General features: G+C 63.9%; 45 protein-coding genes and 1 pseudogene (1 of these 46 cut by a window edge). 36 read left to right on the top strand and 10 right to left on the bottom strand.

From position 1 onward, the window contains the following. Nucleotides 1-845, bottom strand: an 845-nt coding sequence (locus tag UP10_RS38025) for an NmrA family NAD(P)-binding protein (RefSeq protein WP_044592314.1), incomplete at its 3' end; no start/stop codon positions are given. A 45-nt stretch (nucleotides 846-890) separates the two neighbouring features. After that, nucleotides 891-1,313 carry a DoxX family protein gene (locus tag UP10_RS38020; RefSeq protein ID WP_044591720.1) on the bottom strand — a complete coding sequence of 141 codons (423 nt, stop codon included), beginning with the start codon at nucleotides 1,311-1,313 and terminating at the stop codon, nucleotides 891-893. Between the two features lie 119 nt (nucleotides 1,314-1,432). Between UP10_RS38020 and UP10_RS38015 the strand changes: the two genes are divergently transcribed. After that, entirely contained in the window at nucleotides 1,433-2,338 is a 906-nt protein-coding gene (locus tag UP10_RS38015; protein ID WP_044591719.1) for a LysR family transcriptional regulator, read from the top strand. Nucleotides 2,339-2,672: 334 nt separating this feature from the next. Here UP10_RS38015 and UP10_RS38010 read toward each other — a convergent pair whose 3' ends face one another. The 4 genes from UP10_RS38010 to UP10_RS37995 are packed head-to-tail and all read right to left on the bottom strand — an operon-like array spanning nucleotide 2,673 to nucleotide 7,369. Then, entirely contained in the window at nucleotides 2,673-3,386 is a 714-nt protein-coding gene (locus tag UP10_RS38010; protein WP_044592223.1) for an ABC transporter ATP-binding protein, read from the bottom strand. Continuing rightward, nucleotides 3,383-5,152, bottom strand: a complete 1,770-nt coding sequence (locus UP10_RS38005) for a branched-chain amino acid ABC transporter ATP-binding protein/permease (RefSeq protein WP_044592222.1) — start codon at nucleotides 5,150-5,152, stop codon at nucleotides 3,383-3,385. The genes UP10_RS38010 and UP10_RS38005 overlap by 4 nt, the downstream gene beginning before the upstream one ends. Further along, nucleotides 5,149-6,192, bottom strand: coding sequence for a branched-chain amino acid ABC transporter permease (locus UP10_RS38000; RefSeq protein WP_044592221.1), 1,044 nt, complete (start codon nucleotides 6,190-6,192; stop codon nucleotides 5,149-5,151). Before UP10_RS38000 ends, UP10_RS38005 begins: the two co-directional genes overlap by 4 nt. Before the next feature lie 28 nt (nucleotides 6,193-6,220). After that, entirely contained in the window at nucleotides 6,221-7,369 is a 1,149-nt protein-coding gene (locus tag UP10_RS37995; RefSeq protein ID WP_044592220.1) for an ABC transporter substrate-binding protein, read from the bottom strand. 72 nt (nucleotides 7,370-7,441) lie between these two features. Here UP10_RS37995 and UP10_RS37990 point away from each other — a divergent pair, with 72 nt between their 5' ends. From UP10_RS37990 to UP10_RS37960, 7 genes are all read left to right on the top strand, one after another. After that, nucleotides 7,442-8,266, top strand: a complete 825-nt coding sequence (locus tag UP10_RS37990; RefSeq protein ID WP_044592219.1) for an alpha/beta fold hydrolase — start codon at nucleotides 7,442-7,444, stop codon at nucleotides 8,264-8,266. 478 nt (nucleotides 8,267-8,744) lie between these two features. Then, nucleotides 8,745-9,536, top strand: a complete 792-nt coding sequence (locus UP10_RS37985) for an aspartate/glutamate racemase family protein (protein ID WP_044592218.1) — start codon at nucleotides 8,745-8,747, stop codon at nucleotides 9,534-9,536. A 17-nt stretch (nucleotides 9,537-9,553) separates the two neighbouring features. After that, the gene (locus tag UP10_RS37980) at nucleotides 9,554-9,982 is read left to right on the top strand and encodes an organic hydroperoxide resistance protein (protein ID WP_044592217.1); all 429 of its coding nucleotides are present in this window, start codon (nucleotides 9,554-9,556) and stop codon (nucleotides 9,980-9,982) included. Between the two features lie 30 nt (nucleotides 9,983-10,012). Continuing rightward, nucleotides 10,013-11,191 (top strand): thiolase family protein, encoded by a 1,179-nt coding sequence (locus UP10_RS37975; protein ID WP_044592216.1) that lies wholly within the window; start codon nucleotides 10,013-10,015, stop codon nucleotides 11,189-11,191. Beyond that, nucleotides 11,188-12,429 (top strand): SDR family NAD(P)-dependent oxidoreductase, encoded by a 1,242-nt coding sequence (locus UP10_RS37970; protein WP_044592215.1) that lies wholly within the window; start codon nucleotides 11,188-11,190, stop codon nucleotides 12,427-12,429. The genes UP10_RS37975 and UP10_RS37970 overlap by 4 nt, the downstream gene beginning before the upstream one ends. Before the next feature lie 29 nt (nucleotides 12,430-12,458). Further along, nucleotides 12,459-13,247 carry a cyclase family protein gene (locus UP10_RS37965; RefSeq protein ID WP_044592214.1) on the top strand — a complete coding sequence of 263 codons (789 nt, stop codon included), beginning with the start codon at nucleotides 12,459-12,461 and terminating at the stop codon, nucleotides 13,245-13,247. A gap of 27 nt (nucleotides 13,248-13,274) precedes the next feature. Continuing rightward, nucleotides 13,275-14,429, top strand: a complete 1,155-nt coding sequence (locus tag UP10_RS37960) for an ABC transporter substrate-binding protein (protein WP_044592313.1) — start codon at nucleotides 13,275-13,277, stop codon at nucleotides 14,427-14,429. Between the two features lie 18 nt (nucleotides 14,430-14,447). Here UP10_RS37960 and UP10_RS37955 read toward each other — a convergent pair whose 3' ends face one another. Continuing rightward, the gene (locus UP10_RS37955; RefSeq protein WP_044592213.1) at nucleotides 14,448-16,082 is read right to left on the bottom strand and encodes an AMP-binding protein; all 1,635 of its coding nucleotides are present in this window, start codon (nucleotides 16,080-16,082) and stop codon (nucleotides 14,448-14,450) included. A 170-nt stretch (nucleotides 16,083-16,252) separates the two neighbouring features. Between UP10_RS37955 and UP10_RS37950 the strand changes: the two genes are divergently transcribed. After that, complete coding sequence (locus tag UP10_RS37950; protein ID WP_050044025.1) at nucleotides 16,253-17,896, top strand: ATP-dependent acyl-CoA ligase; 1,644 nt, start codon at nucleotides 16,253-16,255, stop codon at nucleotides 17,894-17,896. A 26-nt stretch (nucleotides 17,897-17,922) separates the two neighbouring features. On the opposite strand, the gene UP10_RS37945 is transcribed toward UP10_RS37950, so the two are convergent. Next, nucleotides 17,923-18,840, bottom strand: coding sequence for a LysR family transcriptional regulator (locus UP10_RS37945; RefSeq protein WP_044592212.1), 918 nt, complete (start codon nucleotides 18,838-18,840; stop codon nucleotides 17,923-17,925). Nucleotides 18,841-18,992: 152 nt separating this feature from the next. On the opposite strand from UP10_RS37945, the gene UP10_RS37940 reads away from it, so the two are divergent. Genes UP10_RS37940 through UP10_RS37895 form a run of 10 tightly spaced genes read left to right on the top strand, consistent with a single transcriptional unit; the run spans nucleotide 18,993 to nucleotide 28,762 of the window. Further along, a complete protein-coding gene (locus UP10_RS37940; RefSeq protein ID WP_082077504.1) occupies nucleotides 18,993-19,949 on the top strand; it encodes an N-carbamoyl-D-amino-acid hydrolase in 957 nt (318 codons plus the stop codon). A gap of 39 nt (nucleotides 19,950-19,988) precedes the next feature. After that, complete coding sequence (locus UP10_RS37935) at nucleotides 19,989-20,813, top strand: ABC transporter substrate-binding protein (protein ID WP_044592210.1); 825 nt, start codon at nucleotides 19,989-19,991, stop codon at nucleotides 20,811-20,813. Continuing rightward, a complete protein-coding gene (locus tag UP10_RS37930; protein WP_044592209.1) occupies nucleotides 20,810-21,667 on the top strand; it encodes an amino acid ABC transporter permease in 858 nt (285 codons plus the stop codon). Before UP10_RS37935 ends, UP10_RS37930 begins: the two co-directional genes overlap by 4 nt. Further along, nucleotides 21,664-22,428, top strand: a complete 765-nt coding sequence (locus UP10_RS37925; RefSeq protein WP_044592208.1) for an amino acid ABC transporter ATP-binding protein — start codon at nucleotides 21,664-21,666, stop codon at nucleotides 22,426-22,428. Before UP10_RS37930 ends, UP10_RS37925 begins: the two co-directional genes overlap by 4 nt. A 13-nt stretch (nucleotides 22,429-22,441) precedes the next feature. Continuing rightward, nucleotides 22,442-23,257 carry an ABC transporter substrate-binding protein gene (locus UP10_RS37920; protein WP_044592207.1) on the top strand — a complete coding sequence of 272 codons (816 nt, stop codon included), beginning with the start codon at nucleotides 22,442-22,444 and terminating at the stop codon, nucleotides 23,255-23,257. Further along, nucleotides 23,244-24,155, top strand: coding sequence for a polysaccharide deacetylase family protein (locus UP10_RS37915; protein WP_044592206.1), 912 nt, complete (start codon nucleotides 23,244-23,246; stop codon nucleotides 24,153-24,155). Before UP10_RS37920 ends, UP10_RS37915 begins: the two co-directional genes overlap by 14 nt. Nucleotides 24,156-24,178: 23 nt before the next feature. Next, complete coding sequence (locus UP10_RS37910; RefSeq protein WP_044592311.1) at nucleotides 24,179-25,762, top strand: ABC transporter substrate-binding protein; 1,584 nt, start codon at nucleotides 24,179-24,181, stop codon at nucleotides 25,760-25,762. Beyond that, a complete protein-coding gene (locus UP10_RS37905) occupies nucleotides 25,759-27,132 on the top strand; it encodes an amidohydrolase family protein (RefSeq protein ID WP_044592205.1) in 1,374 nt (457 codons plus the stop codon). The genes UP10_RS37910 and UP10_RS37905 overlap by 4 nt, the downstream gene beginning before the upstream one ends. A 53-nt stretch (nucleotides 27,133-27,185) precedes the next feature. After that, nucleotides 27,186-28,118 carry an N-carbamoyl-D-amino-acid hydrolase gene (locus UP10_RS37900; RefSeq protein ID WP_044592204.1) on the top strand — a complete coding sequence of 311 codons (933 nt, stop codon included), beginning with the start codon at nucleotides 27,186-27,188 and terminating at the stop codon, nucleotides 28,116-28,118. After that, on the top strand, nucleotides 28,118-28,762 hold the full coding sequence (locus UP10_RS37895) for a flavin reductase family protein (RefSeq protein WP_044592203.1): 645 nt from the start codon (nucleotides 28,118-28,120) through the stop codon (nucleotides 28,760-28,762). Before UP10_RS37900 ends, UP10_RS37895 begins: the two co-directional genes overlap by 1 nt. Here UP10_RS37895 and UP10_RS37890 read toward each other — a convergent pair. Next, on the bottom strand, nucleotides 28,756-29,418 hold the full coding sequence (locus UP10_RS37890) for an aspartate/glutamate racemase family protein (RefSeq protein ID WP_044592310.1): 663 nt from the start codon (nucleotides 29,416-29,418) through the stop codon (nucleotides 28,756-28,758). The two genes, UP10_RS37895 and UP10_RS37890, sit on opposite strands and share 7 nt — an antisense overlap. A 193-nt stretch (nucleotides 29,419-29,611) precedes the next feature. On the opposite strand from UP10_RS37890, the gene hydA reads away from it, so the two are divergent. The 8 genes from hydA to nikE all read left to right on the top strand — a co-directional run bounded on the left by hydA (nucleotide 29,612) and on the right by nikE (nucleotide 39,587). After that, complete coding sequence (hydA, locus tag UP10_RS37885) at nucleotides 29,612-31,081, top strand: dihydropyrimidinase (protein WP_044592202.1); 1,470 nt, start codon at nucleotides 29,612-29,614, stop codon at nucleotides 31,079-31,081. A gap of 31 nt (nucleotides 31,082-31,112) precedes the next feature. Next, nucleotides 31,113-32,096 (top strand): NAD-dependent epimerase/dehydratase family protein, encoded by a 984-nt coding sequence (locus tag UP10_RS37880; RefSeq protein ID WP_044592201.1) that lies wholly within the window; start codon nucleotides 31,113-31,115, stop codon nucleotides 32,094-32,096. Then, nucleotides 32,093-32,854: an SDR family oxidoreductase gene (locus UP10_RS37875; protein WP_044592200.1), complete on the top strand. Its 762-nt coding sequence runs from the start codon at nucleotides 32,093-32,095 to the stop codon at nucleotides 32,852-32,854. Before UP10_RS37880 ends, UP10_RS37875 begins: the two co-directional genes overlap by 4 nt. Further along, entirely contained in the window at nucleotides 32,851-34,287 is a 1,437-nt protein-coding gene (locus UP10_RS37870; RefSeq protein WP_044592199.1) for an NAD(P)-binding domain-containing protein, read from the top strand. Before UP10_RS37875 ends, UP10_RS37870 begins: the two co-directional genes overlap by 4 nt. Nucleotides 34,288-34,418: 131 nt before the next feature. Further along, entirely contained in the window at nucleotides 34,419-36,035 is a 1,617-nt protein-coding gene (locus UP10_RS37865) for an ABC transporter substrate-binding protein (protein WP_044592198.1), read from the top strand. 11 nt (nucleotides 36,036-36,046) lie between these two features. Next, on the top strand, nucleotides 36,047-37,078 hold the full coding sequence (locus UP10_RS37860; RefSeq protein WP_156180649.1) for an ABC transporter permease: 1,032 nt from the start codon (nucleotides 36,047-36,049) through the stop codon (nucleotides 37,076-37,078). Continuing rightward, nucleotides 37,075-37,923, top strand: coding sequence for an ABC transporter permease (locus UP10_RS37855; RefSeq protein WP_044592196.1), 849 nt, complete (start codon nucleotides 37,075-37,077; stop codon nucleotides 37,921-37,923). The genes UP10_RS37860 and UP10_RS37855 overlap by 4 nt, the downstream gene beginning before the upstream one ends. After that, nucleotides 37,920-39,587: a nickel ABC transporter ATP-binding protein NikE gene (gene nikE / locus UP10_RS37850; RefSeq protein ID WP_044592195.1), complete on the top strand. Its 1,668-nt coding sequence runs from the start codon at nucleotides 37,920-37,922 to the stop codon at nucleotides 39,585-39,587. Before UP10_RS37855 ends, nikE begins: the two co-directional genes overlap by 4 nt. A gap of 44 nt (nucleotides 39,588-39,631) precedes the next feature. Here the strand turns inward: nikE and UP10_RS37845 are convergent, their stop codons facing one another. Continuing rightward, entirely contained in the window at nucleotides 39,632-40,531 is a 900-nt protein-coding gene (locus UP10_RS37845) for a GntR family transcriptional regulator (RefSeq protein ID WP_044592194.1), read from the bottom strand. Between the two features lie 262 nt (nucleotides 40,532-40,793). Here UP10_RS37845 and UP10_RS37840 point away from each other — a divergent pair, with 262 nt between their 5' ends. The 9 genes and pseudogenes from UP10_RS37840 to UP10_RS37800 form a co-directional block, all read left to right on the top strand. Further along, nucleotides 40,794-41,717, top strand: coding sequence for a dihydrodipicolinate synthase family protein (locus UP10_RS37840; RefSeq protein ID WP_044592193.1), 924 nt, complete (start codon nucleotides 40,794-40,796; stop codon nucleotides 41,715-41,717). A gap of 69 nt (nucleotides 41,718-41,786) precedes the next feature. Continuing rightward, nucleotides 41,787-43,046, top strand: coding sequence for an ABC transporter substrate-binding protein (locus tag UP10_RS37835; protein ID WP_044592192.1), 1,260 nt, complete (start codon nucleotides 41,787-41,789; stop codon nucleotides 43,044-43,046). A gap of 29 nt (nucleotides 43,047-43,075) precedes the next feature. Beyond that, nucleotides 43,076-43,846, top strand: a complete 771-nt coding sequence (locus UP10_RS37830; RefSeq protein WP_044592191.1) for a 5-oxoprolinase subunit PxpA — start codon at nucleotides 43,076-43,078, stop codon at nucleotides 43,844-43,846. Then, nucleotides 43,843-44,598 carry a 5-oxoprolinase subunit B family protein gene (locus tag UP10_RS37825; protein WP_044592190.1) on the top strand — a complete coding sequence of 252 codons (756 nt, stop codon included), beginning with the start codon at nucleotides 43,843-43,845 and terminating at the stop codon, nucleotides 44,596-44,598. Before UP10_RS37830 ends, UP10_RS37825 begins: the two co-directional genes overlap by 4 nt. Next, nucleotides 44,595-45,635 carry a 5-oxoprolinase subunit C family protein gene (locus tag UP10_RS37820; protein WP_044592189.1) on the top strand — a complete coding sequence of 347 codons (1,041 nt, stop codon included), beginning with the start codon at nucleotides 44,595-44,597 and terminating at the stop codon, nucleotides 45,633-45,635. The genes UP10_RS37825 and UP10_RS37820 overlap by 4 nt, the downstream gene beginning before the upstream one ends. A 282-nt stretch (nucleotides 45,636-45,917) precedes the next feature. Further along, a pseudogene (locus UP10_RS37815) lies at nucleotides 45,918-47,521 on the top strand (ABC transporter substrate-binding protein). Nucleotides 47,522-47,538: 17 nt separating this feature from the next. Next, a complete protein-coding gene (locus UP10_RS37810; protein WP_044592188.1) occupies nucleotides 47,539-48,480 on the top strand; it encodes an ABC transporter permease in 942 nt (313 codons plus the stop codon). Further along, nucleotides 48,477-49,400 (top strand): ABC transporter permease, encoded by a 924-nt coding sequence (locus UP10_RS37805; RefSeq protein WP_044540013.1) that lies wholly within the window; start codon nucleotides 48,477-48,479, stop codon nucleotides 49,398-49,400. The genes UP10_RS37810 and UP10_RS37805 overlap by 4 nt, the downstream gene beginning before the upstream one ends. Nucleotides 49,401-49,433: 33 nt before the next feature. After that, a protein-coding gene (locus UP10_RS37800; protein ID WP_044592187.1) for an ABC transporter ATP-binding protein crosses the window boundary here: on the top strand, nucleotides 49,434-49,801 show its beginning. It continues 622 nt past the right edge of the window; 368 of the gene's 990 nt are visible here — the first part of the coding sequence; the start codon lies at nucleotides 49,434-49,436; the stop codon falls past the right edge of the window.

The following is a 49,801-nucleotide window of genomic DNA, read 5'->3' as shown; positions in this document are numbered from 1 at the left end:
TCGAATACATCGCGTGCGGACGTCGTACCGGCTACGTGCTCCGTACCCGCGACTCCAAGGTCCATCCATCCTGCATTCACGGCCTCAAACATTTCTTCGGCAGGTCCGGTGTGGCCCTTCGGGATGCCGAATTGCTCGAACGCTTTCGCCCACCCTGCACGCGGGACTGCAAAGGCTTTGACGTCGAGATTCAGGACTTCACCCAATTGCTCCGCGACTTCATCCGCGGTGACCATCGAACCAAGCTCGACGGCGCGCTGCCCTGACCACGCTGGACCGGTCAAAAGGGTTGCGACCTCCGCGCCGATGTCGTTCGTCGCGACCATGGTCGATTTCCGGTTTGTCGGATTGTAGTAGACCGGGAGCGTTCCGCCCTGGGCGACCTGCAAGCCGTAGAGGAAGTTTTCGAAGAAACCACCTGCGCGCACAAATGCGATTGGCGATATCAGGTCGCGCAAACCTTGCTCCAGAAGCGACAACGCCGTGATCATCCCGAGCCCGCTGGTCCTGTTCGCACCCATCGACGAAAGCGCTACCACCCGCGGCGGCGCTGCCTTGGTGAGCGCCTCGACATAGTTCGCAATCACGCCCTTGGCTTCTTTGTAATCGGGCGAGGGGGCCCAGACAGCCGGCAACATGACAAACACGCCTTCGACGCCTTTGAGCGCCCGCTCGATGGCTGCCGAATCATTCCAATCACCGTTTACCAGTTCCACGCCCTTGTTCGCCCAGCTTGAAGCCTTCTCGCGATTGCGGACGAGCGCGCGGACTTCCTTGCCGTGCGCCAACAGATGTTCTGCCGTTGCGCCGCCCACTTTTCCCGTGATTCCCATGACTAAAAACATGTGTTTTCTCCTGATCTTGAGGGACAGAACACTGCCCTGGTTGGTTCAATGGATGAGCGGCAGAACGGCCCGGATTCGGGGATCGCGCGCGTAGAGGCCGCCCCATGTCATCGCGCCCAGAAGCAGGGACATGATTTCCGGCGGCGCCCCCAACTCACCAATGCGGACATGGGCGCAGATGGCACCTCCCAAAAAGCCCGTCACAAGGATCGCGCCGAGCACGGCGGTGGCCGGGATGGCGTAAAGGATGGCGCAGGCAAGGATGATCGGACCCACGACACGGGTCAGGTCCATCGCGAACCCGGTTTCCTGCAACATGCTCGCGATCTGTGCCGGCGCGAAAAGCTGAATGGTGCCGTCTGCCGCCAGAGCGATAACGACAAATGCGCTCATGATCCGGCCGGCCCACAGGGCGCGATGCACGGTCACAGTTTCAGGCACCTGAGGCAGGTTGATAGTTTCGGACACTTGTCATTCTCCGAGGAGGAATCCCATTATTTGGAGCCTATTGTGTCTCCTAGGTATGACAAACAACGAGGGAGCGAACTCACTGTTCTCTCTACGGTGAACAATGCCGAGGCAGGAAAATGCAGAATCTCGAACCCATCCTCATTTTCATAACGGTAGCGGACATGGGGAGCTTCAGCCGCGCAGCCGATAGCCTGGGCATTCAGAAGGGAAGGGCCTCAACGGCGATCCGGAAACTGGAAGAAGATGTCGGTGTCAGGCTTCTGCACCGGACGACGCGTAGCGTGCAGTTGACGGAAGACGGACGGGTATTTCATGCCCGTGCCCGCGATCTGCTTGCTGACGTTGATGACCTGCACTCAATGTTCGCAGGCGATCGCGTGGCACTTCGCGGGCGTCTACGCGTCGATCTTCCGACCGAGGTGGCACGGACAACGATCATGCCGGCCTTACCGGATTTCATGGCAACTCATCCAGAGTTGGAGCTGGAGGTGTCGAGTACGGATCGGCAAGTCGATCTGGTTCAAGAGGGGTTCGACTGTGTATTGCGGCTTGGATCCATCAGGGACGAGACGCTCATCGCCCGCCCGCTGGGCAAGTTACGCATGGTCAACGCTGCCAGTCCCGCCTATCTGGCGCGCTATGGCGTCCCCCGATCGCTAGAAGATCTCCAGCGTCAGGAGCATCGGACAATTCATTTTTCGACGATGCTGGGCGCAAGACCTTATGGATGGGAATATCCGGACGGCGACGGCTACGCCACGCTTCAGTTGCCAGGTGCGTTACACGTTAACAGTGCGCAGACCTACGAAGCCGCTGCCCTCGCCGGCCTTGGCCTGATTCAGGCGCCACTCTTGGGAATTGGCCGATACCTGGAGAGTGGAGCGCTTGTGGAGATCATACCCGATTTTCGTCGCCGGGCGCTCGCCGTGTCCCTCGTCGTAGCACATCGAAGCAATCTGTCGCGCCGAGTCCGCGCATTCATGAAATGGATCGAAAATGTGCTGACGCCGTATCTGGAATAGCGAGACGAACATCTTCGTCCGGTCCTCGAAATCAACATTTGAAGTTGTGTCTGTTCGTCGGCGGTCGGCGATCCGTGTTCGCCATGACCGTCGAAGCGACTGAACGAAGCCTGACTTTGCCAGGGTGCATGAGTCCGGAAGTGGCCCATCGCGACATACTTTGCTGCCGCACGAATTAGTCGCTTTAGGAGCAAAGCGGACGCGGTCATCAATCACATGACGCCGTCGTTTATAGGTACACGATCTAGCTAGATCTAGCGTGTTCGGATGATGCGGGGCCCCATTTCTACTTTGCAAGGGGTTGTTTTCGCAGTTTTAGCCCCGGTCTTGGTCGCTAATGCCCGCCGAGATAGGCCGCGATCAGCTTCGGGTCGTGGATCAGGGTGTCCGCCGGCCCTGACTGGATGATCTCGCCGGTTTCCAGCACATAGCCGTAGTCGGCGGTCTCCAGCGCGGCACGGGCGTTCTGCTCGACCAGCAGCACCGAGACGCCGAGGCTGCGTAGCGACGCGATGGTGCGGAAGATCTCGCGGACGATCAACGGTGCGAGCCCAAGGCTCGGTTCATCGAGCACAAGCAGCTTCGGCTTCGCCATCAGCGCGCGGCCGAGCGCGAGCATCTGCCGCTCGCCGCCGGACAGCGTACCGGCGGCTTGTTTGCTGCGCTCCTTGAGCCGCGGGAAGCGGTCGAACACGTCATCGAGGCTCTTCCGTGTCGTCGAGCGATCGCGCAGGCTGTAGGTGCCGAGCAACAAATTGTCGGCGACCGACATGTCGGCGAACAGTTCGCGCTTCTCGGGGACCAAGCAAAGGCCGCGCTCGACGCGGCCCTCGACATCGATCTTCGCCAGATCTGTCCCCTGGAACAGCATCCTCCCCGTCGATCGCAGCAGGCCGATCGCCGCCATGAGGAGTGTCGTCTTGCCGGCGCCGTTCGGGCCGATCACGGTGACGATCTGTCCCTGTTCGACGGACAGCGAGACGTTGCGGACCGCCTCCACCTTGCCGTAGGAGACTGAGACATTCTCGATCGAGAGCATCTGCGTCACGCGACGCCTCCGAGATAGGCTTCCTGGACCCGCGCGTCGCTGCGGATCGCCGCAGGTCCGCCCTCGCAGAGTTTTGAGCCGAAATCGAGCACGACGATGCGATCGACCAGCGACATCACGAACTCCATGTCGTGCTCGACCAGCAGGATCGTCAGATGGTCCGATCGCAACGAGCGCAGCAATTCGGCGAGCTTCTGCTTCTCCTGGCGCCGCAGCCCCGCCGCAGGCTCGTCGAGCACCAGCAGCGTCGGGTCGGAGGCGAGCGCACGGGCGATTTCGAGCACGCGCTGATTGCCGAGCGGCAGGTTGCCGGCAAGCTCGAACGGCTTGTCGCCGAGCCCGACCCGTTCGAGCTGCTGCAGCGCCTCGTAGCGCGCGCTGGCTTCTTCCGCCTGATTCAAGCGCAAGGCGCCGGCGAGCAGGCCGGTCCTGGTGCGCGAATAGGTGCCGAGCAGCACATTGTCGAGCAGCGTCATGCGCGGGCGCAGCTTGACGTGCTGGAAGGTGCGGGAGATCCCGGACCGGGCGATGCGGAACTGCGCGTCACGGGTGATCGATCGATCGGCGAATCTGATCTCGCCGCTGTTGGCGCGAAGCGCACCGGTGAGCAGGTTGAACATCGTGGACTTGCCGGCGCCATTCGGCCCGATCAGGCCGAGGATCTCGCCGGACCGCACCTCGAAGCTGACATTGTTGACGGCAACCAGCCCGCCAAATCGGCGTTGCACGCCACTGACCTTGAGCAGAAGGCTGCCGGGTGCCGGCTGCTCGCGGCGGGGCAGCCGAGCGGCCTGTTGCGGAGGGGATAATTTCCGATCCGGCAGGAAACCGGAGACGAACGGAACGATGCCTTGCCGCGCCCGTTGCAGAAACAGGATGAACAGCGCCGAGAATGCCACGATCTCGAGCTGACCCGAGGCGCCTTTCGCGATCAGCGGAAGGTAGTCCTGCACTGAGTTCTTCAGCAGCGTGACGATCGCAGCACCGACCACGCCGCCCAAAACGCTGCCGGCGCCACCAACCATCGCCATCATCAGATATTCGATGCCCATGCTGGCATCGAACGGTCCGGGACTGACGAAGCGGCCGAGATGGGCATAGAGCCATCCAGACAGCGCGCCAAAGAAAGCGGCAATGACGAATGTCAGGAGCCTAATCTGGAATGCACTGATTCCGAGACTTTCGACGAGCGTATTACCGCCACGAAGTGCACGCATCGCGCGGCCGATGCGGGAGTCCAGCAGATTGTAACAAAGGAGAAGGACCGCAGCGACAATGGCCCAGATCAGGAAATAGATCTGCCAGCTCTGCACCAGGGCGACCGGGCCGATCGAGATCGGGGGAAGGCCCGAAATGCCGTTGTGTTCGCCGAGCCCGTCGATGTTGCCGAACAGGAATGCGATCGCCAGCCCCCACGCGACCGTGCTCAACGAGAGGAAATGGCCCTGCAGGCGCAGCGTCACGAGGCCCAGGATCGCCGCGATGCCGCAGGTCAGGACGACCGCCAGCACCAGTCCGAGCCAGGGCGAATAGCCGTGAAGCGCCGTCACCCATGCCGTGGAATAGGCGGCGATGCCGACGAAGGCCGCCTGGCCGAACGAAACGATGCCGCCAACCCCGGTCAACAGGGCGAGCCCGATCGCTGCGAGCGCGTAGATGCCGATGTAGTTCAGCAATGTGACGGTGAAAGGATTGAGCACGAAGGGCGCCGCGATGAGACAGGCGACCACGGCTGCAATGATGAGGCGGATTTGCAGCCGGGTCATTCCTCGACCTCCTCTTCTGAATGCTGCGAGGCGAGCGAGCGCCAGAGCAGGACGGGGATCAGCAGCGAGAACACGATGACGTCCTTCAGGGTGCTGCTTTCGAATGATGCGAAGCTTTCGAGAATGCCGACGCCGAACGCGCCGAGCGCGGCTCCGGGATAGCTGACCAGGCCGCCGACGATGGCGCCGACAAAGGCCTTCAGCCCGATCAGGAATCCGGAGTCGTAGAAGATCGTGTTGACTGGCGCGATCAGGATGCCGGAGACGCCCGCCATCAGCGATCCCAGGAGATAGGCGATGGTCCCGGCGCGCGCCGGCCTGATGCCCATCAGCCGCGCGCCGGTCCGGTTGAAGGCGGTCGCGCGCAGCGCCTTGCCGAGGAGGGTGAAATCGAAGAACAGGAATAGCAGGCCGCTGAACACCAGTGCCGCCGTCAGGATCAGCATCGTCTGTCCGGGAACGTGAACGTCGCCGATATCAAGCGCAAGCGATGTCAGCGGCTCGGTCCTGACGCCTTCGGGGCCGAAGAACATCAGCCCCAGCCCGACCAGCGCGAAATGCAAGGCGACCGAGACCGTCAGCAGCAGCAGGACCGAAGCGTCCGCGATCGGGCGAAAGACGATCCGGTCGAGCAGCGGCGCGACCGGCAGGATGAGCAGCAAAGCCAGCACGATCCGGATCTGCATCAGTGGGTTGAAGCGCATCGCCAGCCAGACGATCCCGACCGCGACCAGGGGAAGCACGAGATAGCCGAGCACGGCCTTCGGCACCGCGCGAAGCTCGCCCGCGCGCGCCAGCGACGTGACCTCCATCAGACAGGCCATGCAGGCCAGCACGACGACCAGCCCGACCGTTCCGGGGATCTGCCTGGCGTCGAGCGCGGCCAGCGTCAGCGCGGTGAACGCCGCGATGTCGCCGAATGGGATGAAGATCACCCGCGTGACGGTGAAGATCAGCACGGTTCCGATCGCCACCAGGGCATAGATTGCCCCGGTCGCTATTCCATCGACCGCAAGGATCGCTGCGATGTCTGCCGTCATGCCTTTGGTCGTCCTTTGGTGCGCTCGCTCAGGGCTCGTAAGTCCAGGCGCCATTGACCAGGCGGACAATCACCAGCGCGCGTTCGTCGACGCCGTGATAGGCACCCGGCTTGAAGTTGTAGATCGCATGCACGCCGGGCATTTCCTTGGTGTTCAGGATCTCGTCGCGCAGCGCCTTGTGGAATTCGGCAGTGCCGGGCTTCGCGGTCTTCAACGCGCGCGCTGCGGCTTCTGTGAAGATCTTCCAGCCGTCGAAGGAATAGGCTGAAAAACCGTCCGTCGACGGCAGGTTGTTGGCCTTCTGGTAGGCCGCACGGAACTCGAGCGCCAGCTTCTTGGCGAAATGAGTGTCTGGAAGCTGCTCGGCCACGATGACGGGACCTGCGGAAACCTGAATTCCGTCGGCGGCCTTGCCGCCGACACGCACGAAATCGGGATTGACCAGCGCCACCGTGCCGTAGGTCTTGCCCTTGAAGCCACGGTCGGCAAGCGCCAATAGCGGCAGCGCGCCCTGGGTGCCCGACCCGCCGTCCAGGACGGCATCGGGGCGGGTCGCGAGCACCTTGAGGATCTGGCCGGTGACCGAGGTATCGACGCGTGCATAGCGTTCGTTGGTCAGCACCTTGATGCCGTCATCGGCTTCGACCGCCTTGGCGCCGTTATAGACGAGATCGCCCCATGCGTCGGAAAAGCCGATATAGCCGATGTTCTTCATACCATCGCGCTTCATCCGGTCGGCAACGACCTTGACCAGCAACGAGGCGGGCTGCGGAACGCAGATGCCCCATTGATCGGCCGGGTCCGGCAGCCCGATGATCGGGGAGACGGCGATCATCGGCACCTTCAGCTCGGTCGCGACCGCCATCATGGCGATGGTCGAGGGCGCGGTCGCAGTGCCGATCAAGAGATCGACCTTCTCTTCCTCGATCAGCTTGCGCGCGGCGCGGCTCGCGGCGGAGGGATCGGAGCCGTCGTCGAGCTGGATCAGCCGGATCTTCTCGCCGTTGACCTCGCCCTTGTATTCGAGCGCGGCCTGGATACCACGCCCATACGGGATGCCGATCGAGGCGCCGGGTCCACTGAGGGAAGTCACGAACCCGACCGTGATGTCGGCCTGTGCGGTCGAGGCCGTGACGAGGCCGCCGAACAGTGCAGCCAAACTCAAGATCTTGCGCATTGCGTTCCCCTTGGTTGAAAACAGTCGCTAGCTGAGCGAAATGTAAGGTTGGATCGAAGTAGGAGCTATGACATGACCACGAGCAAAGCCGGCTCTCGCGTCGAGCGCCGCTTCGTCACGACGCACCTTGGCCGCATTCACGTGGCCATGGCGGGAACTGGCTTTCCCGTCTTGCTGCTGCATCAGACGCCGCGTTCGTGGGACGAGTATCGCGACGTGCTGCCGCTGCTCGGCCACGATTTTCGCGCGATCGCGATGGACACGCCCGGTTTCGGGGATTCCGATCGGCCGAACGGCGAACCTTCGATCGAAGTGTGGGCGCAGACCGCGCTGGCGCTGCTCGACGCGCTTGAATTGCCGCGGGCCGCGATCGTCGGACATCATACCGGCGCAGCAATTGCGGTGGAAATCGCGGCGTCCGCACCGGCGCGAGTGAGCGCCCTGGTGCTTTCGGCCTGTCCCTTCGTCGATGCGGCACGCCGCGCCAAGCATCAGGGCATGCGGGTCATCGACGATGTCGAGACGTGGAGCGACGGCGCTCATCTCACGGAGCTCTGGGCGCGCCGTCAGCCATTTTATCCGGCCGGCGATACCGATCTGTTGCAGCGTTTCATTATCGATGCGCTGCGGTCCGGTGAGATGGCGGCGGAGGGCCACCGGGTGGTGAATCGCTATCGGATGGAGGACCGTCTGGGACTCATCCGGTGCCCCACGCTGGTCATTGCTCCGACGGGCGATCCGCACGCTCATCCGGTGGCTCCCAAGGTCGCTGGAGCGATCGGCGACAGTACTCTGCGCGAGCTCTCAGGAGGCATGGTGCCGCTTCCCGACCAGATGCCGGAGGCATTCGCCGGCCTCGTGCGCGACTTCGTGGCCGCTCACATTGCCAACCCCTGACACGGCGGTGCCGCGTCGGGCGAGGGTGACCCCGCCGGCAGCACCTGTGGTTCCGAGGTCGATGATCTCAGCCACGCTGGAGAAACCCCTGATCGACGTCCCTGACGACGCGGCGTGCGCCACGCGGCGTCGGCCCTGTCAATTATTTGAAGTCTAAAGTATCTGTCGGCCGAACGTCAATACACCCTTTGCGGAAAAGTTGGTCGCGGCAGGTGCTGTCGCGAAAGCCGAATTCGCTTATGCAAAAGGGAAAGGCGCGATCTGCCTGTCGTTTCGGCAAACCGTTGCCGCCGTGCGCGGCGTGCGTGATCGTGCCGTTCAATTGACGCCAAAATTGTTTTGTGGTTGAAATAATTCGGTCGACGGGACGGTGCCATCGCTACGGCACGCGTTCACAATGACAGGCATGCGTGTGTCGTCAGCCCAGACTTCGGTGGTTCGTGCATCGGCACGGTCGCCTGTGAACAGGATATCCGCTGTGCGCATCTTCTGGCAGAGCTTCGTCGACCAGGCCACGAGCGCGCCCTACATGGCGCGGCTGGCGACTTATCTGAATGAGATCGCCGCGCCCGGCACGTCAGTCCATGTCGAGGGCATCACGCCAGCCGATCGCGATTTCGGTCGCTTGAGCGAATTCCGTTGCGCGATCCAGGCGGTCGACAATGGGCTCGCGGCACAGGAGCGCGGCTTCGACGCCTACGTCATGGGCCACTTCCAGGACCCCGGATTGTACGAGCTGCGCTCGGCGCTGACTGTGCCGGTGGTCGGTGCCGGCGAGGCGACGCTGCTGGCGGCGTCGCAGCTTGGACGGCGCCTTGGCCTTGTCACGCTCGATCAAGCTTTCGAGGTTTGGCATTACGAGCAGGCCGATCGCTATGGTCTGAGCGGCCGTGTGGTGCACGTCACCGCCATGGGCTGCCGGCCGGAGGATTTCAGCGCCGCGTTTGCCGGCGATGCAGCCGCGAAAGCGCGCATGCTGAACGACTTTGCGGCCTGCGCGCAGCCGTTGGTCGATCGCGGCGCCGACGTCGTCATTCCGGCCGGTGTGTTGCCCGGCCTCCTGATTGCGAGCGAGCACGGCTTCAAGATCGGCCACGCGCCCGTGGTCAACTGCGCGGCAGTTGCACTGAAGAGCGCCGAGATGTGGGTGCAGTTGCAGCGCCTCAACGGTACCGAACCGAGCCGCGGCCCTAGCTTCGCGCTCGCCAATGACCGCGCGCGCCAGGATTTTCGCGCGCTCGTGGCGCGCACACAAGCTACCGACTCCTAGATACGCTGAGGACAACCATGCTGCAGCCTGACAAGATCCTGTATGAAGCCGAGGTGACGGCAACCGGCGGACGCGACGGCAAGGCCGTGAGCGAGGACGGGCTTCTCGCGGTATCGCTGTCGCTGCCGAAATCGCTGGGCGGGCCGGGCGGGCCGGGGACCAATCCAGAGCAGCTCTTTGCTGCCGGCTACGCGGCGTGCTTTCTCGGCGCGGTGAAGCTCGTCGCGCGCACTCGCAAGGTCACGCCGTCGGCAGAACCGACCGTCACCGCCAGGGTCGGCATGGGTCCGGTCGCGGTCGGCTATGCGCTGACCGTCGAACTCAAGGTGCTGATCCCCGGAGTGGAGAAATCCGTCGCCGAAGACGTCGTTGCCGGTGCTCACGAACGCTGTCCCTATTCGAATGCGACGCGCGGCAACATCGACGTCAAATTGACCGTGCTCTGAGCGGCCTCACGACAGGAATCCGGCAGTCCGATGCAGAATTCGATCCGCACACCTTACGACCGGGTCGTGATGGCGGTTCCGGTGACGATCCCTTACGTGCGTTACTCGATCGAGAGCGCGCAATGGTGGATCGGCCGGGCCCTGAAATCGCTGGTCGATGGTGCCGGGATTACGCCGCGCGACATCGACGGGTTCTGTGTGTCGAGCTTTACGGCAGGGCTCGATAGCGGGATCAGCCTGACCCAGCATTTCGGCCTGTGCGTGCGATGGATCGACACCATTCCGCTCGGCGGCGCCAGTGCGATTGCCGCTCTGCGGCGTGCCGCGCGGGCCGTGCAGGCTGGCGATGCACGCATCGTGGCCTGCGTGGCCGGTGACACCAACCACGTCGATTCGTTCCGCGTCACGCTGGAGAACTTCTCGCGCTTCAACCAGGACGCGGTCTATCCCTACGGCGCCGGCGGAGCCAATGCCAGCTTCGCGCTGATCGCGCGCAACTACATGCGCAAATTCGGCGCGCAGCGCGAGGATTTCGGCAAGATCGCCGTCGCCCAGCGCGCAAACGCGCTTCGCAATCCGCACGCCCTGATGAAAACGCCGCTGACCATCGAGCAATACATGGCGGCGCGGCCGATTGCCGACCCGATCCATCTGTTCGACTGCGTGATGCCGTGTGCCGGCGCCGAGGCATTCCTGGTGATGAGCGAAGATGTCGCGGCGTCGCTGAATTTGCCTGCGGTCAGGATTCTCGCCACCATCGAGCACCACAATGCGTTCGGCGATGACCCTGTTCAGGTGCGGGGCGGTTGGGCGATGGATGTCGACGAACTCTACGCGATGGCTGGCGTCAAGCCGGACGACCTGGATTTCGTCGAGACCTATGATGATTACCCTGTGATCTCGATGATGCAGTTCGAGGACCTCGGCTTCTGCCGCAAGGGGGAAGGGCCGGATTTCGTGCGGCAGCATGACCTGACGATCGACGGCACGTTCCCGCACAACACCTCCGGCGGTCAGTTGTCGGTCGGACAGGCCGGTGCCGGCGGTGCCTATCTCGGGGTGGTTGAGGCGATGCGCCAGGTGCTTGGGTCCGCCGGTCCGACGCAGGTCAAGGATGCGCGGATCGGGTTGGCGTCGGGCTTCGGAATGATCAACTATGATCGCGGTCTCGCCTCGGGCGCAGCGATCCTCGCAGGACCGGGTACATGATCGAACCGATCGCAAAACCGCGCCGGAAGAACCCGCTCTCGCGGACGCGGTTGCCGACGTCGCCACCGCGCGCCCGCAGCCGTGCGTCGCACGGCTTCACGCGCGCTGCCGCCGAGGGCCGCTTCATGCTGCAACGCTGCGATGCCTGCAGCACCTTTTGTTATCCGGCGCGCGATGCGTGTCCCGCGTGCCTGTCCGCCGATCTCGTCTTTATCGATGCACCGCGGCGCGGCATGTTGTTGAGCGAAACCACCTTGCATGTCCCTGCCGACGTGCATTTCCGCGAACGCGCGCCATGGCGCGTCGGCTTGGTCGCGATGGACTGCGGGCCGAAGCTGGTCGCGCATCTGCACGCCGATTGCCAAGAGGATCGGCCGGTCACGATGTCGTTTCAATTGGACAAAAGCGGGCAGGCCGTGGCCTTCGCGAACCCCGAACGAGAGACATCAAACATGACTGATGACAGGCAGTGGCGGGAGATGACCGCCGATCCGAAATTCCGGCGCGTTCTGGTCACCAACGGGCGGAGCATCGTCGGTCAGGAGGTGGTGGCCGCGCTGAAGGTGGCCGGAGCGTCGATCGTGTTCGTCGGTGTCGCCGAACCGTGGAAGCCGTTCCGCGGCGAGGACGCATTGCGCGCGCTCGAAGGCGTCCAGATCGTACCGCTCGACATCGGCGACGAGAAGTCGGTTGCCGATCTGGCGGCCGACATCGGCGGCAAGGTTGATATCCTCGTCAACACCACGGAGCATGTGCGCTCCGGCGGGTTGCTCGATCGCCAGGGCACCAGCACCGTGCGTGACGAGATCGACCAGACCTATCTCGGCTTTGTGCATCTGGCGCAGGCGTTCGGGCCGGCGATGCGGATGCGGGGCTCCGACGGAGTCAACAGTGCCGCCGCGTGGGTCAATATCCTCTCGGTCTATGCGCTGGCGAACTGGCCGGTGTTCGGCGCGTATTCGGCGTCGCAGGCGGCCTCACTCTCGCTGTCGCACTGCCTGCGCGCGGAGCTGCGGCCTGGCGGCGTCAAGGTGGTGAATTTGTTTACAGGCCCGCTCGATACCGAGTGGTTCCAGACGGTGCCGCCGCCGAAGGTCGCGCCCCGAATGGTCGCGAGCTCGATTGTGTCGGCGCTCAAGCGCGGACTGGAGGATGTGTTCGTGGGCGATGTCGCCGAGGATATTCGCCAGCGCCTTGCGGCCAACCCCAAGGCCCTCGAGCGCGAGCTCGGGTCATAGACGGAATTGTCGAAAACGGGAGAAGCGCTATGGACAGCAACAATCTCATGCAGTTTGCCGATGCCGTTGCATCGGGTGCGGTGCGCGTCGTCGATCTGACCTTCACTCTCAGTCCGGATTTTCCGGTGATCGTGCTGCCGCCGGAGTTCGGCCAGGCCGCGCCGGTGCGCATCCAGCGGATCTCGCAATACGATGCGGCTGGTCCTGCCTGGTACTGGAATAACCTGACCTTCGGCGAGCATACCGGCACGCATTTCGATGCGCCGATCCACTGGTTCACCGGCAAGGACCTGCCGAACAATTCGGTCGACACGCTGCCGGTCCGCGACATGATCGCGCCGGCCTGCGTGATCGATTGTTCGGCCGAGGCCGCGCAAGATCCAGATTTCCTGCTGACGATTCCCGTCGTCGAAGCCTGGGAGAAGAGCCACGGTCGGATTCCGCCGCGCCACTGGGTGCTGCTGCGCACCGACTGGTCGAAGAAGGGCTGGCGCGACTACGCCAACCTGAAGGACGACGGTGCGCATACGCCGGGGCCGGGGCCAGCTGTGATGCGCTGGCTGGTCGAGGAGCGCGGCATCATCGGCCTCGGCACCGAGACGATCGGAACCGATGCCGGCCAGGCCGGGCATCTCGATCCGCCGTATCCGGCGCACCATTTCCTGCACGGCGGCGGGCGTTACGGTTTGCAATGCCTGTGCAATCTCGATCAGCTTCCTCCGAGCGGCGCGGTGATCGTTGCCGCGCCGCTGAAGATCCAGAACGGGTCGGGTAGTCCGTTGCGCGTCCTTGCACTGCTCCCTGCTGGGCAGGGTTGAGCCTTTCCGTCCACTTTGAGTGATATGATGAACAAGAAGACTTTGTTGATTGGCGCCGCGCTCCTACTCGGTGTTATGGCGCCGGCCCGCGCTGAAATCCTGGTCGGTTTCGTCACCGGCCTGAGCGGACCGGTGTCGTCGATCGGCGTGCCGAACGCCAAGGGGCTGGCGGCAGGTCAGGCGTATATCGGCGAGGTCGACGGCGAGAAGGTTCGCGTCATCCAGCTCGACGACGGCTCGGATCCGGCGGCGTCGACGCGCAACGCGCGCAAGCTGGTCGAACAGGAAAAGGTCGACTTCCTGATCGGGACGTCAGGCGCACCGCAGACGCTGGCGATGGCTACCGCGGCGATCGAGATGAAGGTGCCGATGGTGGCGATCTCGCCGATCGCGCCGGTGCCGGCCGGGGAGGGCGGGCCATGGGTGGTGCAAACGCCGCAGCCGACATCGCTTCTCGTCCAGGGCATCGTCGATCACATGACGAGCCGCGGCGTGAAGACCGTCGCGTTCATCGGCTTCTCCGACGCGTTCGGCGACCTCTTGTACAATTCGCTGCTGCAAAGCGCCGAGAAGGCCGGGATCAAGGTGATCGCGAACGAACGCTATGCGCGTTCCGACAATTCCGTCACCGCGCAGGTGCTGCGCGCGCTGTCCGCACGCCCCGACGCGGTCATGTTGGGTGGTACCGGGACGCCTGGTGCGCTGCCCGTGATTGCGCTGTCCGAGCGTGGCTATAAAGGACCGCTCTACGGCAATCATGGCATGATCAGCGCCGACTTCCTGCGGCTTGCCGGCAAGTCGGCAGAAGGCATCATCTGCCCAACCGGACCGGTGACCGCAGCCGAGCAGCTTCCCGAGAGCAATCCGATTCGCAAGGTCGCGCTTGCGTTCCGCGCGGCCTATGAGAAGGCCAACGGCGAACCGCCGGCCGACGCGTTTTCGCCCTATGCTTTTGATGGCTGGCTGGTGTTTATGGATGCGGCCAAACGCGCAAAGGCCACAGGTGCGATGCCGGGCACGCCGGCATTTCGCAACGCGCTCCGCGAGGCGCTGTTCACGACCAAGGATGTGGTCGGCACGCACGGCATCTACACCTACACGCCGGCCGACCGCTACGGGGTCGACGAGCGTGCACGAATCCTGGTCCAGATCGAAAACGGAAAGTACAGACTGCTGCCGTAAGGGCAGTAGTCCCCGTGCTCAGATGTGCCGAAGCTTCGCCTTGAGCGCGCGCAGATCGATCGCGCGGTTGGCGCTAACGGCCGCGGCCGCGAGCGTCTTGATCTCGCCCCGGGCGAGTTTGCGCGTCGACGACAGCGGCAACTCGTCGACGATTGCGACATAGCCGGGCACCTTGTGATAGGCGAGGCGCTCGGCGCAGGTCTTGACGATCGAGGTGGCGAGCGCGGCCGTGTCGTCGACCTCCGCGTTCGGTACGATGAAGGCGAAAACCTCTTCGCCGCGGATCTCGTCGGGGACGGGTGTCACCGCGCAGCCGCCGATGCGGGTGTCCATGTAAAGCGCGCTTTCGACCTCGAGCACGCCGATATTCTCGCCGCTGCGCCGCACGATGGTCTTCTTGCGATCGAAGAAATACATCAGTCCGTCTTCGTCGGCGAAGACCAGGTCGCCGGTGTGAAACCAGCCACCTTCCCAGGCTGTTTCGGTCGCTTCCTCGTCCTTCAGGTAGCCCCTGAAGAAGCCTGCCCTCGCGTCGTCGCCCTTCGCGCGGACCAGCAATTCGCCGGGTTTTCCAACCGCGACATCGGCGCCCTGATCGTCAACGAGACGATAGTCCATGCCTGCGGATGGCCGGCCGACGCAGCGCGCGCCAAACCCGGCCGGCTCGCGCGCCGTGGTCGTGGCTGCAGCGCCCCCGGTCTCGGTCATCGCCCAGGCTTCGACGATCGGAATGCGATAACGCTCTTCGAAGGTGGCACGGTGACGGACATCAACCCCCGGCGCAAAGGCGAAACGCACGCGATGCTGCCTTTCAACCTCGGTCACCGGCAGTTGCAGCAGGATGGCCGGGATCACGCCGAGACAATGCACGACAGTCGCACCGCTGTCGGCGACGCACTGCCACCAGCGGTTGGCGTGAAAGCGGTCGAGCGGCACCACCGCGCCACCGAGCACCATCATCCCGACGGCGCTGCAACCGAGTGCGTTCATGTGGAACATCGGCAATGGCGTCAGGTTGATAACGCGGCCCGGCTGCAAATCGGCCACACCGCCCTGCGCGAGATACCAGTCGGCAACCCCTAGAAAATAGCGGTTCGAGAGCATGCACCCCTTCGGCTTGCCGGTGCTGCCTGACGTGAACAACAAGGCGCATTCGCCGTTGAAGTCGGGATCCTGGGCGGCGATTTCCGACTGGCATGACGGGATGCGGCTGTCGGTGTCGATCAGGCGGGCGCGCCCGAGTGCGGCACCCTTGGTCACCTGCATGCGATCGGTCGTCGCCACCAGCAGGTCAGCCCCCGACAGTTCGAGCTGGAACAACAGCTCTTCGGGGCGGACGTCGGGGTTGATCGGAACGATCGAAACCCCGAGCGCATTGAGCGCGAGCCAATGCTGGAAAAAGACCGGCCGATTTTCGAGCAACAGGGCGACCCGCGCACCGCGTCCATATCCGGCGGCGGCGTATTCCGTGCGCAGCCTCTCGACCTCCGTCTTGAACGGTCCGTATGCAATCGTGAACCCGTCCGGCGCGTAAGGCAGTCCTGCGCTTGCAGGTGCCAGCAGGAACGGCGCGTCCGGCCGTTTGGCGGCGCTGGCCGCGAAGGCGTCGGATGGCGATCGATAGGGCAAGCTATCGAGAATGTCGCGACTCATTGCGGGCATAGCTCCTGTTGATGCCTCCAGCCCGCCGCGCCGGACGGCGGCCGGAACCCGCACGCAGCGCTTGCTGTGGCGGCAGCTTTGGTGAATACTTTAAGCCTAAACTATCTCGCTGACCAGTAGTGATCTCAGCGGATCGGCGCAGCAAATCGGTGGAGGCGTATGTGCAGGCAGGTGACAGCAGCGCGGCTGGGCAACGGCCGGGCCGACCGATCTGGCCGCAGGCCGTGGAACGCTTTCCGCCGGCGGACCGAATCCTCTCGACCATTCTGACGCGGCAGGCCGCGCAATATGGCGACCGCACGCTTCTCGTCTTCGGCGAAGTCAGATGGAGCTATGCCGAGACGGCCGAGATTGCCGCCGCGTCGGCCGCGCGGCTGATGCGGGCCGGAATTCGCGCCGGCGATCGTGTCGCGCTGATGTGCTCGAACCGGCCCGAATTCCTCGAGATCTATCTCGGCTGCGCCTGGATAGGGGCCGTCAGCGTGCCGATCAACACGGCGTTGCGCGGCATTCAGTTGAGCCACATCCTGCGCAACTCCACCCCGAAACTGCTGGTGATCGAGGCGCTCTTTGTGCCGGCGATCGAAACGCTGGAGAGCGATGTCGCGCCGCCGGATCTTGTCTGGACGATCGGGGAGGGCGACGAGCGTCTGGTCGTGCCGGGATCGATCCCGCCTCTGCCTGCGCTCGGCGAGGCAGTGCCGTCCACGCCAGTGAGGCCCGGCGACACGGTCGCAATCCTCTATACCTCGGGCACGACAGGTCCTTCCAAGGGTGTTTGCTGCCCGCAAGCGCAACTGTTCTGGTGGGGCGTCTATTCGGCGCGCGCGCTCGGCATCGTCGAGGGCGATATCCTGTTCACGACGCTGCCGCTGTTCCACACCAATGCGCTAAACGCATTCTATCAGGCGCTGCTGAACGGCTGCACTTACGTGCTCGAGCCGAAATTCTCCGCGTCCGGTTTCTGGGCCGCGGCCCGACGGCACCGGGCGACAGTGGGCTATCTCCTGGGTGCGATGGCCGTCATGCTGCTCGCGCAGCCGCCGTCCGCCGATGACGCCGCGCACAGCCTTCGGGTCGCCCTCGGTGGCGGCGTCCCCGGCCAGTTTCACGCACCGTTTCTCGCACGTTTCGGCGTGCCGCTGCTCGACGGCTACGGTTCGACCGAGACGAATTTCGTATTCGCAAGCTCGATTCCGTCAAACCGCCCGGGCACCATGGGCTATCTCGCCGACAGCGTGGACGCATGTATCGCCGATCCCGACGATGCGGCTTTGCCTGACGGTGTGGCCGGCGAATTGCTGCTTCGCGCGCGCGAGCCATTCGCGTTTGCGACGGGCTATTTCGGGATGCCCGACAAGACAGTCGAGGCCTGGCGGAACCTCTGGTTTCACACTGGCGACCGGGTCGTGCGCGACGCGGACGGCCACTACCGTTTCGTCGATCGAATGAAGGATTCGATCCGCCGGCGCGGCGAGAACGTTTCGTCCTGGGAAGTGGAGCAGGTCCTGCTGAAGCATCCGGCGATCGCCGCATGTGCCGTCTATCCGCTACCGTCCGAACTCGGCGAGGACGAAGTTGCCGCCGCCATTCAGCTCGAAGGCGGCCAAGCGCTCGATGCCGTCGACGTGGTCAGGCACTGCGAGGGACGAATGGCTTACTTCGCCGTTCCCCGCTTCGTCCGGATTGTCACCGCAATGCCGCTCACCGAGAACGGCAAGATTCGAAAGGTCGCGCTGCGCGAAGCCGGCATGACACCCGACATCTGGGATCGCGATGCCGCGGGATACAAACTGCGCCGCTAGCGAGGCGCATCAAACGCAGTCGCAGGTCAAGTGATCTGCGGACGCTCCGCGCCGGCCGGGCCCAGAGCGCGGCTTGCCTGCCGGACTTCGTCCAGGAACGCCTTGGCCAGGCGCGACAGAGGTTCTGCCTCCGACCAGAGCATGTGGGCGACAGCCGGTGTTCTGGGCGTGAACGGCCGGATAACGAGGTCGTGGTTGCCGCCCTGGCGCGGCGAGAACGGATCGACGACCGCGGCGCCGACGCCGGCGGCTGCGAGCACACAGGCCGTATTGCAGTATCGCACCTCCACGGTCGGCTGGAACGGCGCGCCGGCCTGGGCAAAACTCTCGCGGACGGCTTCGCCCAAGCGCGTTCCGCGCTCGAGCCCGATGAAGGGCAAGCCGACAAGGTCGGAGGCGGAAATGACGGGGCGTTCGGCCAGCGGATGCTTCGGCGGCAGGACACAGACCATTTCGCCGGTGTGGACCACCTCATGCGCGATGCCCGGATGATGCGACAGGCCGAGCACGAAGCCCAGTTCGGCGACCCGGCTCGTCACCCCTTCGATGATTCCTTCATAGCGGCGGACGTCGAAGAAGACCCGGGTCTGCTGCCGGTGGCGCAGGAAGTCCGACAGCGCGGGCGGAATGATGCTGTAGGCCAGCGGTGGCGTTGCCACGATCGACAACAGTCCCGAACGACACTCCCGCAAATCGCGCACGCGGTTTTCGAGCTTGGCGTGAAGCGCAAAGATCGCCTCGCTTTCCTTGTAAAGCGCCATCGCCTCCGATGTCGGGAACAGCCGGTTGTTGACACGTTCGAACAACGCAAAGCCGGCCTGCGCTTCCATTGCCTTGAGCGCATTGCTGATCGCGGGCTGCGACAGGGCCAGTTCGTCCGCGGCCGCGACCGTGGTGCGGTGGCGGATGACGGCACGCAAAATCTCCAACTGGCGAAGGTTCATATCACTGCCGGTTATTGTCTCGCCCGAAATATCATAGCACGGGTGATTGCAATTAGCGGGCCGTTTTCGCGTAATGGGCGGCGCACCGGAGCGCTGACGGAGCGGGGACATCCGCCTCTTGCCTAGGCAATCCGCACAGGTTGGAGGCAAACTTGGTACGCATACTCCGCGCCGCTGTCGCCCAGATGGGCCCGACGCAGAAAGCGGATTCGCGAGAGCATACGCTTGGCCGGATGCTCGAGCTTCTGGAAACGGCTGCCGCGCGCGGCGCGAGCCTGGTCGTGTTTCCCGAACTCGCATTCACGACCTTTTTCCCGCGATGGTACCTCGAAGGCGATGCGCTCGATCAATATTTCGAGCGCGGCATGCCCAATCCGGCCGTGCAGTGCCTGTTCGATCGCGCACGCGCGCTTCGCGTCGGATTTTATGTCGGTTACGCCGAACAGACCCCGGACGGCCGACGCTACAACTGCTCGATCCTGGTCGACCGTGACGGCGAGATCCTTGGGCGCTATCGCAAGGTGCATCTGCCGGGTTCGGTCGAACCGCGCGCCGGCGCGCGCTACCAGCAGCTTGAAAAGCGCTATTTCGGCTATGGCGATCTCGGATTTCCGGCGTTTCGCGCCGGACCCGATTGGGGTCACGCGATCATGGGCATGATGATCTGCAACGACCGCCGCTGGCCCGAGTCCTGGCGCGTTCTGGGCCTGCAGGGTGTCGAACTGGTCTGCGTGGGCTACAATTCGGCCGCCTACGACCCCAACGGCGGCGCCACGGAAGACGCCGCGCTGCGGACCTTCCATTCGACGCTGGTGACGCAGGCCAATGCCTATATGAACGCGACCTGGGCGATTGCGGTCGCCAAGGCGGGCGACGAGGACGGTTCCGGACTGATCGGCGGCTCCTGCATCGTCGATCCCAATGGCCGCATCGTCGCCGAGGCCGAGACGCTGGGGGATGAGGTCGTCGTCGCCGACCTCGATCTCGACCTCTGCCGCCAGGGCAAGGACAAGATGTTCAATTTTGGCGCTCATCGGCGGCCCGCGCAGTACGCCGTCATCACTGAGCGCGCAGGTGTTGTCGAACCGGCTGCGCTCGATGCTGTTTGACGTGACCAAGCCGATCGCGGCGTTCTGGAAGAAGGAGAGATGATGCGCCTTTCGTTCTCCGTTGGTTTCGCTGCCCTTGTCACCGTCGCGGCGGCTCAGGCCGGTGAATTGCCTGAGGCGATCGTGAAAGCGGGTGAATTGCGGCTGACGGTCAATTCGACCTACGCTCCGATGGAGTATCGCGATCCGACGACGAACCAGCTCGTCGGACTCGACATCGATCTCGCCGACGAACTTGCGAAGCGGCTGGGTACCAAGATCGTGTGGAGCGAAACGCCGTTCGCCGAACTGATTCCCTCGCTGCAGACCAAGCGCGCCGATTTCGTCATCAGCGGCATTTCGGACCGCAGCTCGCGGCGCGAAACAGCTGACTTCATCGACTACCTGACCACGGGTCCGCAGTTTTTTGTTCTGGCGGAGAGTGCGGCCACGTCGGCCGTCGATCTCTGCGGCAAGAAGGTCGGAACAACGCGCAGCACCAGCTTCCCGGCCGAGATCGAGAAATGGAGCAAGCAGAACTGCGAGGCCGGCGGCAAGCCGGCCATTCAATTTGTTCCGGGCGAGAACAGCATCGACGTCCGCAACCAGCTCAAGCAGAGCCGCATCGATGCGGCCGTGCAGGGCAGCGAGACGTTGCCCTACGCCCAGCAGCAGGAGGTCGGGAAATACCGCGTGGTCGGCGAGCCGTTCTCCACGGGTTACCAGGGCATCATGTTCCGGAAGGACGACGCTGCCCTCCGCGAGGTCGTGACGCAACACCTTGCGGCAATGATAGCCGACGGTTCCTACAAGGCCATTCTCGTCAAATACGGATTGGGTGCGAACGCGGTGCCGCAGCCCATGTTGAACGCGGCCACGCAATGAGGGTGGCACCTGTTCTCGCCGAAGGCTTTCCCGATATTTCAGGGATGTCGGTCGCGCGGCGGGTTCATTGGGGGCGATGGCTTGCGGCGGCCGCGATTGTCGTCCCTCTGGCGGCAATTGGGCGTGCTTTCGCCAACGGCCAGATCGAATGGAGTTATGTCAGCCGCTTCCTGACCGCGAAGGTGATCCTCGAGGGCATCGTCAACACCATGGTGATGGCGGTGCTGGCGATGGCGCTCGGCATCGGTTTGGGCGTCATCGCCGCCATCATGAGGCTCTCGCCGAACCCGGTGCTCAGGTCTGTGGCGGCCGGCTATACGTGGCTGTTCCGAGGCACTCCATTAATTTTGCAACTGCTGTTGTGGTTCAACCTCGCGCTGGTGTTTCCGACGATCGGCATTCCCGGCCTGTGGTCGGCGCGCGCCGTTGACGTCATGACGCCGTTTCTGTCCGCGCTGCTCGGCCTCGGGATCAACCAGGGCGCCTACACGTCCGAAGTGATGCGGGCGGGCATGCTGTCGGTCGATGTCGGGCAATATGAGGCCGCGCAGGCGATCGGCATGGGACGGCTACGCGCGCTGCGCCGGATCATCCTGCCTCAGGCGATGCGGGTGGTGATCCCGCCGCTCGGCAATGAATTCATCGGCATGGTCAAGGCGACCTCGCTTGCTAGCGTCATCCAGTATCCGGAGGTGCTGCACAACGCCGAGAACATCTATTACGCGAACTCGCGCGTGATCGAACTTCTGATCGTCGCCGGCTTCTGGTACCTGCTCGTCGTCTCGGTCTTGACGCCGTTGCAGATGCTGCTGGAGCGACGCTTTGCCCGCGGCTCATCGCAGATGGCCCGATGACCCATCCCCTCGTCGCGATCCGTTCGGTCAGCAAGACCTTCGGGGAGTTTCAGGCTCTCAACGGTGTCTCGCTGGACGTCAGGGCGGGCGAGGTGCTTTGCCTGATCGGGGCGTCGGGATCGGGCAAGACGACGTTGCTGCGCTGTATCAATCAGCTGACTTCCGTCGACAGCGGCGGCATCTGGCTGAATGGCGAGCTGCTTGGCTTACGCGAGCAGGGCGGACGATTGCACCGCCTCACCGCCGGGCAGATCGCGCAGCAGCGCCTGAAGACCGGGATGGTATTCCAGCGCTTCAACCTGTTCCCGCACAAGACGGCGCTGGAGAATATCACCGAAGGTCCGGTGCAGGTCCAGGGCCGCAAGCGGGACAACGCGCGGGCGGAGGCCATCGAGCTGCTCCGGCGCGTCGGACTCGCGGCAAAAGCCGATGCCTACCCGTCGCAGCTCTCGGGTGGACAACAGCAGCGGGTGGCGATCGCCCGCGCGCTGGCGATGAAGCCGATGCTGATGCTGTTCGATGAACCGACCAGCGCACTCGATCCTGAACTGGTCGGGGAGGTGCTCGCGGTGATGAAGGAACTTGCCCGCAGCGGCATGACCATGATGGTGGTGACCCACGAGCTCGGCTTCGCACGCGAGGTCGCGGATACGGTCGTCTATATGGACCAGGGGGCCATCGTGGAATCTGGACCTGCGGCGGAGGTGCTCGGCAGACCGCGTGAAGTGCGCACCCAATCCTTTCTCTCGGCGGTGATTTGATGAGGCGACCTTCATGATGAAGCTCCTTCTCGCGGCAGCGCTGATCGGTGCTGCGACTGTTACGGTCGGAGCGGTTGAACTGCCGCCCGACATCGCCAAGCAGGGCAGCATCAAGGTGGCCATCGTGCCGAATTATCCGCCGATGGAGTTCCGCGATCCGGCCACCAGCGCGTTGACGGGGTTCGACGTCGAGCTTGGCGAGGCGCTCGGCCGCAAGCTCGGCATCAAGATCGTCTGGCAGGAAACGAGCTTCGACCAGTTCATGCCGTCGATCGCGACGGGCCGTGTGGACGCCATTCTGTCCGGCATGACCGACTATGCGAGCCGGCACGAGGCCGCGACCTTCGTCGACTATTTGCGCAGCGGGCCTCATTTCTTCGTGCAGCAATCGCGGGCGGCGGAGTTCAAGGGCGCGGCCGCGCTCTGCGGCAAGAAGGTCGGGGCCAGCCGCCGCACCGCGTTCCCCGCGCAGGTCGCCGCCTGGAGCGAAGCGCATTGCGGCAGCAGTCCGATCCAGTTCGTCGGCACCGACGGTTCGGCCGATGCCCGCACCCAGCTCAAGCAGGGGCGCATCGACGCCGCCGTTCAGGGCAGTGAGACGCTGCCCTACATCATGGATCTCGAGCCTGGCGCCTACACGGCGGTCGGCGAGACCTTCACGCCCGGGTTTACGGGGATTGCGCTGCCGGTCAAGGAAATGGCGCTTCAGCAGGCGATGGTGGAAGCGGTGGATGCGTTGATCGCGGACGGCACCTATCGCATCCTGCTTTCCAAGTGGAAATTGAACGACAACGGAATAGAGAAGGCGACCATCAATGCTGGACAGTAAGGCGCTTGCGAGCATTCCCCTGGTTCCGGCGAACACAGCGCCGCCGGCCCCGCATTATCCCTGGCCGGAGCTCTATACGTCCGCGATGTTCCTGTCCTTTGACGTGGACGCGGAGAGTGCCTGGACCAGCAAGGATGCGCTGCATGCGCAGCGGCTGATCACCATGAGTTACGGCGGCTTTGAAGCGCGCGTCGGTACGCCAAAGCTTCTGGAGCTGCTCGATCAGCTTGATCTCAAGGCGACGTTCTTCGTCACCGGCTGGTCGGTCGATGCGCATCCGGCGATGGCCGAGTCCATCCTCAAGGCCGGTCACGAGATCGGCCATCACGGTTATCACCATCTGCTGCCGGATCCGGGCGATCCCTGGATCGAGGAGGAGCTGGAGCGCGGTTTCGAGGCGCTGAAGCGTCGGCTCGGCGTCAGGCCGACCGGCTATCGCGCGCCTTACGGCGAATTCACCGAGCAGTTGCGGGTTTCGTTGGTACGTCACGGCATCGTCTATACCTCGTCGTTTCGCGACGACGTGCGGCCCTATCGCCATCGCCTCGCCGACGGCCGGCCAGGCACGATCGAACTCCCGGTGACGGCAAGCTACGACGACTGGATGCACGGACTGTCAGCCCGATTCAGCCCGCGGCCGATCTTTCCCAAGGAGCATGTGCTCTCGATCTGGAAGGATGAGCTCGACGAGACCAGGGACTGGGGCGCGCTGGTCACCACTGTCCTGCATCCGCAATGCAGTGGCCGTCCGATGCGGCTTCGCCTGCTGCGGGAGTTTCTCACCTACGCGAAATCCTGCTCCGACCTCTGGATCACGACCGGCGAGGCGATCGCGGCGAATTTCCGCAAGCACGAGGCCGCGGTTTCCGAGAACGGGGCCGATCGCTTGGCCCGATGAGCAGCTCCGACATGCCGCCAAAGATGCTTGTTTCCCGTCGTTCACTGTTGCGGGCCGCAGCCGTCGCGCCGGCGCTTGCATTGCCAGGCGTCCTGCGCGCCGAACAGCAGACAACGCTTCGATTTATTCCGGTGATCGATCTGAGTTTCATCGATCCGATCTATTCCACGGCGCAGGTATCGCGAAACCATGGCTTCATGGTTTACGACACGCTCTACGGCATGAACTCCGCCCTGGAGATTTCGCCGCAGATGGTCTCCGGGCATGTCGTCTCCAACGACGGCCGGCAATGGGACCTCAGCTTGCGCGACGGCCTGCTGTGGCACGACGGCGAGCGCGTGCTGGCGCGCGATTGCGTCGCGAGCATCCGCCGATGGGCGGCGCGCGACGGGTTTGGCGCCGAACTGATGGCGGCCACGGACGAATTGTCGGCGCCGGACGATCGCACCATCCGCTTTCGCTTGAAGCGGCCGTTCCCGTTGTTGCCCGCGGCGCTCGGCAAGTCCGCGGTCCAGGCGGCCTTCATGATGCCCGAGCGGCTGGCGAGCCAGGATGCGTTCAAGCCGCTCACTGAAGCCGTCGGCAGCGGTCCGTTCCGCTACGTCGCGGACGAGCGCGTGCAGGGTGCGCGCAACGTCTATGCCCGCTTCGACCGCTACCGACCTCGCGAGGACGGCAAGCCGGACTGGACCGCCGGCCCGAAGCTCGTCCATTACGATCGCGTGGTCTGGACCACGATGCCAGATGCGGCGACCGGCGTCGCGGCGCTGCAGACCGGCGAGCAGGATTGGCAGGAAACGACGCCCCACGATCTGTTGCCGGTCTTGAAACGAGTTGGCAAGGTTGCCACCCGGATTCTCGATCCGCGGGGCTACACCTGCATGATGCGGCTCAATCATCTGCAGCCGCCGTTCGACAATCTGGCGATCCGCCGGGCGCTGCTGGGTGCGATCGATCAGTCCGCCTTCATGACCGCGGTGGCGGGCGAGGATCCTGCCTATCAGACCTCGCCGATCGGCTTCTTTGCACCTGATACGCCGATGGCGAGCGATGTCGGCCTCGATGTGTTCCGGGGGCCATGCGACATGGCCAAGGTCAAGGCCGATCTGAAGGCGGCGGGTTACAATGGCGAGAAGGTGGTGCTGCTGGTTCCCACCAACTCGCAGGCGCAGAAGCCGCTTGGCGATGTGGCCGCCGACATGCTGCAGCAGTGCGGCATCAACGTGGACTATGCCGGAATGGAGTTCGGCGCGGTGTTGCAGCGGCAGTTGAAGAAGGAGCCGATCGCCCAGGGCGGATGGAGCGCCGGGGTCGGCAATTGGCAAGGGATCGACTGGCTCAATCCGGCCGGCAACACCAATCTGCGCGGCGATGGCAAGGCTGCCGGCTGGTACAGCAGCGAGAAGATGGGAGCGCTGCGCGGCCAGTGGCTCGCCGCACCCAATCTTGCCGAGCAACAACGCATCTGCCGTGATATTCAGGCGTTGTCGTTCGAGGAAATCCCCTATCTTCCGATCGGCCAATACAAGCAGCCGACCGCGTACCGCACCAGCATTACCGGTATCCTCGACGGCACGGCCGTCTTCTGGAATGTGCGCCCGACATGAGCACGATCGCGATCTTTGGCAGTTATGTCTTGTCCCGCAAGGATGGGGCGCAGCACGTGCTGCGCGATCATTGGGTGCTGCTCGAGGGTAAGCGGATCGCCGCCGTCACGCCCGACCGGCCGTCCGCCGCCGAGGTCTTCGATCGGCCAGGCCGCTTTGTGTTGCCCGGCCTGATGAACCTGCACAACCACTGCTTCAGCGAAGCCGTTGCCCGGACCCATACCGAGGACGGCAATGGCCGCCGCAACAACCAGAGCATCGTCTACACCGTGCTGCTGCCGCTGACCAAGCGCGGCGCCGAGATGCTGACGCCAGTCGAACGGCTGGCGATCGCGCGGCTCGGCATCCTGCAACTGCTGAAGGGCGGTGCCACCACGGTGATGGAGCCGTTCCGCAACACGATCCCCGAGATGTTCGATGCGGCCGAGGAGATGGGCATCCGTTTCTACGGCGCGCCCTATCTGTTCTCGACCTCGGACGCCAAGGCCGGTCCGGATGGCGTCGTGCGCTATGCCGGCGATGATGGCCACGCCGATATGGATACCTGGAACGCGCTGTATGACCGCTGGAATGGACGCGGCGACGGCCGGATCGGCCTTGCGATGAGCCCGCACGCGACCGACACGTGCGGTCCGGATCTGCTGCGCGCATGCGCCGCGCGGGCCCGCGAACTGGATGTTCCGATCACGACCCATCTGGCGCAGAGCCAGGCCGAGGTCGCCACGATAGGCGCCCGCTATGGCGGTCGCACGCCCGCCGAATATCTCGACTGGCTGGGTTTGCTCGCGCCTGATCTGCTCGCCGCGCATTGTATCGCCAGCACCGACAGCGATCTGAAGCTGATGGCGACGCGCGGCGCCACGGTGCTGAACTGCCCGCGGGTGTTCGCGCGCGCTGGCGTTACGGCGGCGTTCAGCCGCTTTGCCGCGCACGGCGTCAGGACGGTGATCGGAACCGATGGCTACAACATGGACTTTCTCGGCGAACTCAATGCTGCGTCGATGATCTCGAAGATCGCATCCGGTCGTGCCGACGTAGCCAACGCGCCCGAGCTGATCGAGGCGGTGACCGCAACCGCCGCTGCGCTGATCAAGCGGCCGGACCTCGGAACGATCACGCCAGGCGCGACCGCCGACCTCACCGTCGTCGACCTGACGCATCCGCATCTGCAGCCGCTGTTCGATCCGCGCCGCGGACTGATAGCGCTCGCGAACCGCGCCAATATCGACCAGGTCGTCGTCGATGGACGCTTGCTGATCGACGCCGGCCGCTACGCCCACGGCGACGAGGCCGCGATCGTTTCGGCGGGAACGGCGGCGATCGGCAAGATCTGGGATCTGCCGGAAGCCCAGTCGGCCTTCAATGGCTGACGGTTCGACAATGCTCCAACGCAACACCCAATAACGCAATCAGGAAGTCACTCATGCGCATCGTCAATGTAGCCGCCGCCCAGATGGGCCCGATCCAGAAGGCCGACAGCCGCGACGCGGTTGTCAAGCGCATGATCGCGCTGATGGATCAAGCCAAGGCCCGCGGCGCCGATCTGATCGTCTATCCGGAGCTGGCGCTCACCACGTTCTTTCCGCGCTGGTACATGACGGATCCATCCGAGGTCGATGCCTGGTTCGAACGCGAGATGCCGAATGCGGCGACGATGCCGCTGTTCCAGCGCGCTGCCAAACACCAGATCGCGATGAACTTCGGCTATGCCGAGCTGACGCCGGACGGACACCATTTCAATACTAGCATCCTGACCGACAAATCCGGGCGGATCGTCGGCAAGTACCGCAAGATTCATCTGCCCGGTCATGCGGAGTTTGATACCGAACGCGCCTTCCAGCACCTGGAGAAGCGCTACTTCGAACCCGGCGATCTCGGCTTCAACGTCTGGCGCGCGCTTGGCGGTATCCTCGGCATGGCGATCTGCAACGACCGGCGCTGGCCGGAGACCTACCGTGTGATGGGGCTACAGGGCGTCGAGATGGTGATGATCGGCTACAACACGCCGTCGGTGAACGCCGAGAAGAGCGAGGAGGGACCGGCGAAGCGGTTGTTCCACAACCGGCTCTCCGCGCAGGCTGGTGCCTACCAGAACTCGACATGGGTCGTGTGCGTGGCCAAGGCCGGCGTCGAGGATGGTCACCCCTTGATCGGCGGCACCCTGATCGTCAATCCCGACGGCGAGATCGTGGTCGAAGCCAAAACCGAAGAGGACGAGCTGCTGGTTCATCCCTGCGATCTCGACGCCACCGCGTTCGGCAAGGACACGATCTTCAACTTCGCGCAGCACCGCCGCATCGAGCATTACGGCCTGATCACCAGCCGTACCGGCGCGCAGCCGCCTCCGGAAAACTAATGTCCGGCATCGCCTTCAACGAACTCGATCCGCACACCCGATACAAGCTGTTGTGTGGGGTCGTCGTGCCACGGCCGATCGCGCTCGTCACGACGCTCGATGAGAACGGCAAGGTCAATGCCGCGCCGTTCAGCTTCTTCAACGTGTTCTCGGAAGATCCCCCGCTCGTGGTGCTCGGCCTGCAGCACAAGGCCGATCTCAGCCCCAAGGACACCACGCGCAACATCCATCGCAGCGGACAATTCGTCGTGCATATGGTGGATGAGGCACTCGCGGCCGCCATGAACGAATGCGCGGTGGATTTTCCCGCCGGAAGCAGCGAAGTGGAGGCAGCGGGCTTGGCCACGCTGCCGTCGATCGACGTTGCCGTGCCTCGACTGGCAGCGGCGCCCTTTGCACTGGAGTGCCGACAACAGGTCGCGCTTGCGTTCGGGCCGGGGCGCGAGCTGCTGGTCGGCGAGGTGCTGCGCCTGCACGCGCGGGATGGTCTGATCGACCATGCCAGGATGCATGTCGATTTCGACGCCTACCGTCCGATCGGACGCCTGTTCGGCAATCTCTACGCCAATCAGCGGGATACATTCGCGCTAACGCGCGAAAGCCATGCGCAGTGGCTTGCACGCGTCGAGAATGGGGGTCAGTGATGGGCGAACTGCACCGTGCCCAACGCCATAGTCACGGCGGCCTGCGTCGGATCGATCACGGGAATCCCGAGCGCCTGTTCCAGCGATCGGCGGTGACGCGCCATACCGGCACAGCCCATCACGATGACGCCGGCCCCGTCCTCGTCCTTGAGCGTGCGCCCGACCTCGATCATCCGCGCCAGCGTCCCTTCGCCCGATGCCGTCTCCGCCACGCTCATGTTGAGCGGCCGCTCCCCGGACAGGCGATCCATCTGGCCCATCTGCCGGAGATAGCGCATATGACGGCGGATCGAGCGCTGCGCGATCGCGATGACGCCGAACGTCTCGGCGCGCGCAAGCGCCGTCAGCACGCCGCACTCGGCGATACCGAACACCGGCCGGTCCGTTGCCTCACGGCAGACATGCAGACCAGGATCGCTGTAGCAGGCAATGATGAAGGCCGCCGAGCTGTTGTCGCTCTCCACCATTCGGCGCAGCGGCATCGTGACGCTTTCGGCATCGGCCTGACTCTCGATCCCGTAGGGGCCTTCGGCCAGCGTCTTGCAGATGATCTCGGGTCCGCCCTCGAAGCCAAGCGGCTTCAAGGCGTCCTCCAGGCCCCGGGTCACGAGCTGGTTGGAATTGGGATTGATGACGAGAATACTTGGCCGGGACATCGTGTTTTCCTGCGGGATGACATTTCGCGAGATGCCGTGAGACAAAGGTATAACGTGGTTACGATTGAAGCAATCGATGTGCCATCAGTGATGCGTAGTCCGCTGGCTGCTGCGACGGCGCGAGGCTGCATGACGGCACGATCTGTGCCTCTATCGGTTGCAAGATGTATGAGCCAGAATTCAGGAGTTTGCCATGACCGAGCCCGTTTATGACCTCGTCATTCGCGGTGGACGCGTCGCGACCGCGAGTGACGTGTTCGAGGCCGATGTCGCCATTTCCGGGGAGACGATCACCGCGATCGGCCGTGGGTTGGCGGCCGGGCAACGCGAGATCGACGCATGCGGCAAGCTGGTTCTGCCTGGAGGCGTCGACAGCCACGCTCACATCGAGCAGCTTTCGGCCGCAGGTATCGTCAATGCCGACACGTTCGAGAGCGCGACCGTCTCGGCTGCGTTCGGTGGCACCACCACCGTGATCCCGTTCGCGGCCCAGCACGTCGGCATGAAACTGCCCCAGGTGCTCGAGGAGTATCACGCGCTGGCCAGAAAGGGCGCTGTCATCGACTATGCCTTTCACATGATCATCGCCGATCCGACCCGGGAGACGCTGGAAACGGATCTGCCCCACCTGATCAAGCAGGGGCATGGTTCGATCAAGATCTTCATGACCTATGACCTCCTGAAGATTGATGATGAGCCGCTGCTGGACATTCTGCTGGCGGCGCGTGACGGCGGCGCAATGCTGTGCGCCCATGCCGAGAACCACGGGATCATCTCCTGGATGGTGAAGCGCCTGCTGGCGCGCGGCTACACCGATCCGAAATACCACGCCATCAGCCATGCGCGCTTTTCGGAGGCCGAGGCGTTCAATCGCCTGATCGGCATGGCCGCCCTGATCGACCAGCCGATCATGATCTTTCACGTCTCGACGGCGGAAGGCGCCAAGGTGATCCGCGATGCGCGCGGGCAGGGACTGAAGGTGTTCGCGGAAACCTGTCCGCAATATCTCTTCCTCACCGCGGACGACCTCGACAAGCCCGGCGTGGAGGGGGCCAAGTGGATGTGCAGCCCGCCGCCGCGGCGCGCGGCCGATCAGGAAGCGCTGTGGCAGGCGCTGGCGCTCGGCGATCTCCAGACTGTTTCGTCCGATCACGCGCCGTATCGATTCGACGAAACCGGCAAGCTGCGGGCGGGGCCTAATCCTAACTTCAAGCAGGTGGCGAACGGCCTGCCGGGACTGGAGGTGCGCCTGCCTTTGCTGTTCGACGCCATGGTTTCCAAGGGGCGCCTCGGGCTTGAGAAATTCGTCGAGTTGACGGCGACTGCGCCGGCAAAGATCTACAATCTGTATCCGCGCAAGGGCTCGATTGCAATCGGCGCCGACGCGGACATCGGAATCTGGGACCCGCAGCGTGAGGTCACGCTGAGCGACGCCATTATGCATGATCTTGCCGGCTACACGCCGTTCGCCGGCCGCAAGCTGCGTGGCTGGCCGGTGACCGTGCTCTCGCGCGGGCGGGTGATCGTGAGCGACGGCAAACGTTCGGTCGAAGCCGGCTCTGGCCGCTTCCTTGCGCGCAGCGGAGGCGAGGCGGCGAAGCCGACCGGGCGGCTGATGCCGGACATGGATCCGGAGCAGAATTTCGGTGCGAGATTGCTGTGATCTGGCTTCTTCTATGTGCCCGGATTGAGTGATGAGAATTCTTCTGTTCGGCGGCACCGGCTTCGTGGGGCTCAATATCGCCGCCGCACTGCTGGCGCGCGGCCATACGGTGACGCTATTTGACCGCGCCGGTTTGCCGGTCGCCGCGGAGAAGGATTTTGCCCGCCATGCGGGCCGGCTGACGACCATTCGTGGCGACGTCACCGATCGCGAGCTCGTCGAACAGGTGATCGCCACAGGCCACGATGCGATCATTCTGGGAGCCGCCATCACCGCCGGCCCGGAGCGTGAAGCGACCGACCCCGAGACCATTCTGCGGGTCAACCTGTTGGCTCAGGTGCCGGTCCTGAGCGCCGCGCGGCGTGGCGGCGTTGCACGCATCATCAACCTCTCATCCGCGGCGGTCTATGGCACGAGTGCGTTTCGCAATGTGCGGCTCGATGAAGAGACGGCCTGCGATCCTGTCACGCTCTACGCCATCACCAAGTTCGCGTCCGAGAAGATTGCAGCGCGGATGGCTGCGCTCTGGGAGTGCGAGGTCATCAGCGTGCGGCTGAGTGCGGTGTTCGGGCCCTGGGAGCGGATCAATGACGTGCGCGACACGCCGAGCCCGCAGGCGCAGATTCTGGCCGCGATGCAGCAGGAGCGCGAAGCCATTCTGCCGCGTCCAGGCGTCAGGGACTGGATCTATGCACTGGATGTCGCTGAGGGCATAACCGTGCTGGTCGAGGCGACGAAGCCCAAGCACCGGCTTTACAACATTTCGACAGGCGTGGAATGGGCGGCATTGAAGTGGGGACAGGCGCTGGCCGCGTTGCATCCCGGCTTCATTTGCCGATTGGCCGATGCCGCTGAAGTGCCGACGGTCGACCTGCATAGTCCAACCGATCGTGCGCCGCTTTCGGTCGCGCGGATCGAGCAGGAGTTCGGCTGGCGGGCACGGTTCGGATGCACCGAGTCTGCGGCCGATCTGAGCCGTTGGTGGACTGAGCATCGAGGAGGGAGCCTGACGTGAGAGTGGCAGGGCGAGTGGTGATCGTAACGGGAGCCGGCTCGGGAATCGGCCGGGCCAGCGCGGTGCTGTTCACGAGAGAAGGTGCGTTTGTCGGACTGGTCGATCGCGACAGCGCCGGCCTGCAGGAGACCCAGGAGGCGATCGAGGACGCAGGTAGCAAGACATCAGCGTATGTCGGCGACGTCGGCGAGGCCGATTTCGCGCAAACGGTCGTCGGCGATGTCATGGCGCGACGTGAGCGGCTCGATGTGCTGATGACCGCTGCGGGATTTTCCTGCGGCGGGACGGTGCTGACGACCGATCCGGCCGATTGGGACGCGGTGTTCCGCACCAATGTCGGCGGCACTTGGCTTTGGTCGCGCGCCGCGGTGCCTGCGATGCAGCGCCAGGGCAGCGGTTCGATCATCACGCTCGCCTCGCAGCTTGCGATCGCAGGCGGCCGGAACAACAGCGCCTATATCGCCGCCAAGGGCGCGATCATCAGCCTGACGCGGACGATGGCGCTGGACTTCGCAACCGACGGCATCCGCGTCAATGCGATCGCGCCCGGTGCCATCGACACGCCGATGCTGCGGCGAAGTTTTGCCCGTCATGCCGATCCCGAGCCGGTGCGCGAAGCGTCGCGCAACCGCCATCCGATGCGACGCTTCGGCAAAGCGGAGGAGGTGGCCGAGGCCGCGCTCCACCTCGCCAGCGATGCGTCTTCCTTCACGACCGGCACGGTGATGGCGGTGGACGGCGGTTGGCTCGCAGCATGACCAGCGCCCTTGCTGCACTCGAAGCCCGCGTTCGCACCGATCTTGCCAGGATCGCGCATCCGGATGCCGCATGGCTTGCGCCGAGACCGGGGCCGGACGGCAGGCCGGCACTGGACGTGCTCGTGATCGGCGCCGGCCAATCGGGCCTCGCCACGGCCTTTGGGCTGATGCGATCGCAGGTGACCAACATCCTCGTCCTCGATAAATCCGCCGCGGGGCAAGAGGGGCCATGGCTCACCTATGCCCGCATGCATACGCTGCGCAGTCCGAAGCACTTCACCGGCCCCGATCTCGATATTCCGAGCTTGACCTACCAGTCCTGGCATGAAGCACGGTTCGGCGAGGACGCGTGGCAAGAGCTCGATCTCATTCCACGCGATCTCTGGGCCGAATACCTGCTCTGGTTCAGACGCATCGTGGATATTCCCGTGCGCAATGGCTGCGAGGTCGTCGAGATCGGACCTGCCGCAGGTGGATTGCTTGCGGCGAAGGTTGAGAGCGCTGACGGCATCGACATCATCCTTGCGCGCAAGATTGTGCTGGCGACGGGACAGGAGGGCATGGGCGACTGGACCATCCCGGAGCCGCTGCGCAGCCTATCGTCTTCGCTGTGCGCGCACGCGGCTGATACGATCGACTTCACGACCCTGCGCGGCAAACGCGTTGCGGTGATCGGCGCCGGCGCATCCGCCTTCGACAATGCCGCAACCACGCTTGAGGCAGGAGCGGCGGAGGTGGATCTGTTTTGTCGCCGGGCGGAGATCCAGGTAATCCAGCCCTACCGTTGGCTCACTTTCCGCGGTTTCCTCCGGCATTTCTCCGATCTGGATGATGGCTGGCGCTGGCGTTTCATGCGCGCCGTCCTCGAGATGCGGGAAGGCTTTCCGCAGGCGACCTATGATCGTTGCGCGCGTCACGCCAACTTTCGATTGCGTGAGGGCGCACCGATCGAGGCCGCCAGAGCGAGGGATCATGGCGTCGAACTGCAGACGCCGAGTGGAACGTTCTCGGCCGACTTCGTGATTTGCGGCACCGGCATCGACATGAACTTTGCGGGTCGGCCCGAGTTGCGAAACTGTGCCGCCAACATCGCGACCTGGGCCGATCGCTACCAGCCGCCACCGGACGAGCGCAATTCGCGTCTCGGCCGCTTTCCCTATCTCGCCGACGACTACGCGTTGACCGAGCGCGTCACTGGCGCAACACCGTGGATCGCGGACGTGCATGTGTTTGCGATCGCATCGACCATGAGCTTCGGCGCCTCGGGCTCGTCGATCAATGCGATGACTACGGCGGTGCCGAAGCTCGTGCACGGGCTGACACGTGGCCTGTTTCGCGCCGATATCGAACGCCACTGGGCGTCGTTCAAGGCATATGACGTGCCGCAGGCGGTCGTCGTACGACAAACGCGAGCCACGGGCGAGAAGCGATGAAGGGTGTCGTCGGAAACCGGGACGGTGACATGTCCGGACCACCATCGCGGGCGTGCCGGTTGGCATATCCCTTGCTTAAATATTCGGCTTCCACCTCCGAAAATAGCCGTGAAAAAATAGGGATACGATCGATGAGCGTTACCGGATCGAAGCGTCTGCTTTCGGTAGTTGCCTTTGCCGTGTTTTCGCTGCTGGCCGTATCGGCGCAGGCGCAAACGCGGGCTGAAACGCTGCGTTATGTGACCGGCGCAACGGTCAATACGCTGGACCCGAATATTCCAGGGTCGACGCGTGAAGCCTTTGCGGTCAGCCTCTCGACCTACGACCGGCTGGTGTCGTTCGGCCACAAACAGCTCAACGGCAAATGGGTGTTTGATCTCGACAAGATCACCGGTGAACTCGCCGAATCCTGGGATGTCAGCCCCGATGGCCTGAAGCTGACCTTTCACCTGCGCAAGGACGCCAAGTTCCAGGACGGCACACCGGTCTCCGCCGAGGACGTGAAATGGTCGCTTGACCGTGCCGTCACGGCGCCGGTCCTCGGCAAGGCGCAATTGCTTACGGGGTCGATGACGTCAGCCGATCAATTCAAGGTGGTCGATCCCCTGACGTTCGAGGTGACGCTGCCGAAACCGGACAAGCTTGCGTTGCCCAATCTCGCCACCGTCTATCCGATCATCATCAACGCCAAGGTCGCCAAGGAGCATGTCACCGCCGACGATCCCTGGGCGACGGCGTGGCTGAAGGAGCACACTGCCGGCAGTGGCGCCTATCAGATCGAAACGTTCAAGCCGGGCGAACAGGTGACCATGATCCGCAATGACGCCTGGAACCGCGGCACGACCGACAAGTCGGCGTCCTTCAAGCGGATCATCGTGCAATCGGTGCCGGAGCCGGCGACCCGCGCCAATCTGGTCGAGCGTGGCGATGCCGATATCGTCATCGATCTGCAGGCCAGCGACGTCCAGTCGCTCGAGGCCAAGGGCAAACTGAAAGTGATCTCGACGCCGCAATACAATGCCGTCACATTCGTTTCGATGAATAATCTGATTCCACCGTTCGACAACGTCAATGTGCGCCGCGCGGTCGCTTTCGCACTGCCTTATGATGACATGTTCAAGGCAGCACTGTTCGGCCGCGGGGCGCCGCTATTCGGCGCGACCTGGGCGGATGGAAAGCCTACGAGCGGTGCTTACCCAATTCCACAACCGGTGAAGCTCGACCTTGAAAAGGCCAGGGATTATCTCAAGGCGGCGGGCTTGCCGGACGGGTTCTCGACCACGTTCAGCTTCAACGTCGGTCAGGCGTCGACCGCCGAGCCGATGGCTGCGCTGATCAAGGAATCGCTCGCCAAGATCGGCATCAAGGTCGATATCCAGAAGCTGCCGGATGCGCAGATGTCGACGCAGATCAATGAGAAGAAGCTTCCCTTCTTCACCGAGGGCATCGTCGCCTGGCTGCCCTCGACCGATTATTTCTACCGCAATTTTTATACCGGCAATCAACGCTGGAACTACTCGTCGATCGACAATCCCGAGCTGGTGGCGATCGCGCAGGAAGCCCGTTTCGAACCTGACAAGGCCAAATACGAGGAAGACGGCAGGAAGCTCAACGCCATCCATTTCAATGAGATTCCGCAGATACCGCTCTGGCAGCCCAACCAGGACGCCGTGATGGCGCCTTCGATCGAGGGATACACCTATCAGTTCCACCGCCAGGTCGATTACCGCGATCTTAGTCGCAAGTAATGGCCGGCGGGATGGCAGCTTTCGGCGTAACCATGGCCAGGGCGGGAAAGCGTTTCCTGTCCTCGCTCCCGGTGCTGCTCGGCGTGCTCGTCTTCACGTTCTTGCTGATGCGTGTGCTGCCGGGCGATCCGGCGGTGTTCTTCGCCTCCGGGCCGAATGCCGGCAAGGAGGAGATCGAGGTCATCCGCAAGCAGATGGGCCTCGACAAGCCGGTGCCCGAACAGCTGATGCTCTATCTCTACGATGTCGGTTGCGGCAACCTCGGCCGGTCGATGACGACCGGGCAGCCGGTCACGACCGATCTGCGCGCGCGGCTGCCGGCTTCGCTCGAGCTCACCTTTTCTGCACTGCTGATCGCACTGGTATCGGCGGTGCCGCTCGGCGTGCTCGCGGCGCTGAGGCCGGGCTCGATCATCGACCACGGCGTGCGATTGTTCTGCGCGCTCGGCGTCTGCGTGCCGACCTTCGTTTCCGGCCTGTTGCTGATCTACGTGTTCTATTACCTGCTCGGCCTCGCGCCGGACCCGACCGGCCGGGTCGATATCTTCGCATCGCTGCCGCCGTCGCGGACCGGCTTCCTGCTGATCGATTTCCTGCTCGCCGGCGATATCGAGGGATGGTGGGCCGCCTTCCGGCAACTAATCCTGCCGGCGTTGAGCATGGCGCTGTTCGTGATCGCGCCGCTGGCGCGCATCACGCGCGCCTCAATGCTGGTCTCGCTTGGCAGCGACTTTATCCGTACCGCGCGTTCGGTCGGCCTTCCCTGGTGGCGCGTCGTCGTCACCTATGCGCTGCGCAATGCCATCCTGCCGGTCATCACCATCACCGGCATCGTGTTCTCGACCATGCTCGGCGCCAATGTGCTGGTGGAGAAGGTGTTCTCCTGGCCAGGCGTCGCGTCCTATGCGCTCGATGCGCTGCTCTCGTCCGACTATGCACCGGTGCAAGGTTTCGTGCTGCTGATGGCGAGCGTCTTCGTGATCGTCAATCTGGTCGTGGATGTTCTCTACGGTATCGCTGATCCACGGGTGACAATCGGATGACCAGCGCGACGCTTCGCCATGCCGGCTGGATCTTGCGCGGCAACCCGCTCACGGGCGTTGCTGCCGCCGGCGTCGTGCTGCTTGCACTCGTCGGCATCTTCGGTCCATGGATCGCGCCATACGACCCGATCGTCTCGAACGTATCGCAAGCGCTGTCGCCGCCGAGCGCGGCCCATATCGCCGGCACGGATCAGCTCGGCCGTGACGTCTTTAGCCGTCTCATCGTGGCGACCCGGCTCGACCTTGCGATTGCGGTCTCGGCGGTCGGAATCTCGTTCGCGCTTGGCGCCGTGATCGGCGCGATCTGCGGCTATGCCGGTGGCCGGGTCGATCGTGCCGTCGGTCGTTTCGTCGACGTGCTGATGGCCTTTCCGCTGTTCGTGCTGGCAATGGCGATGGTCGCCGCGCTCGGTAACCGGGTCGAGAACATCGTCATCGCGACCGCCATCATCAATCTGCCGTTCTACATCCGCTTTGCCCGGGCCGAGGTGAATGTCCGCCGCAATCTCGGCTGGGTCGAGGCGGCGCGCGCCTGCGGCGACAGCCACATCTCCGTCGTGCTGCGCTTCCTGCTGCCGAACGTGCTGCCGGCCATGGCAGTACAAATGTCGCTCAATCTCGGCTGGGCGATCCTCAACGCCGCCGGGCTGTCCTTCATCGGGCTCGGGGTCAAGCCGCCGACGCCGGAATGGGGCATCATGGTGGCGGAGGGCGCGCGATTCATTTCGACCGGCAAGTGGTGGCTGGTCGCCTTTCCCGGCCTCGCGCTGATGCTGGCAGTGCTCTGCTTCAACCTGCTCGGCGATGGAATCCGCGATATCCTCGACCCCCGCATGCGAACATGATCCATTCGCTGCTGACATTGAACGACCTGCACGTGACCTTCTCGACGCGGCGCGGCCTGGTCGAGGCGGTACGCGGCGTATCGCTGTCGCTCGGTGAGGGCGAGATGCTCGGCCTCGTCGGCGAGAGCGGCTCGGGCAAATCCGTCACCGGCTTTGCGATCACGGGGCTGCTCGATGTCGCTGGGCGGATCACGGCGGGCAACATTCTGTTTCGCGGCCAGGACATCACGAAGATGTCGGGTAGCGACGCCCGCAACCTGCATGGCACCGCGATGGCGATGATCTTCCAGAATCCGCGCGCCGCGCTCAATCCGATCCGTGCCGTCGGCGAGCAGATTGCCGATGCTATTCTGGCCCATAAACGAATGTCACGCGATGAGGCGCGCGCCGAGGCGCTGAAGCTGTTGCGGGCGGTGCAGATTCGCGAGCCCGAGAAACGCATGGCGGCCTATCCGCATGAGCTTTCCGGCGGCATGTGCCAGCGCGTGATGATCGCGATGGCGATTTCCTGCAACCCGGCGCTATTGATCGCGGACGAGCCGACCACCGGCCTCGACGTGACGACGCAGAAGGTGGTAATGGAACTGCTGGCCGGGATATCAGCCGAACGCGGCATGGCGACCATCCTGATCACCCACGATCTGGGTCTCGCCGCCCGTTACTGCCGCCGCGTCGTGGTGATGGAGCAGGGCCGCCTGGTCGAGGAGGCCGAACCGAGGACGCTATTCCACGCTCCGCAGCACGCCTATACCAAGCGCCTGGTGGCGGCGTCGCCGACGGCGAGTTCCCGGATCGCGGATCTGGTGACGGACGAGGAGAGCGGACGCTCCGTTGCGATCAAGGTCGCACCCAGACCGCCGCCAGCGCCGGGCACGCCGCCGCTGCTTGAGGTGCACAAACTCGCGAAGCGTTTCGATCAGGGGGCGGCGGCGGTCGCGGATTTTTCGATGATGATCAGGGCCGGCGAGAGCGTAGGTCTGGTCGGCGAATCCGGCTCCGGCAAAACCACGACATCGCGCATGATCTGCCGGCTGATCGATCCGAGCGAGGGAGAGATATCGTTCGAGGGCCAAGCGATCGGCCATATCCCGGCCCGCGATTTTCACCGGTCACCGTTTCGCAAGGATATCCAGATCGTCTTTCAGGATCCGAACGACAGCCTCAACCCGCGCTTTACCGCCTTCGATTGCATCGCTCATCCGCTCACGCGGCTCGGCGGCCTGCGCGCCGGCGCCGCGCTGCGGCAGCGGGTCGAGGAGTGCGCCGAGCGCGTCGGATTGGCGGTCGAGTTGCTGGCGCGTTTTCCGCATCAGCTCTCCGGCGGCCAGAAGGCGCGCGTCGGCATCGCGCGGGCGATCGCGTGCCGGCCGCGGCTGTTGGTGCTGGACGAACCGACGGCGGCGCTCGACGTCTCGGTCCAGGCGGTGGTGCTGCAATTGCTCGATCGGTTGAGGCGGGAGGACGACCTCGCCTTTCTCTTTGTCAGTCACGACCTCAACGTTGTTCGCATGATGTGCGATCGCACCATCGTTCTGCGAAACGGCCATATCGTCGAGCAGGGCGCAAGCCGGGCCATGTTCGAAAATCCGCAGACCGACTACACACGAGAGCTGGTCGAAGCCGTGCCGCATATCGAGACTATATTTGCAGCAGCCGTGAATTGATGTCGCTGAACGCGATGTGCGCGGCTACGTGCCGATGCTGGCCGTCACTTGCCGTTCTCTTGCGCAGATGGTGCCGCGGCGAGGGCGTGTTCAAGGTGCATGCGCATTTTGGCGGACGCCTGAGCGAAATCGCCTGCCGCTATCGCCTCGATGATCGCGACGTGCTCGCGGCACCAGTCCTGGACCCGGCGGCTGTTGACGTAACTGCCGAATTCCAGCAGCCGTCTCAGCCGGTTCTGGTGCTGGACCGCCTGGACGAAGAAGGCGTTGCCGCAAAACTCGGCACACATTTCGTGGAACGCTGCGTCGGTCTCGAACAGTTGCGCGCCGCTGACCGTCGCGATGTCGGGATGCGAGATCAGATACAAATGTTGCAGCCGCATCCGTTCGATGGCCGCGAGATCCGGCCTGAATGTCGGCAGCAGGAAACCGGCAGGTTCGAGCGTGAGGCGAAACTGGTAGCTGGCCTTGAGCGAGACCACCGAATCGAGCGTTGGAAGGAAGGTCCATCCGTGACCCTTGTTCCTCGCGATCAAACCGTCCTCGGCGAGCCGCGACAGGGTGCGCGTCAGCGCGGCCCGGTCGATGCCATAGCGGCGCGCGATTTCGCTTTGGGTCATGGAATTCGGAACAGCGTTGTCGAGGCGGTCGCGAACCAGAAGCTGGTAGAGCCTCTCGTCGGCGGTCGAAGGAACCTCGATCTCGATGCGATGCAACGAGTCGAACGGTTTTCGCACGAAGTATCCGCGGTTCTTCCGCGTCTCGACGATGCCGCGCTCGGCAAGCAGCTCCAGTGCCGAGCGGATCGGTGTGCGTGAGACGCCGATCAGATCTGCGAGCTGTTGCTCGCGCAGATGGTGGCCCGGCTCCATCCTGGCGTCGCGGATGACGTCAAGAAGCTGGTTGGCCAGATGGAAGCTGCTCTGACGGGAGGGAGATGCCATGGGCTAACGAGATATCCGAGAGGTCATCATGAAAGTACCGTGGGTTACGGACAGTACAATCGCCTACCGGTGCGTTTCCAGGCAAGACGGAATTGCAAAAGGCTTGAGCACCGGCTGCCTGCCAATCGCGCTTGACGAAGGGTACCACAAGGATTGTACATTAAGCATCAATAAAACAATGCTGACTGACTGTCAGGCAAGGCTCGACGGCTGATCCGTTCGTCGCTGCCAAGGTCCACCGGCACCTGAAGGACCCGCGATTATGAAAGACGTCACCGAGTGCCACGCGCGATTGCGAGGCTTGTTCAACATCGCGATCACGCCCTTCAAGGCGGATGGCGCGTTCGACTATGCCGGCCTGGCGCGGAATATCGAACGGGTCATCAGCCTCGGCTTCGACGGCGTCCTGATCGGCGGCACTTATGGCGAGTTTCCGGCGATGTCGGGCGAGGAGCGGGCCGACTTGTTCCTCCGTGTCATGGACATTGTCGGCGATCGCGTACCGGTGATGCTGTGCAGTGCGGGCTCCGATGTCCGCACCGTCAATGAACTGACGTCGCTCGCCGGCGATCTCGGCGGTTTGCCGATGGTGACCCCGCCCTTCGTCTCTGAGGTCACAGATTCGCAGATCGTAGCGTTCTTTCGCGACATGGCCCCGCGCTCGCGGACCGGGGTGCTGGTCTACAATGCGCCCGGCATCGGCATCACCCTGTCGCCGTCGACGCTGGAGCAGCTCGCCGATATTCCCGGTGTGGTCGGCGTGAAGCAGGGCGACCTGGCTCCGACGGCGATCGATCAGATTGCGAACCGGATCGGCGGACGAATCCGCTTGTTCTGCGCATCCGACCTGGCCTTCCTCGGTCCGATGATGTGCGGATTCGACGGCATCAGCTCGACCAACAGCTGCGCGCTGCCTGAACTGATTCTGGCGGCCTATCGGGCGCTGGAGGCCGGTGACGCAGGGGCCGCGCGCGACCTGCACCGGCTTTGGTACCCGTTCCGGGCGCTCGCACGTGAGTTCGGGCAGCCGCAGACCACCAAGGCTGCCATGAACCTGCGCGGCTTCGACGGTGGTTCGGTCCGCCCGCCGCTGCGGGATCTCGAGGCCAACCAGATCAAGGACGTCGCCAAGGTGCTGCATGAACTGGCCGCCGATCGGCGTTCCAGCGTTGCGCTTGCCGCCTGACGACATCACCAATGCCGGGCTTTCAAAGTTAGAACCGACGGGCGAAAGCCCACACAGAGGAGCAATCGGATGAATCGCAGGCAAGTGCTGATGAGCGGAGCGTCGATACTGTCCTTCGCGGCGCTGTCAGGCGTGGCGGGGCCCGCGATTGCTCAGGCCGGTCAGGACGTTGTCATCGGGGTGTTGTTCCCGATGTCGGGTGCGAACGCGCAAGTCGGTATCGATGCCCGCCATGCGATGGAAACGGCAGCTGACATCGTCAACAATTCCTACGATCTCGATTTGCCCACCGCAAAGAACGCGGGCCTGGCCGGGCTCGGCAATGCGAAGATCAGGCTGGTGTTCGCCGACCATCAGTCCGATCCGCAAAAGGGCCGCGCGGAGGCCGAGCGCCTGATCACCCAGGAGAAGGCCTGCGCCCTGATCGGCTGCTATCTGTCGTCCGTCTCCTCGACGGTCAGTGGGGTCGCCGAGCGCTATGGCCTGCCGTTCCTGTGTGCGGATTCCTCATCGCCGAGCCTGGCGCGCCACGAGCTGAAGTTCTTCTTCCGTCCGGCCGCACAGGACGAGATGTTCTCGGCCGCGATGTTCGATTTTCTCGACGCTCAGAAAGCGAAGGGCAAGAAGGTCGAGACTGTTGGCCTGTTTTTCGAGGACACGATCTTCGGGACCGATTCATCGAACACCCAGCGCAAGCTGGCGGCCGAGCGCGGCTACAAGGTCGTCGCCGACATCAAATACAAATCGAACTCGCCGTCGCTGGGTGTTGAAGTGCAGCAGATCAAGGCTGCCGATCCCGACGTGTTGATGCCGTCGAGCTATATCACCGATGCGATCCTCCTGATGCGGACGATGGGTGAACTCGGCTACAAGCCCAAGAATATCGTCGCCCAGGCGAGCGGCTTTTCCGACAAGGCATTTTTCGACGCCGTCGGCGACAAGGCAGCCGGCATTATCTCGCGCGCGAGCTTCTCGCTTGATATGGCCCAGAAACGGCCGAGCGTTCTCAAGGTCAACAATATGTTCAAGGCGCGTTCCAGCCGCGACCTGAACGACAGCACCTCGCGTGAATTGATGGGGCTGCTGGTTCTCGCCGACGCGATCGATCGCGCCAGGTCGACTGACGGCGACAAGATTCGCGAGGCGCTGGCGGCGACCGACATTCCCGGCGAGCAGACCATCATGCCGTGGAAGCGCGTCAAATTCGAAGCCGACGGGCAGAATGTGGATGCCGATCCGGTGCTGGTCCAGTACATTAATGGCGCGTTCGTCACGATCTTTCCGGCGGCGGTCGCGCTTGCCGAACCGCTCTGGCCGATGAACGTCTGACCGGCGTCAAAAACCTCAAGGAGGCGATCATGCCGTCCGTTGATCTCAATTCCGATCTTGGCGAGGGTTTTGGGACCTATCGCTGCGGCGACGATGACGCCATGCTCGCCATCGTCACCTCGGCCAATGTGGCGTGCGGGCTTCATGCCGGCGATCCCGAGGTGATGGCGCGGACCTTTGCCATCGCCCGCGAGCGCGGCGTTGCGGTCGGAGCCCATCCCGGATTCCCGGATCTGTGGGGCTTCGGCCGCCGCCGCCTTCCGTTCTCCAACGGGGAGATCGAAAGGCTTGTGGCCTATCAAATCGGCGCAGCGAGCGCGCTTGCGGCTTACGCCGGCCATCGCATTACCTATGTGAAGACCCACGGCGCGCTCGGCAACATTGCCTGCGAGGAACGCGGCGTCGCCGATGCGGTGGCGCGGGCGGTGCGCGCGGTCGATCCAAGCCTGGCCGTGCTCGGCATCGCATTGACGCAGATGGTCGCGGCCGCCGACGCCGCGGGTCTCGAAGTCTATCAGGAAATCTATGCCGATCGCGGCTACACCGACACCGGGCAACTCATTTCGCGCGGTCAGCCTGGAGCGATGATCGAAGGTGCGGAGGAGGCCGCCGCGCGCGTGCTTGAGATGGTCGAAACCGGGGCGGTGATCACGGCAGGCGGCAAGCGTCTGCCGACACCGATCCGCTCGATCTGCGTCCATGGCGATTCCGACTATGCGGTCGCGACCGCCCGCTGCGTTCGTGAACGTCTGGAACAAGCCGGTGTTGCTTTGAGGCCATTCCGCCCAGTTGCGACATGAGACGTCACGCCGATCTCGATCCAGCGCCTAGGTTGTCCGATCCGCGTTTCCTCGATGCAGGAGAAGCCGCGCTGGTCGTCCAGTTCGGCGAGACCGTCGATCCCGCGATCAACGACAGGGTGCTTGGCCTCGATGCGGCATTGCGGGCCGATCCTCCTGCGGGAACGCGCGAGTTCGTACCGACCTACCGCTCGTTGATGATCCACTACGAACCTCTGGAGATCGACAGGGAGACACTGGTTGCCACCGTGCGCCGTGCGATGGAAGCCGCCGTGGAAGGGCGTGGCCCATCTACCATCTGGACATTGCCCTGCTGCTACGATCCGGCTTTGGCCGAGGATCTCGACGAAGCGGCGCAGCTGCTCAAGCTGACCCGGGACGAAGCGGTCGCCTTGCACGTGAAGGCGACCTATCGGGTCTATATGTGCGGCTTCACGCCGGGCCAGCCCTATCTCGGCGGTGTGCCGGAGGCGCTGAAGATATCGCGCCGTCCAGCACCCAGGCCGCCGCATGCCGCAGGTGCAGTGCTGATCGGCGGCGGCCTCTGCGTTGTCGCGCCTTTCGTGATGCCAACCGGCTGGTACGTCATCGGCCGGACTCCGGAGCGTCTTTACGCAGCCGAGCGCAAGGATGCCTTTTTGATCCAGGCCGGCGATATGCTGCGCTTCGACCCGATCGATCTGTCGACTTTTCGGGATCTGGAGCAGCGCGCGGCGAGCGGCGAGATCGTCGCCCGCAAGAGTGCCGCATGATTGCTGTCGCGCCGGAAGCGATCCTTCGCGTCGTCTCCGCCGGACCGGGCGTGACGCTGCAGGATGCTGGCCGTCACGGCTATCTGCGGTTTGGCGTCACCGCGGCAGGTCCGATGGATCGGTTGGCGCATGCTGTCGCAAATTTGGCCGTCGGCAATCCCGCCGGCGCCACCGCGCTCGAAGTCTCCGTCGGTGGTGTCGAAGTGACCGCCCAATCCGCGCCGCTCCATGTTGCTGTTGCCGGCGGCGAGTTTACGCTCAGCCTCGACGGCAAGCCGCTGCCGCCTGCGATGGTTCTCAACCTGGATGAAGGCGCGGTCCTGAGAATTCGCGCCGGGGGTGGCGGCTCGTGGTGCTATCTGGCGGTGGCGGGCCGTTTCGCCGTGCCAAAAGTGCTTGGCTCGCACGCCACCCACACCCGTACCGGCTTCGGCGGCGTGAACGGACGGGCGGTCGTCGCCGGCGATCGCCTCGGAATCGAACCGTCGGGGTCGTCAGCGCCGTCGCCGGGCGCCATCATCGCGCCCTGGCTCGACCGCCCGATCGATGCGGTTCGTGTGGTGCTTGGTCCTCAACAGGACTACTTCGCCGATGATCAGATATCAGCGTTTCTGGCCGGGCCATGGACCGTCTCGGCCAAGGGCGATCGCATGGCGTGTTTTCTCGACGGACCCCGACTGACGCATGCACGCGGCTACAATATCGTTTCCGACGGGATCGCGATGGGTGCGATCCAGGTGCCGGGAGATGGCCGCCCGATCGTTCTGATGGCCGATCGTCAATCGACTGGCGGGTATCCGAAGATTGCCACCGTCATCGGTCCCGATCTTGGCCGGCTGGCGCAGGCGAGGCCGGGAACGACGTTCCGCTTCGAGGCGGTATCGATCGAGCAGGCGGTCGCCGCGCGTCGCGACGAGGCCGCGGAGCTGGCGCGCGGCATTGTCGTCGAGCCGCTGTTGCGCACGGACTTCAGTTCTGAATTCCTGCTCGGCCTCAATCTGATCGACGGCGTCGTCAGCGTCGAGCCTTCCGGATAACGTCCCGATCGACAACATACCTTTGTCGCAGGTGTCGGTGGGCGCCTGATTGGAGCCCGCAAGTCCATGTGATCACATTGAAAATGCGCCCGATCGAATTTGCCCCGACGTTGCCGCCGCGCCAACCCGCCGCTGGCGCCGTGGACCGCGCTGGCATACCATTTGCACGCAAAATAATCAGTCATCATCGATCCGACCGTCCGTTTCACCTCACCTGGCGCCGAACCCCCGGCCTCTGAAACGGACGGAATCGCCACATCAACCCGACGCTTGGAGAGTTTCATGGATCGCAGGACCCTGTTGAAAGGATTGGCCGGGGTGGGCAGCCTGGCGGCGACCGGCGGTGTTTCGATGCCGGCCCTTTCCCAGGGGGCTGCGGCGCGCACCTTGCGCTTCGTGCCCCAGGCCAACCTCGCGAATTTCGACCCGATCTGGGGGACCCAATATGTCGTGCGCAACGCCGCCGCGCTGGTGTGGGACACGCTCTACGGCGTCGACGCGACGCTGCAGCCGCAGCGCCAGATGGTCGAGTCCGAGGAAGTCACCGATGACGGGCTGACCTGGACCTTTCGCCTCCGGCCGGGGCTGAAGTTCCACGACGGCGAGCCGGTGCGCAGCAAGGACGTGGTCGCAAGCATCGCGCGCTGGTCGGTCCGCGACCCAATGGGGCTGATGATCAAGGCGATCCAGCAGGAACTGACCGCCGTCGACGACAAGACCTTCAAACTGGTGCTGAAGGCGCCTTATCCGAAGCTGCTCTATGCGCTCGGCAAGAACAACACGCCGATTGCCTTCATCATGCCGGAGCGCATCGCGCAGACCGATCCGTTCAAGCAGATCACCGACTATGTCGGTTCGGGGCCGATGAAGTTCGCGAAGGCCGAGTGGGTCCCCGGCGCTAAGGCGGTGTTCGAGAAATTCACCGACTACGTGCCGCGGCAGGAGAAGGCGTCCTGGCTCGCCGGCGGCAAGCAGATCTTGATCGACCGCCTGGAATGGGTGGTCATCCCGGATCCCGCCACGGCAGCGGCCGCATTGCAGAACGGCGAGGTCGATTGGTGGGAGAGTCCGATCACCGATCTCGTGCCGGTGCTCAAGAGCAACCGCAACATCAATGTCGACATCGCCGACCCGCTCGGCAATGTCGGTTCGTTCAGGATGAACCACCTCTATCCGCCCTTCAACGACGTGAGGGCGCGGCGTGCCGTGCTGATGGCGATGAGCCAGGAAGATTACATGCGGGCGCTGGTTGGGGACGACACCTCCCTCTGGAAGGCGCTGCCGGGCTTCTTCACGCCGGGCACGCCGTCTATTCGGAGGCGGGCGGCGAGATCCTCAAAGGCAAGCGCGATCTCGACGCGGCCAAGAAGCTGTTGGCCGAGAGCGGCTATGCAGGCCAGCCGGTGACCTGCCTGGTGGCGCAGGATCAACCGATCACCAAGGCGCAGGGCGACGTCACCGCGGATTTGCTGAAGAAGCTCGGCATGAATGTCGATTTCGTCGCGACCGATTGGGGCACGGTCGGCTCCCGCCGCGCCGTGAAGACGCCTCCGGGGCAGGGCGGTTGGAGTATGTTCCACACCTGGCACGCCGGCGCGGACTGCATCAATCCCGCGCCCTACAACGCCATTCGCGCCAACGGCGACAAGGCGTGGTTCGGCTGGCCGTCGAGCGAGGCCGTGGAGAAGGATGTCGTGGCATGGTTCGACGCCAAGAATCTCGATGAGGAGAAGGCCGCGATCAATAATCTCAACAAGGCCGCACTCGATGACGTGGTCTATGCGCCGACCGGATTCTTCCTCGCCTACACAGCATGGCGCAAGAACGTCTCCGGTGTCACGAAGGGACCGCTGCCGTTCTTCTGGGGCGTGTCAAAGACCGCATAACGGCACGGTAAACCGACATGGTCTCGTATATCCTGCGGCGCATTCTCTCGACGCTGCCCGTGATGGCAATCGTCGCGCTGTTCGTCTTCAGTCTGCTCTACATTGCGCCGGGAGATCCGGCGGTGGTGATCGCCGGCGATCAGGCCAGTCCCGCCGACGTTGAACGGATTCGCCAGAGCCTCGGTCTCGACCGGCCGTTCCTGGTGCAGTTTGGCTCGTGGCTCTGGCACATCCTGCATGGCGACCTCGGCACCTCGATCTTTACCAGCCTGCCGGTCTCGAAATTGATCGCGCAGCGCATCGAGCCGACGCTCTCGCTGATGGTGCTCACGCTGCTGCTGACGATCCTTATCGCGGTCCCGCTCGGGGTGGTGGCGGCGTGGAAAGCGGGCAGCTGGATCGATCGCACCATCATGGCGTTCGCCGTGTTCGGCTTCTCGCTTCCCGTCTTCGTGGTCGGATACGTGCTCGCCTACGTGTTCGCGCTCAAGTTCGAGTGGCTTCCCGTGCAGGGCTACACGCCGCTGGCCGAGGGCTTCTGGCCGTGGCTGCAGAATCTGATCCTGCCGTCGGTCGCGCTCGGCTGCGTCTACATCGCGCTGATTGCGCGCATTACCCGGGCCTCGATGCTCGAAGTGCTGCAGCAGGATTACATCCGCACCGCCCGCGCCAAGGGCCTTGGCATGCCCAGCATCCTGTTCGTTCATGCGCTGAAGAACGCCGCTGTTCCGATCGTGACGGTGATTGGTATCGGCATTGCCCTGCTGATCGGCGGCGCGGTGGTGACCGAAAGCGTGTTCGCGATCCCGGGCCTTGGCCGGCTGACGATCGACGCGATCCTGCGCCGCGACTATCCGGTCATCCAGGGCATCGTGCTGCTGTTCAGCTTCCTCTACGTGATCGTCAATCTGATGGTTGACGTCATTTACACATTGGTCGACCCGAGGATCCGCTATTGACCGTATCCAGCATCAGCACCGCAGCCCTGCCGCCCGGCCTCGTGATCGCGCCGCAGCTGCCTGATCTGCTGCAGCCGGTGAAAATCCGGCACGGCGTATCAGGCTTTCTCCGCAGCCATCCGACCGTTGCGATCGGTGGCGCATTGCTGCTCTGCCTGGTATTGATCGCGATCTTCGCGCCCTATCTCGGGACCGTCGACCCGACGGCGCTCGCGCCTGCCAAGCGGACACGCGCGCCCTCCGCAGATTTCTGGTTCGGCAGCGACATGCTCGGCCGCGACATCTATTCACGCGTGCTTTACGGGGCGCGGGTCTCGCTCACCGTTGGCCTTTCGGTGGCAATCCTGGCCTCGCTCGCAGGTCTTGCCATCGGCCTCGTCTCGGGCTTCGTGCGGTGGGCCGACGGCATCCTGATGCGGTTCATCGACGGGTTGATGTCGATACCGCCGATCCTGCTCGCGGTTGCGCTGATGGCCTTGACGCGCGGCAGCGTCGGCAACGTCATCCTGGCCATCACCGTCGCCGAGATCCCGCGCGTTACGCGCCTCGTGCGCAGCGTGGTGCTGTCGCTGCGCGAGCAGCCTTATGTGGACGCCGCCGTCGCCTCCGGAACGCGAACGCCGATGATCATCGTGCGTCACATCCTGCCCAATACGCTGGCGCCGATGCTGGTCCAGGCCACCTATATCTGCGCCAGTGCCATGATCGTGGAGTCCATTCTCTCCTTCATCGGCGCGGGTACGCCGCCGACCATTCCATCCTGGGGCAACATCATGGCCGAGGGCAGGGCGCTGTGGCAGGTCAAGCCTTACATCGTGTTCTTTCCTTCCGCGTTCCTGTCTGTCACCGTGCTCGCCGTCAACCTGCTCGGCGACGGTCTTCGTGATGCGCTCGATCCGCGGATGGCCAAGAGCCTGTAGAGAGCCTGTAGGCCAGGCGAGGGTTTTGATCCAATGGCATTGCTCGAAGTCGAGAATCTGCAGACCCATTTCCGGACTCCCGACGGGATCAACCGCGCGGTTGACGGCGTGTCCTTTCAGGTCGACGAAGGCGAGACGCTGGCGATCGTCGGCGAATCCGGCTGTGGCAAGTCGGTCACCTCGATGTCGTTGATGCGGCTCATTCCCGAGCCCCCGGGCAAGATCGCGGGTGTGGTCCGTTTCCAGGGAAGGGATTTGTTGCAACTCTCCGAGCGCGAGATGCGCACCATCCGCGGCAACGACATTTCGATGATCTTCCAGGAACCGATGTCGAGCCTCAACCCGGTGCTGACCGTCGGCCGCCAGATCGGCGAGACGTTGCGGATGCATCAAGGGCTGGA

Origin of the sequence: Bradyrhizobium sp. LTSPM299, assembly GCF_000938235.1 — a bacterium.
Taxonomy (GTDB): Bacteria; Pseudomonadota; Alphaproteobacteria; order Rhizobiales; family Xanthobacteraceae; genus Bradyrhizobium.
This window is presented reverse-complemented; position numbering and strand designations above follow the sequence as displayed.

Coding starts and splice junctions, on each gene's coding strand:
- UP10_RS38015 (WP_044591719.1), top strand. CDS start 1,433: ATGCAGAATCTCGAACCCATCCTCATTTTCATAACGGTAGCGGACATG.
- UP10_RS38005 (WP_044592222.1), bottom strand. CDS start 5,152: ATGACCCGGCTGCAAATCCGCCTCATCATTGCAGCCGTGGTCGCCTGT.
- UP10_RS38000 (WP_044592221.1), bottom strand. CDS start 6,192: ATGACGGCAGACATCGCAGCGATCCTTGCGGTCGATGGAATAGCGACC.
- UP10_RS37995 (WP_044592220.1), bottom strand. CDS start 7,369: ATGCGCAAGATCTTGAGTTTGGCTGCACTGTTCGGCGGCCTCGTCACG.
- UP10_RS37990 (WP_044592219.1), top strand. CDS start 7,442: ATGACCACGAGCAAAGCCGGCTCTCGCGTCGAGCGCCGCTTCGTCACG.
- UP10_RS37980 (WP_044592217.1), top strand. CDS start 9,554: ATGCTGCAGCCTGACAAGATCCTGTATGAAGCCGAGGTGACGGCAACC.
- UP10_RS37975 (WP_044592216.1), top strand. CDS start 10,013: ATGCAGAATTCGATCCGCACACCTTACGACCGGGTCGTGATGGCGGTT.
- UP10_RS37970 (WP_044592215.1), top strand. CDS start 11,188: ATGATCGAACCGATCGCAAAACCGCGCCGGAAGAACCCGCTCTCGCGG.
- UP10_RS37965 (WP_044592214.1), top strand. CDS start 12,459: ATGGACAGCAACAATCTCATGCAGTTTGCCGATGCCGTTGCATCGGGT.
- UP10_RS37960 (WP_044592313.1), top strand. CDS start 13,275: ATGAACAAGAAGACTTTGTTGATTGGCGCCGCGCTCCTACTCGGTGTT.
- UP10_RS37955 (WP_044592213.1), bottom strand. CDS start 16,082: ATGAGTCGCGACATTCTCGATAGCTTGCCCTATCGATCGCCATCCGAC.
- UP10_RS37945 (WP_044592212.1), bottom strand. CDS start 18,840: ATGAACCTTCGCCAGTTGGAGATTTTGCGTGCCGTCATCCGCCACCGC.
- UP10_RS37935 (WP_044592210.1), top strand. CDS start 19,989: ATGATGCGCCTTTCGTTCTCCGTTGGTTTCGCTGCCCTTGTCACCGTC.
- UP10_RS37930 (WP_044592209.1), top strand. CDS start 20,810: ATGAGGGTGGCACCTGTTCTCGCCGAAGGCTTTCCCGATATTTCAGGG.
- UP10_RS37925 (WP_044592208.1), top strand. CDS start 21,664: ATGACCCATCCCCTCGTCGCGATCCGTTCGGTCAGCAAGACCTTCGGG.
- UP10_RS37920 (WP_044592207.1), top strand. CDS start 22,442: ATGATGAAGCTCCTTCTCGCGGCAGCGCTGATCGGTGCTGCGACTGTT.
- UP10_RS37915 (WP_044592206.1), top strand. CDS start 23,244: ATGCTGGACAGTAAGGCGCTTGCGAGCATTCCCCTGGTTCCGGCGAAC.
- UP10_RS37910 (WP_044592311.1), top strand. CDS start 24,179: ATGCTTGTTTCCCGTCGTTCACTGTTGCGGGCCGCAGCCGTCGCGCCG.
- UP10_RS37905 (WP_044592205.1), top strand. CDS start 25,759: ATGAGCACGATCGCGATCTTTGGCAGTTATGTCTTGTCCCGCAAGGAT.
- UP10_RS37900 (WP_044592204.1), top strand. CDS start 27,186: ATGCGCATCGTCAATGTAGCCGCCGCCCAGATGGGCCCGATCCAGAAG.
- UP10_RS37895 (WP_044592203.1), top strand. CDS start 28,118: ATGTCCGGCATCGCCTTCAACGAACTCGATCCGCACACCCGATACAAG.
- UP10_RS37890 (WP_044592310.1), bottom strand. CDS start 29,418: ATGTCCCGGCCAAGTATTCTCGTCATCAATCCCAATTCCAACCAGCTC.
- hydA (WP_044592202.1), top strand. CDS start 29,612: ATGACCGAGCCCGTTTATGACCTCGTCATTCGCGGTGGACGCGTCGCG.
- UP10_RS37880 (WP_044592201.1), top strand. CDS start 31,113: ATGAGAATTCTTCTGTTCGGCGGCACCGGCTTCGTGGGGCTCAATATC.
- UP10_RS37870 (WP_044592199.1), top strand. CDS start 32,851: ATGACCAGCGCCCTTGCTGCACTCGAAGCCCGCGTTCGCACCGATCTT.
- UP10_RS37865 (WP_044592198.1), top strand. CDS start 34,419: ATGAGCGTTACCGGATCGAAGCGTCTGCTTTCGGTAGTTGCCTTTGCC.
- UP10_RS37860 (WP_156180649.1), top strand. CDS start 36,047: ATGGCAGCTTTCGGCGTAACCATGGCCAGGGCGGGAAAGCGTTTCCTG.
- UP10_RS37855 (WP_044592196.1), top strand. CDS start 37,075: ATGACCAGCGCGACGCTTCGCCATGCCGGCTGGATCTTGCGCGGCAAC.
- nikE (WP_044592195.1), top strand. CDS start 37,920: ATGATCCATTCGCTGCTGACATTGAACGACCTGCACGTGACCTTCTCG.
- UP10_RS37845 (WP_044592194.1), bottom strand. CDS start 40,531: ATGGCATCTCCCTCCCGTCAGAGCAGCTTCCATCTGGCCAACCAGCTT.
- UP10_RS37840 (WP_044592193.1), top strand. CDS start 40,794: ATGAAAGACGTCACCGAGTGCCACGCGCGATTGCGAGGCTTGTTCAAC.
- UP10_RS37835 (WP_044592192.1), top strand. CDS start 41,787: ATGAATCGCAGGCAAGTGCTGATGAGCGGAGCGTCGATACTGTCCTTC.
- UP10_RS37830 (WP_044592191.1), top strand. CDS start 43,076: ATGCCGTCCGTTGATCTCAATTCCGATCTTGGCGAGGGTTTTGGGACC.
- UP10_RS37825 (WP_044592190.1), top strand. CDS start 43,843: ATGAGACGTCACGCCGATCTCGATCCAGCGCCTAGGTTGTCCGATCCG.
- UP10_RS37820 (WP_044592189.1), top strand. CDS start 44,595: ATGATTGCTGTCGCGCCGGAAGCGATCCTTCGCGTCGTCTCCGCCGGA.
- UP10_RS37810 (WP_044592188.1), top strand. CDS start 47,539: ATGGTCTCGTATATCCTGCGGCGCATTCTCTCGACGCTGCCCGTGATG.